The organism is Streptomyces sp. MNU76 (assembly GCF_020982545.1).
Taxonomy (GTDB): Bacteria; Actinomycetota; Actinomycetes; order Streptomycetales; family Streptomycetaceae; genus Streptomyces.
The window spans coordinates 170,321-218,157 of sequence record NZ_JAJKLK010000026.1; the positions used below are offsets into that span (position 1 = coordinate 170,321).

General features: G+C 72.5%; 40 protein-coding genes and 5 pseudogenes (1 of these 45 cut by a window edge). 15 read left to right on the forward strand and 30 right to left on the reverse strand.

What is annotated here, in order from left to right:
* On the forward strand, positions 1–294 hold the end of the coding sequence (locus E4N62_RS41540) for a hypothetical protein (protein ID WP_230223228.1). Its footprint begins 1,539 nt before the window's first position; only the last 294 of its 1,833 coding nucleotides appear in the window; the start codon falls outside the window, past its left edge; the stop codon is at positions 292–294.
* An 84-nt stretch (positions 295–378) separates the two neighbouring features.
* On the opposite strand, the gene E4N62_RS41545 is transcribed toward E4N62_RS41540, so the two are convergent.
* On the reverse strand, positions 379–1,038 hold the full coding sequence (locus E4N62_RS41545) for a nucleoside/nucleotide kinase family protein (RefSeq protein WP_230223149.1): 660 nt from the start codon (positions 1,036–1,038) through the stop codon (positions 379–381).
* 93 nt (positions 1,039–1,131) lie between these two features.
* Between E4N62_RS41545 and E4N62_RS41550 the strand changes: the two genes are divergently transcribed.
* Positions 1,132–2,010, forward strand: coding sequence for an ANTAR domain-containing protein (locus E4N62_RS41550; RefSeq protein ID WP_230223151.1), 879 nt, complete (start codon positions 1,132–1,134; stop codon positions 2,008–2,010).
* Positions 2,011–2,193: 183 nt separating this feature from the next.
* On the opposite strand, the gene E4N62_RS41555 is transcribed toward E4N62_RS41550, so the two are convergent.
* From E4N62_RS41555 to E4N62_RS41575, 5 genes and pseudogenes are all read right to left on the reverse strand, one after another.
* Complete coding sequence (locus tag E4N62_RS41555; protein WP_230223154.1) at positions 2,194–3,309, reverse strand: serine hydrolase; 1,116 nt, start codon at positions 3,307–3,309, stop codon at positions 2,194–2,196.
* A gap of 130 nt (positions 3,310–3,439) precedes the next feature.
* A pseudogene (locus tag E4N62_RS41560) lies at positions 3,440–4,789 on the reverse strand (CAP domain-containing protein).
* A gap of 40 nt (positions 4,790–4,829) precedes the next feature.
* The gene (locus tag E4N62_RS41565) at positions 4,830–5,147 is read right to left on the reverse strand and encodes a YkvA family protein (protein ID WP_230223156.1); all 318 of its coding nucleotides are present in this window, start codon (positions 5,145–5,147) and stop codon (positions 4,830–4,832) included.
* Positions 5,148–5,251: 104 nt separating this feature from the next.
* The gene (locus tag E4N62_RS41570) at positions 5,252–5,635 is read right to left on the reverse strand and encodes a hypothetical protein (RefSeq protein WP_184902816.1); all 384 of its coding nucleotides are present in this window, start codon (positions 5,633–5,635) and stop codon (positions 5,252–5,254) included.
* A gap of 276 nt (positions 5,636–5,911) precedes the next feature.
* A complete protein-coding gene (locus E4N62_RS41575) occupies positions 5,912–6,835 on the reverse strand; it encodes a MurR/RpiR family transcriptional regulator (protein ID WP_230223158.1) in 924 nt (307 codons plus the stop codon).
* Positions 6,836–6,990: 155 nt separating this feature from the next.
* On the opposite strand from E4N62_RS41575, the gene E4N62_RS41580 reads away from it, so the two are divergent.
* Positions 6,991–7,518 carry a hypothetical protein gene (locus E4N62_RS41580; protein WP_230223160.1) on the forward strand — a complete coding sequence of 176 codons (528 nt, stop codon included), beginning with the start codon at positions 6,991–6,993 and terminating at the stop codon, positions 7,516–7,518.
* Positions 7,424–8,206 (forward strand): DUF1206 domain-containing protein, encoded by a 783-nt coding sequence (locus E4N62_RS41585; RefSeq protein ID WP_230223162.1) that lies wholly within the window; start codon positions 7,424–7,426, stop codon positions 8,204–8,206. Before E4N62_RS41580 ends, E4N62_RS41585 begins: the two co-directional genes overlap by 95 nt.
* A 67-nt stretch (positions 8,207–8,273) precedes the next feature.
* Here the strand turns inward: E4N62_RS41585 and E4N62_RS41590 are convergent.
* Positions 8,274–8,429: pseudogene (locus E4N62_RS41590) on the reverse strand (cholesterol oxidase substrate-binding domain-containing protein); the annotation flags it as partial.
* 22 nt (positions 8,430–8,451) lie between these two features.
* Positions 8,452–9,108, reverse strand: a pseudogene (locus E4N62_RS41595) (FAD-binding protein); the annotation flags it as partial.
* 147 nt (positions 9,109–9,255) lie between these two features.
* On the opposite strand from E4N62_RS41595, the gene E4N62_RS41600 reads away from it, so the two are divergent.
* A complete protein-coding gene (locus E4N62_RS41600) occupies positions 9,256–9,774 on the forward strand; it encodes a DUF6328 family protein (protein WP_230223166.1) in 519 nt (172 codons plus the stop codon).
* 438 nt (positions 9,775–10,212) lie between these two features.
* A complete protein-coding gene (locus E4N62_RS41605; RefSeq protein WP_230223169.1) occupies positions 10,213–13,056 on the forward strand; it encodes an amidohydrolase family protein in 2,844 nt (947 codons plus the stop codon).
* A gap of 22 nt (positions 13,057–13,078) precedes the next feature.
* Here the strand turns inward: E4N62_RS41605 and E4N62_RS41610 are convergent, their stop codons facing one another.
* The 5 genes and pseudogenes from E4N62_RS41610 to E4N62_RS41630 form a co-directional block, all read right to left on the reverse strand.
* On the reverse strand, positions 13,079–14,302 hold the full coding sequence (locus E4N62_RS41610; protein ID WP_230223171.1) for a 4-hydroxybenzoate 3-monooxygenase: 1,224 nt from the start codon (positions 14,300–14,302) through the stop codon (positions 13,079–13,081).
* 83 nt (positions 14,303–14,385) lie between these two features.
* The gene (locus tag E4N62_RS41615; protein WP_230223230.1) at positions 14,386–15,381 is read right to left on the reverse strand and encodes a threonine/serine dehydratase; all 996 of its coding nucleotides are present in this window, start codon (positions 15,379–15,381) and stop codon (positions 14,386–14,388) included.
* Positions 15,382–15,782: 401 nt separating this feature from the next.
* Positions 15,783–16,154 (reverse strand): annotated as a pseudogene (locus E4N62_RS41620) (ATP-binding protein); the annotation flags it as partial.
* 29 nt (positions 16,155–16,183) lie between these two features.
* A pseudogene (locus tag E4N62_RS41625) lies at positions 16,184–16,846 on the reverse strand (response regulator); the annotation flags it as partial.
* A gap of 66 nt (positions 16,847–16,912) precedes the next feature.
* A complete protein-coding gene (locus E4N62_RS41630; RefSeq protein WP_230223173.1) occupies positions 16,913–17,269 on the reverse strand; it encodes a VOC family protein in 357 nt (118 codons plus the stop codon).
* Between the two features lie 57 nt (positions 17,270–17,326).
* Here E4N62_RS41630 and E4N62_RS41635 point away from each other — a divergent pair, with 57 nt between their 5' ends.
* Positions 17,327–18,199: a universal stress protein gene (locus E4N62_RS41635; protein WP_230223175.1), complete on the forward strand. Its 873-nt coding sequence runs from the start codon at positions 17,327–17,329 to the stop codon at positions 18,197–18,199.
* A 58-nt stretch (positions 18,200–18,257) separates the two neighbouring features.
* Here E4N62_RS41635 and E4N62_RS41640 read toward each other — a convergent pair whose 3' ends face one another.
* Both E4N62_RS41640 and E4N62_RS41645 read right to left on the reverse strand, forming a co-directional pair.
* Entirely contained in the window at positions 18,258–19,505 is a 1,248-nt protein-coding gene (locus E4N62_RS41640; RefSeq protein ID WP_230223177.1) for a DUF4032 domain-containing protein, read from the reverse strand.
* Positions 19,506–19,657: 152 nt separating this feature from the next.
* Complete coding sequence (locus E4N62_RS41645; protein ID WP_230223179.1) at positions 19,658–21,580, reverse strand: long-chain fatty acid--CoA ligase; 1,923 nt, start codon at positions 21,578–21,580, stop codon at positions 19,658–19,660.
* Positions 21,581–21,894: 314 nt separating this feature from the next.
* On the opposite strand from E4N62_RS41645, the gene E4N62_RS41650 reads away from it, so the two are divergent.
* Entirely contained in the window at positions 21,895–22,419 is a 525-nt protein-coding gene (locus E4N62_RS41650; RefSeq protein WP_184902845.1) for a hypothetical protein, read from the forward strand.
* A gap of 15 nt (positions 22,420–22,434) precedes the next feature.
* Here the strand turns inward: E4N62_RS41650 and E4N62_RS41655 are convergent, their stop codons facing one another.
* From E4N62_RS41655 to E4N62_RS41665, 3 genes are read right to left on the reverse strand one after another with little or no spacing between them, the layout of a single operon-like run.
* Positions 22,435–23,934: a tripartite tricarboxylate transporter permease gene (locus E4N62_RS41655; RefSeq protein WP_230223181.1), complete on the reverse strand. Its 1,500-nt coding sequence runs from the start codon at positions 23,932–23,934 to the stop codon at positions 22,435–22,437.
* 1 nt (position 23,935) lies between these two features.
* Positions 23,936–24,481, reverse strand: a complete 546-nt coding sequence (locus E4N62_RS41660) for a tripartite tricarboxylate transporter TctB family protein (RefSeq protein ID WP_230223183.1) — start codon at positions 24,479–24,481, stop codon at positions 23,936–23,938.
* Positions 24,478–25,473 carry a tripartite tricarboxylate transporter substrate binding protein gene (locus E4N62_RS41665; protein WP_230223232.1) on the reverse strand — a complete coding sequence of 332 codons (996 nt, stop codon included), beginning with the start codon at positions 25,471–25,473 and terminating at the stop codon, positions 24,478–24,480. The genes E4N62_RS41660 and E4N62_RS41665 overlap by 4 nt, the downstream gene beginning before the upstream one ends.
* 474 nt (positions 25,474–25,947) lie before the next feature.
* Between E4N62_RS41665 and E4N62_RS41670 the strand changes: the two genes are divergently transcribed.
* Both E4N62_RS41670 and E4N62_RS41675 read left to right on the forward strand, forming a co-directional pair.
* Positions 25,948–27,591, forward strand: a complete 1,644-nt coding sequence (locus E4N62_RS41670) for a sensor histidine kinase (protein ID WP_230223185.1) — start codon at positions 25,948–25,950, stop codon at positions 27,589–27,591.
* Positions 27,588–28,310: a response regulator gene (locus tag E4N62_RS41675; RefSeq protein ID WP_230223187.1), complete on the forward strand. Its 723-nt coding sequence runs from the start codon at positions 27,588–27,590 to the stop codon at positions 28,308–28,310. The genes E4N62_RS41670 and E4N62_RS41675 overlap by 4 nt, the downstream gene beginning before the upstream one ends.
* 20 nt (positions 28,311–28,330) lie before the next feature.
* Here the strand turns inward: E4N62_RS41675 and E4N62_RS41680 are convergent, their stop codons facing one another.
* The 6 genes from E4N62_RS41680 to E4N62_RS41705 are packed head-to-tail and all read right to left on the reverse strand — an operon-like array spanning position 28,331 to position 34,314.
* Positions 28,331–29,080 (reverse strand): thioesterase II family protein, encoded by a 750-nt coding sequence (locus tag E4N62_RS41680; protein WP_230223189.1) that lies wholly within the window; start codon positions 29,078–29,080, stop codon positions 28,331–28,333.
* Positions 29,077–29,955: an STM4011 family radical SAM protein gene (locus tag E4N62_RS41685; RefSeq protein ID WP_230223234.1), complete on the reverse strand. Its 879-nt coding sequence runs from the start codon at positions 29,953–29,955 to the stop codon at positions 29,077–29,079. Before E4N62_RS41685 ends, E4N62_RS41680 begins: the two co-directional genes overlap by 4 nt.
* A gap of 8 nt (positions 29,956–29,963) precedes the next feature.
* On the reverse strand, positions 29,964–31,304 hold the full coding sequence (locus E4N62_RS41690; RefSeq protein WP_230223191.1) for an STM4012 family radical SAM protein: 1,341 nt from the start codon (positions 31,302–31,304) through the stop codon (positions 29,964–29,966).
* Positions 31,301–32,107 carry an STM4013/SEN3800 family hydrolase gene (locus E4N62_RS41695; protein ID WP_230223236.1) on the reverse strand — a complete coding sequence of 269 codons (807 nt, stop codon included), beginning with the start codon at positions 32,105–32,107 and terminating at the stop codon, positions 31,301–31,303. The genes E4N62_RS41690 and E4N62_RS41695 overlap by 4 nt, the downstream gene beginning before the upstream one ends.
* A 31-nt stretch (positions 32,108–32,138) precedes the next feature.
* A complete protein-coding gene (locus E4N62_RS41700) occupies positions 32,139–33,314 on the reverse strand; it encodes an STM4014 family protein (RefSeq protein WP_230223193.1) in 1,176 nt (391 codons plus the stop codon).
* A gap of 31 nt (positions 33,315–33,345) precedes the next feature.
* Positions 33,346–34,314 carry an STM4015 family protein gene (locus E4N62_RS41705; protein ID WP_230223195.1) on the reverse strand — a complete coding sequence of 323 codons (969 nt, stop codon included), beginning with the start codon at positions 34,312–34,314 and terminating at the stop codon, positions 33,346–33,348.
* Positions 34,315–34,586: 272 nt separating this feature from the next.
* Between E4N62_RS41705 and E4N62_RS41710 the strand changes: the two genes are divergently transcribed.
* Together E4N62_RS41710 and E4N62_RS41715 are read left to right on the forward strand one after the other, a co-directional pair.
* Positions 34,587–34,913 carry a hypothetical protein gene (locus E4N62_RS41710; protein ID WP_230223197.1) on the forward strand — a complete coding sequence of 109 codons (327 nt, stop codon included), beginning with the start codon at positions 34,587–34,589 and terminating at the stop codon, positions 34,911–34,913.
* A gap of 73 nt (positions 34,914–34,986) precedes the next feature.
* Positions 34,987–36,012, forward strand: a complete 1,026-nt coding sequence (locus E4N62_RS41715) for a DUF6745 domain-containing protein (protein WP_230223199.1) — start codon at positions 34,987–34,989, stop codon at positions 36,010–36,012.
* A gap of 19 nt (positions 36,013–36,031) precedes the next feature.
* On the opposite strand, the gene E4N62_RS41720 is transcribed toward E4N62_RS41715, so the two are convergent.
* Together E4N62_RS41720 and E4N62_RS41725 are read right to left on the reverse strand one after the other, a co-directional pair.
* Positions 36,032–36,652, reverse strand: coding sequence for an L-threonylcarbamoyladenylate synthase (locus E4N62_RS41720; protein WP_033528678.1), 621 nt, complete (start codon positions 36,650–36,652; stop codon positions 36,032–36,034).
* 144 nt (positions 36,653–36,796) lie between these two features.
* A complete protein-coding gene (locus E4N62_RS41725; protein ID WP_230223201.1) occupies positions 36,797–38,161 on the reverse strand; it encodes an FAD-dependent oxidoreductase in 1,365 nt (454 codons plus the stop codon).
* 177 nt (positions 38,162–38,338) lie between these two features.
* On the opposite strand from E4N62_RS41725, the gene E4N62_RS41730 reads away from it, so the two are divergent.
* Positions 38,339–38,824, forward strand: a complete 486-nt coding sequence (locus tag E4N62_RS41730) for a hypothetical protein (protein ID WP_230223203.1) — start codon at positions 38,339–38,341, stop codon at positions 38,822–38,824.
* A gap of 54 nt (positions 38,825–38,878) precedes the next feature.
* Here the strand turns inward: E4N62_RS41730 and E4N62_RS41735 are convergent, their stop codons facing one another.
* Positions 38,879–39,862 carry an aldo/keto reductase gene (locus E4N62_RS41735; RefSeq protein WP_230223205.1) on the reverse strand — a complete coding sequence of 328 codons (984 nt, stop codon included), beginning with the start codon at positions 39,860–39,862 and terminating at the stop codon, positions 38,879–38,881.
* Between the two features lie 235 nt (positions 39,863–40,097).
* Here E4N62_RS41735 and E4N62_RS41740 point away from each other — a divergent pair, with 235 nt between their 5' ends.
* Positions 40,098–40,880 carry an alpha/beta fold hydrolase gene (locus E4N62_RS41740; RefSeq protein WP_230223206.1) on the forward strand — a complete coding sequence of 261 codons (783 nt, stop codon included), beginning with the start codon at positions 40,098–40,100 and terminating at the stop codon, positions 40,878–40,880.
* On the opposite strand, the gene E4N62_RS41745 is transcribed toward E4N62_RS41740, so the two are convergent.
* From E4N62_RS41745 to E4N62_RS41755, 3 genes are all read right to left on the reverse strand, one after another.
* Positions 40,861–41,655 carry a hypothetical protein gene (locus E4N62_RS41745; RefSeq protein ID WP_230223208.1) on the reverse strand — a complete coding sequence of 265 codons (795 nt, stop codon included), beginning with the start codon at positions 41,653–41,655 and terminating at the stop codon, positions 40,861–40,863. The two genes, E4N62_RS41740 and E4N62_RS41745, sit on opposite strands and share 20 nt — an antisense overlap.
* A 106-nt stretch (positions 41,656–41,761) precedes the next feature.
* Complete coding sequence (locus tag E4N62_RS41750; protein ID WP_230223210.1) at positions 41,762–42,649, reverse strand: Gfo/Idh/MocA family protein; 888 nt, start codon at positions 42,647–42,649, stop codon at positions 41,762–41,764.
* Positions 42,650–42,711: 62 nt separating this feature from the next.
* Positions 42,712–45,489: a SpoIIE family protein phosphatase gene (locus E4N62_RS41755; protein WP_230223212.1), complete on the reverse strand. Its 2,778-nt coding sequence runs from the start codon at positions 45,487–45,489 to the stop codon at positions 42,712–42,714.
* 328 nt (positions 45,490–45,817) lie between these two features.
* On the opposite strand from E4N62_RS41755, the gene E4N62_RS41760 reads away from it, so the two are divergent.
* On the forward strand, positions 45,818–47,837 hold a 2,020-nt coding region (locus tag E4N62_RS41760), incomplete at its 3' end, for a DUF1996 domain-containing protein (RefSeq protein ID WP_230223214.1).

Consider the following 47,837-nt stretch of genomic DNA (forward strand, 5'->3'; position numbering starts at 1 on the left):
ACCCAGGAGAGCGCCGCCTTCGCCCTCGCCGCCGATCCCCGCGGCTACGGCAACCCCGACGAGGGCTGGTCCCACCTGGTCGCCTCCACGGCCGTCGAGGCCACCCCCGCGCCGGACGCGCCGGACGACCTCAGCGTCTTCGCCGTCCGCTACGGCGGCTCCGGCGAGGTCTTCGACCCCGCCTTCGACCGTGTCGCGGAGGGGCTGAGGGTCCGCACGGAGGCCTTCACCGCCGTGATCGGCGATCCGGCGGGCGACCACCGGGGCGAACCGACACTGACCCTGCGAGTCTGACCTCCGCGGCCCCACCACGGACCCCACGAGCCGGCAGCCCGACGTTCCTGACGACGTCGGGCTGTCTCGTTCCCCGGCCCGCCCCTACGCTCCCGCGTCCACCGCGGGCATCGCCGACCCCGGCACGATCAGGTCCGCGTACGGCCTGGTCGACGCCACCAGCTCCGCGTTGCGCTCGTCCGTACGCAGCACCCAGTCGACCGCCTCGTCGTGCCCCTTGCCGAACTCCTCGTGCCGGGCCACCAGACGACGGACGCGTTCGGCCTCGTCGAGGTCGCAGAACCACACCTCGTCCAGGTGGGAGCGGACCCGCGACCAGGGCCCCCCGTTCACCAGCAGGTAGTTCCCCTCGGTGACGACCAGACGCGCGGACGGCGGGACCGGGATCGACCCCGCGATCGGCTGCTCCAGGGTCCGTTCGAACCCCGGCGCGTACACGACGTCGTCCTCGTCACCCCGCAACCGCTCCAGCAGGGCCGCGTACCCCGCCGCGTCGAACGTGTCCGGCGCGCCCTTGCGGTCCCGGCGGCCCAGGCGGTCCAGCTCCACGTCGGCCAGATGGAAACCGTCCATGGGGACATGGGCGACCCAGGGCTCGCCGCCTCCGTTGAGCTCCCGGGTCAGCCGCTCGGCCAGAGTGGTCTTCCCCGCGCCGGGGCCGCCGGCGACACCGAGGAGGGCACGACGGTCGGGGCGGACCAGGGCGGCGGCACGACGCAGCAGGTCGTCGAAGGTGACAGGCATGGGGAAGACGGTAGACCCGCCCGGCGTACTCGCGCCCGGACCGGGCAGACGACCCTTGCTGTCATCGGAAAGTGAGCGAAGCGGAAGGTGCCCATGCGTGCGAGACCCTGGTCGGAGCCGGACGGCGACGACGAGGCGGTGCGGGAGGAACTGGCGCGACTGCGCGCCGAGGTACGGCAGCTGCGCACCCGGATGGAGGGCCGCCCGCCGGTCGCCCAGGCCCAGGGCATGCTGCGGGAGCGCTACGCCCTGCCGGACGCCGAGACCGCGTTCGCGCTGCTCCAGCGGGCCTCACAGCAGTACAACGTCAAGCTGCGCACCCTCGCCGAGTCGGCCGTGGGCGCGCCACGTCCCGATGACCGCGGCGCGCTGTGGTTCCCCGGCCGGGCCCGGCACGCCGAGCCGGCCCTGAGCTTCGATGAGGAACAGGACCGTCGCGCCGGACGCGGCAACCGGAGCCGCGTCCTGACCGCCGTCCTCAGCCAGACCCTCGCCATCGTCGACACCGACATGGGCAACGTGCAGATCGCCGACCGCACCGAGGGCGGACTGCGCATCGAGCGGCACACGGGACACACACCGGACTTCGTCGACTTCTTCGCGTATGTCGGGGACGAGGGCACCTCCTGCGCCAAGGCCGCGCGGGAGGTCGCCCAGGTGACCGTCGAGGACGTGGCGACGGACGCGGTGTTCAGCGAGGACGCCCGCTCCGCCATCCTCCACGCGGGCAGCCGGGCGTGCCACAGCGTGCCGCTCATCACCGCCTCCGGGCTCTGCGTGGGCATGGTCTCCGCCCACTTCGAGCGCCCGCTGAAGGGGCTGACGCGAGCTCAGCTCAAGGCGTTGGCCGTCGCCGGCGCCGAGGCGGGCGAGTGGCTGGCCTGGTACGACCGGACCGTCGTCCTGGACGCTCTCGAACACCTCCACGCCCTCGGCCGTGCCCACCGCGGCGGCAGCATCAGTCGCCGGTGAGAGCCATGACGGACACGACCCGCCCGACCACGTCGACCGGAGCGACCGACCACGGCGAGCGGGTCACCCTCGACGGGGACACACCCCGGCGCCTTGACATCCCGTCCCCGAAACGGCCCGGCCCGGCGCCGGGCCAGCCCCCGCACCGGCGCCCGGGCCGCCACCGGGGCCGAGCGGGCTGAGTCAGCCGCAGAAGGCGGACTCCAACGTGCGGTTCACCGTCGCGTACACGGTGCCGTTGTTCGACGTGTTGGCGAACGAGGTCACGCTGCGCTTGCCGTTCTTCGAGGTGAACGCCCAGGTGTAGTAGCCCTGCACGGTTCCTGTGTGCCCGTACACCGAGACCCCGCACGACAGGTCGCGCCGACGCAGTCCCAGGCCGTACGCCTGGGTGCTGTTGACCGGCGTCCACTTCAGCATCTCCTTCAGCCGGGCCGCCGAGGTGAGCTTGCCCTGCACCAGCGCGGACATGAACTTGTTCAGATCCTTGGCACCGGAGACCAGACCGCCCGCGCTCTGCGCCCACGACGTCGTCTGCAACGTCGAGTCGATCTTCTTCCCGGTGGAGTCGGCGGTCATGTAACCGCGCGAGTGCTTGCCGGGGATCGTGTTCTTCGGGTGGACGTAGAACGTGTCCGCCAGCTTCAGCGGTGTGATGATCCGGTCCTGGTACGCGGTCGCCACCGGCTTCTTGGTGAGCTTCTCGATGAGCATGCCCGCGACCACGAAGCCCGCGTTCGAGTACGCGTAGGACGCGCCCGGCTTGTTGGTGAGCGGCTTGGCGAGCGACAGGTCCATCAGCTGACGGTAGGTGAACACCTTGTTCCGCACGTTCTCGAACCCCGCCACGCTGGGGGAGAAGAGGGTGTTGGCGTAGTCGTACAGTCCGCTGCGGTGGCTGAGCACATGGCGCACGGTGATCTTCTTGTCGGGCAGCAGTCCCGGCAGATACGTGTTGACGGAGGTGTCGAGCTTGATCCTGCCCTCGTCGACCAACTGCAGCAGGACCACCGCCGTGAACGTCTTGGTGACGCTGCCGACCCGGATGCGGTCCCCGGTGCCGAGGGCCCGCTTGGTGGTCCGGTCCGCGACGCCCTCCGCCAGGTGGTGCACCTTGCCGTTGTCGTCGATCCTCGCGAACGCGCCCGGCGCTCCCTGTGACAGCGCCGTGCGCAGCGTTTTTCGCAGCTCGGTCGTGTCGGGCCCCGCCGCCGGGGCCGCGTGGGCGGGGACCGTCAGCAACGACAGCACGACCGCGCCCAGCGTCGCCACACCCGTGCCCACCGTTCTCGAAACCATCTGATGCATCTCCTGTCACCCGCCGTCATCGACAGGGTGCATTGGAGTGGAGTGGTAACGGAGAGTCAAGTAGCCAGGTGCGGGGGCGAGTTGCCCGACTCGAAAGAGGGACAGTCGGGGGAGATCGGTTTCATCCGCCGAAGAGCTGGGTCCAGTAGGTTCCGGCCGCGCCGCCTCCGGCGAAGCCGATACCTATATGGGTGAAGCCGGGTTTGAGGATGTTCGCCCGGTGGCCGGGGCTGTTCATCCAGCCGCGCACCACCTCGGCGGCGGATCGCTGACCGCAGGCGATGTTCTCGCCGATGGAGCGGCGGGTGGAACCGGCCGCCGCCGCGCGGTGCCAGGGTTCGCGGCCGTCGGGGGATGTGTGGGAGTAGAAGGCCCTGGCCACCATGTCGGCGCTGTGCGCCTGGGCGGCGGTGGTGAGAAGGGGTCGGGGAGTGGGGGCAGGCCGGCCCCGGCCCGTTCGGAGTTGGTGAGGGTGATGACGTCGGTCGTGGTCCGGCGGAGGCCGTCGGAGGAGAAGGGGTGGGCCCAGAGGGCCGTCCAGAAGACGGTGCCCGAGCGGGGGTCCGTGGCCTGGCCGAGGCCCGTCTCGCTCCAGGAGGGTTCGCGCAGGGTGCGTCCGGCGTCAGGGTCGGAGCGGCAGTAGTCCACGAACTCGGCGGGGGTGCGGGGGCCGGAGACCAGGTGTTCGCCGATGGTGAGGTAGGCGTAGCCGGTGGTGGTGACGCGCTGGTGGACGGAGACGCCGTCCTTGCCTTCGGCCGCGAGGCGGCGCTGGGCGGCCATCGCGGTGGCGTGGGCCTGGGCGGCGGCCGAGAGGCGGGCGTCGGCAGAGACGGGGCGAGAACCAGCCGTGGCTCGGGTGGCGTTGACCAGGTCGAGGTAGTGGGTGAGGGGGAGGTGGGGGCCGTGCGCTTGTGGGCCGAGTGCGCGTCGGTGAGGGCTCGTCGCGCAGTTCCCCGCGCCCCTGGAGCGGCGCTTGTGCGGGCGCCTCCTCTTCCAGCACCTCCACCCCGAAGTCCCTCGCCACCCCCGCCAGTCCGTCCGCGTAGCCCTGGCCCAGGGCCCGTAGCTTCCAGACCGGCCCCTTGCGGTACAGCTCCGCCAACAGAAGTACCGTCTCGCGGATGGGTCTCGGTGGGGTGAAGCGGGCGAGCGGGCGGCCGTCGGGGGCGGTGACGAGCAGGGTCGGGGCGGGCAGGTGGCCCAACGGCGTGTCGGGAACGGACGGGCTGATCGCGAGGGTGAGACGAGTGGCGCCGGGGCGCAGGCTCGGTGGGTTCACCGTCAGCGTGTCTCCGGACAGTCGGGCGCCGGGGGCCGTCGGCTGGTTGTAGAAGACGAAGTCCGCGTCCCCGCGGACCTTGCCGGTGTCGTCCGTGACGAGGGCGGAGACGTCGAAGGGGCCCGGCACCCTGATCGTCAGGGGGCCGGTCGGCAGAGGGGTGTTGCTCCCGGGTACCAGCTCGTTCATCGGTGCCGTCCGTCGCAGTGACCGTCAGCCCGACAACGTCTCATCCCCGCAGGGCGGTTCCCGTGCCCTCCTGCCGCTCCATGGCCGCCAGGGCGTCCTGGCGGCCGGAACGCATGGACCTGATCGCCAGGAGCAGGACCCCGATGTCGTCCAGGTAGACCGGGTCGGGGACCAGGTCGGTCGGCAGGACGAGATAGAGCACGGCGCCCCAGAAGACCCACTTGGGGCCGGTGGGGAGTCCGGCGCGGCGCAGCTCGCGCCGGGTGCGGACGAGCCGGAGGAGCAGCCAGACGGCCGCTCCGAGAAGAGCGGCCGCGACCACCGCGACCGCGACGATCACCCACGTCCAGGAATCCATCGGTCCCGCCCCTCTGTCGGGCCGGGCGGTCCGCCCGGCCGGTGCCTGTCCATCGTCTTCCCCCCTGGGACGCGGTGTACCGCGACGCGCGGGGGAGGGGCGGGTCAGTGCGAGGCGCGGGCCAGGTTGTGGTCGACGAGGGCCTGGCTGACGGCCCGGATGGAGCGGGCCATGTGGTTCAGCTGCATGACCTCGGCGGCGTACATCTTGATGGTGTGCTCGATGACCGACTCGGACATGCCGAGGCTGGGCAACTCGGAACGGGCGGTCTGCAGGGCGGTGCGGGCGACCCGGATCTCGTGCTGGACCTGGATCTGCGCGTGGCGGGCGAGCAGCACGGGGTGGCGCATCATCGCCGGGTAGGAGCCGTAACGGGCCGGTACCAGCTCGCGCAGCCACTTGGCCGCGGACCTCTCCCAGTCGTAACTGCCCGGTGTCTTGACCTGACACGGCCAGTCCGTGCGGAGGGGCGAGGAGGTGAGGGCCATGTTCAACGCTCCGGTCTTGCATCGACGCCATTGTGTGCAACGGGTGTGGAGTCTGGGCGGCCCCGGCATAGGGGATGGCCGGGGCCGCCTCACCCGGGGCGCCGTGCGGGTAGGAGCGGACGGACCCGGGTGGACGGCGTGCCCCGGAGTCCCCCGGGTCACGATCCGCGAGCAGTATTTATATATACCGATGAGTTTGCAAGGGCATGAAAAAATTCATGCCGGTAAAGCGGTGAATAATCCCCTGCTGTCCGGACCAGACCGGGGCGAACGGGATCAGTCCCGCAGGAAGAACTGGTGCTGCTCCGAGACCTGCTCGTACGCCTCCAGGCGGGCCTGGGTGCGCTCCGGGTCGGCGTCGGTCATGGCCTGGAGCAGGGCGGAGGACATCATCACGGGCGCCGCGTAGGAGTCGAAGACCAGGCGTGAGCCGGTGCCCGTGGCGAAGACGGCGTCCGCCTCGTCCGCGAGCGGCCCGAGCGCCAGATCGGTCACCAGGGCCACCCTGAGGCCGGCGCCGTGGGCGACCCGCAGCGCGGTCAGGGTCTCCTGCGCGTGCCGGGGCATGGAGAACGCCAGGACCCAGGTGCCCCCCGCCTCGCGGGACTGCAGCAGCGCGTCGTACGCGACCGTGCCGCCCTTCGTCACCAGCCGGACGTCGGGGTGGATACGGCGGGCGGCGTACGCGAAGTACTCGGCGAGCGCGCCGGAGATCCTGAGGCCGAGGACGGTCAGCGGGGCCGAGCGGGACAGGGCACGGCCGATCTCGATCACCTGGTCGGGGTCGGCGAAGTCGCGCCGCAGGTTCTCCAGGTTCTCGATCTCGGCGTCCACGGCGGCCTGCAGTTCGTTGCTGCGGTCCGCCGCGGAGAGCGTCGGGGCACTGCCGAGGGTGGCGAGCGCGATGGCCTGGAGCCGCTCCCGCAGCGCGGGGTAGCCGCTGAAGCCGACGGCGGCCGCGAACCGGGTCACCGAGGGCTGGCTGACGCCGACCCGTTCCGCGAGATCGGTGATCGACAGAAACGCGGCCTCGGTGATGTGCTCGATCAGGTACTGGGCGATCCGCCGCTGCCCCGGGGAGAGGCGGGGCCCGTCGAACAGCTCCCTGAGCCGGGACGTGGGCGACTGCTCGGTGTCCGCGGCCGTCCGCCCCGACGTGATCGCTGATGCCTGCGCACGTGCCTGCTGCGGCGATGGCACCCGCGCGCCTCCTTCGTCTCCCACGAGCACTCAACATAGCCCACGGCCCGCGCGATGCCGGGCGGATCCCGCGACCTGCGAGAACCCCGTTTCGGGCACACCATGGGGGTACCCGGGGTACCCGCACCCTGTCGTCCACACGAGGGAGAAGGCTCGTGACCCTGCCCAGCCTGCCCGTGTCCCAGGTGGAGGTCGTGCTCTGCGACTGCTCCGCCCAGGACGCCGAACGCGTCTTCGCCTGTCTGCGCGCCCACTTCGAGTCCGACCGGCGCCCCGACGACCCTCCGCACGAGACCGGCACCGACCGGCCCACGATGTGGACCGGCATGTACGACACGGCCGCCGCCGTCACCACCGGCGCCGACCGGCACCCCGAGCCGCCGTCCGCGCCCGTCACGGTCGAGGTCCAGGGCAGCCCGCCGGCCGTACGGCTGCTGCGGTCCGCGCTGGAGGAGGAGTACGCCGTGCGTCAGGTCGGCGTCGAGGCCGGTGACCAGGAGGTCCAGCTCCAGCTGCGGGTCGAGGGCGGGAGGGGCGGGGCTGATGACGACTCTGGGGGTGGGCAGCGGGCGCGCGGCACGGGGTTCGGTGACCGAGGGTGCGGCCCGCGCGGGACTGACGGCACGCGGTGTCATCTATCTGCTGGTCGGGGCGCTGGCCCTGCAGATCGCGTTGGGCGGTAGTTCGGAACAGGCGGACCGGCAGGGCGCCCTGGAGGAGATCTCCGAGAAGCCGCTGGGTTCCGCGATGCTGTGGGCCCTGGGCATCGGGCTGGTGGGCATGGCGCTGTGGCGGCTGTCGGAGGCCGTGTTCGGGGCGGCCGGCCCCGACGGCCGCAAGTGGACCAAGCGGCTCGCGTCCGCGGCGCGCTTCGTCTTCTACGCCTTCGTCGCCTACTCGGTGCTGACCTTCGCGGCGGGCGGTGGCAGCGGCGGAGGAGGCGGCGGTTCCAGCGACGAGCAGTCCCGGGACGTGACGGCCCGCGCGCTCGAACTCCCCGGCGGCCAGTGGCTCGTGGGCGCGGCGGGTCTCTGCGTGATCGCCGCGGGCGGCTGGATCGGAGTACGGGCCGCGATGCGCTCGTACCACAAGCACCTCCGGCTCGGAGAGATGTCACGGCGCACGCGCCGCCTTGTCGACGTCACGGGTGTGGCCGGCGGGGTCGCCCGCGGCCTGGTCTTCGCCACGGCCGGTGTCTTCGCCGTGCGTGCCGCTGTCGAGTACGAACCCGACAAGGCCAAGGGGCTCGACGACACCCTGCGCTCCTTCGCCGACTCCCCCGCGGGCCCGGCGCTGCTGGCCTGTGTCGCGGTCGGGCTGGTCCTGTTCGGGCTGTTCTCGTTCGCCATGGCGCGCTGGCGCAAGGTGTGAGGCACGTCAGGAGAGCGAGCCGGCCGGAGAGCGGGGCGTACCGTCTCCGGCCGGATGCCCGATTCGCTCACGGGAACAGTCGGTCGAGGAAGGCGTTCCCGTAGACCCGGTGCGGGTCGAGCCGGTCCAGGACCTCCCGCGCACCGGCCCAGCCCGGCCCCGCGCCGTCGTCGAAGGACGCCGGTACGACCGTGCCGAGCACCTCCTCGTCGCGCCAGGCGGCCTCGTCCGTGTAGCCCCAGCGAGGTCCGCAGGACGTAGGCGTCGCTGCCGGCGTCCCACACCACCGCCGTCAGCGACAGCACGAGATTGCTGAGCGAGCCGTACGTGTGACCGGACGGCCGTGTCTCCCCGGCCGCGGGTACGGCCGTGCCGTGCGCGTCGACCGCGAGGGCGCCGCCGAGGGAGAGGCCACCGGGCGCGGGGCAGGCGGTCACTCCGAGGCCGTGGCCCTCCAGGAAGGTCAGCAGCGCTTCCAGCGAGGCGCCGGAGCCCGCCCGGACGGCGGCCGGCTCGGTGGACTCCAGGGCCATGGCGGTGAGGTGCGTGGTCGTGTCGACGAGCAGCACCGGGGCGTCCGCGTCGGTGCCAGGGGTGATCGTCAGGGGCGACCAGCCGTGGGAGTGGCCGCGTGCGCGGACCGTCCAGCCCTGCCGCCGTGCCCAGTTGACGACCGCCACCACCTGCTCCGCGTCGGCCGGCGCGCACGCCCACAGGCCGGACGCGGTGATCTCCCCGTCCCAGTTGCGGTACACCGACCTGTACAGCTCGACGTCCGCGGGGAAGCCGGGCAGTTCGGCCGCGGCGGCGGCAGGGTCCCGGCGGACGAGCTGCGGGGCGAGGGCGAGGGCGGCGGTGCCGAGGAGGAAACCCCGGCGGGAGGTTGCTGAGGAGTCGGTCACGGTGATCACGCTAGGCCGGACATGGGCACAAGTGACCGATCCGCCATCTGGATTCACTCGTGCGAGTGAAGCCCCGGAGGGGTGGGCCAGGGCGGCGAGGTCACGGCACCATTCAGGGAAGGGGACATCGACCGACCGGGAGGACCTGTGACCGAGGTACACGGCAGCCAGGGCCGAGGCCGCGACGAGACCGAGGACGAGCGGGCCGACCGCCGCTGGACCGACCTCATCCAGGAGGTACGGGTCGCCCAGACCGGCGTGCAGATCCTGTTCGGCTTCCTGCTCACCGTCGTCTTCACCTCGCGTTACGAGGACCTGCCGCAGACCGATAAGACCATCTACATCGTCACCGTCGTCCTCGGCGCCGCCACCACCGGCGCCCTGGTCGGCCCCGTCTCCTTCCACCGGATGGTCGCCGGACGCCGTATCAAGCCCGCCGCCGTCGAGTGGGCGAGCAGACTGACCGTCGTCGGTCTGATCCTGCTCCTTGCCACGATGACGGCGGCGCTGCTGCTGGTCCTGCGCGTGGCCACCCACGACGAGTACGTGCCGTGGCTCGTCGGCTGCGTGGTCCTCTGGTACCTGCTGTGCTGGGTCGCCCTCCCGGCCTGGATCCGCCGCCGCTACTCCGGCGACGAGCCGGGGCGTCGTCACACCCGCGAGTGACGTCCCCGGTGGCGTGATTGGCGGTGTTGCCCGTGGGCCGCGTGGTGCGCGAGCGTGCCATGTCATGGACCGTGACCAGAGTCGCCCCACCCCACCCCTGACCCGCCGTCAGCTCCTCGCCGCCACCGGTGCCACGGGGCCGCCGCGGTCATCGGCGCCGTCGGTCCGGCCGCCCCCGCGGCCGCCCGGCCCCGTACCGCCGACGCGGCCCTCTCCCTCACCTTCACCCGGGCCACCAACGGCTCGGCGACCCTCGCACCCGCCGGCGACACACTGATCGCCGAGGCCCAGAGCGGCCTGTGGTCGCTTCCGCGCGGCGGCGGCCAAGCGGTCCCCCTCACCCCGGCCGGCCTCGAACCCAACCGGCCCACCCACTCCCCGGACGGCGCTCTCGTCGCGTTCTGCGCCTACCAGGGCGGCGGCTTCCACCTGTGGACCATGCGCCCCGACGGCTCCGACCTGAGGCAGCGCACCGACGGCCCCTGGGACGACCGGGCACCGGCCTGGTCGCCCGACGGCACCCGGCTCGCCTTCGGCTCCGAGCGCGGCGGCGACCCCGACGCCCCCTTGGGCGGAAGCCCCTACCGCATCCACGTCCTGCACCTCGGCACCGGCGCCGTCACCCCCGTCACCGGCCTGCCCGACCAGGACGGCCCCCTCCAGGACGGCCCGTGGGAGGACTTCGACCCCACCTGGTCACCGGACGGCACCCGGCTTCTGTTCGTGCGGGCCAAGGTCGTCACCACCGGCACCACCCCCACCGTCGAGTCCCGCACGATCGCCGCAGTGGCCGCCGACGGCAGCGGGGCGGTGACCGTCGAACACACCGAGACCGCCGCCGCGCAGGTCATGACCCCCGCTCTCGCCGCCGACGGCCGTCTCGCCCACCTGCGGACCACGGCCTCCCCGAACGGCTCCTGCACCCTCGTCGTCGACGGGCGAGCCGTCCCGGTCGACGGCGACCTCGCGCCCGTGCCGCCCCGCTGGACGGCCGACGGCCGACTGCTGGTCACGCTCGACGGCGCCTTCACCCTCGTACGCCCCGAGGAACCCGCGGAGCCGGAGGAGATCCCCTTCGAGGGCGTCCTCCCGGTGGACCGGCCGCGCTACCGCGTCAAGGAGTACGACCTCGGCCAGGAGCGGGTTCGCCCCGTGCGCGGCATCCACCTGCCCGCGCTGTCGCCGGACGGCCGCAGCATCGCCTTCGCCGCCCTCAACTCGCTCTGGTTGGCAGGCACTTCGGGCGGTCGCCGACCGAAGCGGTTGCGCGAGTCGCCGGCCACCCGCACCCTGCTCGCGCCCTCCTGGGCACCCGACGGACGCTCGCTCGTCTACGCCGACGACCGCGACGGACTGCTCGGTGTCTACCGACACGATCCGGCCACCGGCGAGGAGACCGCCCTCGCGACCGGCGGCCGGGTCATGCCCGCCCTCTCGCCCGACGGCGAGCGGCTCGCGTGCCTCGACATGGTCGGCCGGCTCGTCGTCCGGGACCTGGCGAGCGGTGCGGAACGCGTCCTCGTGGCACCGCTCGGCGGCGGCGGCATCCCCGGCAGACCGAGCTGGTCGCCCGACGGCCGCCACCTCGCACTGTGCGATCGCAACCGTCTGGGCGCCCGCTTCCGGGAGGGCTACAACCTGATCCGGGTCGTCGACGCCACGACCGGCGCCGACCGGCTGCACACGGTCGCGCCCCACACCTCCATCGCCGACCGCTACGACTCCGGGCCCGTCTGGTCACCCGACGGGCGCTGGATGGCCGTGATCGTCGAGTCCGCGCTCTGCCTGCTGCCCGTCACCCCCGACGGCACCCCGCGCGGCAGACTCCGCACCCTCACCACCGAACCCGCCGACCACCCCACCTGGTCCGGCGACTCCAAAACCCTGCTCTACCAGTCCGGCACCCGGCTCCGCCTGATCGACGTCTCCGGCGATCACGCCCGCACCGTCCGCGTGCCGCTCGACCACACCCGGCCCACCCCCGCCGACATCGTCGTCCACGCGGGGCAGATGTGGGACGGCACCGGCGAGACGGTCCGCGACGACGTCGACATCGTCGTACGCCGCGGCCGGATCACCGCCGTCGAAGCGCACCGGGGCAACCGCCGCGCCGCGCTCCGCCGGATCGACGCCTCCGCGCACACCGTGATCCCCGGCCTCTGGGACAGCCACACCCACCCCTGGCAGAGCACCTACGGCAGCCGCCAGGCCACCGGACAGCTCACCTACGGTGTCACCACCGCCGTCTCCCTGGGCGGCTTCGCCCACGAACAGGCACGCATCCGCGAGGAGGTGAACACCGGCCGGCTCGCCGGACCCCGGCTCCTCACCACCGGCGAACTCCTCGATGGCGCCCGGGTCGCCTACAGCATGGGCCGCGCCCACCGCACGAGGGCCGGACTGCACCGCTCCCTCGAACGCGCCGAGGCCCTCGACTGGGACTTCGTCAAGACCTATGTGAGGGCGCCCGGTTGGGTGATGAGCGAGGCCGCGCGCTTCGCCCACGAACGCCTCGGCGTGCGCACCGGCGGCCATCTGCTCTCCCCGGGCGTCCAGCTCGGTCAGGACCTGACGACGCATCTCCAGGCCACCCAGCGCGCGGAGTTCGGCCACGCCATCACCACGACCGGGCGGGCCCACCAGGACGTGGTCGAGATCTACACCCGGCAGGGCGTGGACTTCTCCCTGATCGCCACCCCTTTCACGGCCTCACCCCTCATGGGCGCCGACCCGGCGCTGGCCGACGACCCCCGGGTCACGGTCGTCATGCCGCCGTGGGACGCCGCCGTCGTCCGGCAGGGCGCGGGGCCCCGCCCACCCGCCCAACTCGCCGCCCTGCGCACCGAGACCGACATCTACCGGCGGATCCTCGTGGCGGGCGGCGTCGTCGCGCTCGGTACGGACCAGCCGCTCGGCCCCGTCGGCCTCTTCCTCCACCTCGCCCTGCGCGCCCTGCACGCCGGAGGCCTCGGCCCCGCCGAGACCCTGCGCACCGCGACCGTTCTTCCGGCCCGGCTCTTCGGTCTCGACGACGACCTCGGCACGGTCGAGACGGGCAAGCTCGCCGACCTGACGATCGTCGACGGCGACCCCTTCACGGACTTCGCCGACCTCGTCCGCACGGTGACGGTGCTGCGGGGCGGAACGCCGTACACCACCGAGGAGTTGGTGGCCGCCTACCGGCCCTCCGCCCGACGGGTGAAGGCCGCCGGGACGGAGGAGGACTGGCTGGAGGTCGGCCGGCTGATGCGCCGCGACGGCTGCTGTCACGACGGCCACTGAACGTCCCGACGACCGCCCGGGATCAGTGATCGGTTCCCTTGCCGATGAAGAGCTCCGCGAAGGTGGACGCGGCGGCGGGGGAGCCGAGCACCCGGCGGAGCCTCGCGGTGGCGGCGCCGGCCCGGAAGGGGTCGCCGGACGACGGCCCGTGCAGCAGCTCCGCCAGCCACTGCGAGAACTCCTGGTAGTGCCAGACCCGGCGCAGACAGGCGTCCGAATAGCCGCGCAGCCCACGGTCGTCGCCCGTGCGGAGGCGGGCGCTCAGGGCGTCCGCCAGCAGCAGGGCGTCGTACAGGGCCAGGTTCATGCCCTTCGCGGCGATGGGTGCGACGAGGTGCGCTGCGTCACCGGCGAGGTACAGCCGGCCGTACGCCATCGGCTCGGTGACGTAGTTGTGCATGTCGAGCACCCGCTTCTCGACCAGCGGGCCCTCGGTGAGCGGCCGGGCGCCGGGCGCCGCGAGGCGGGCGTGCAGCTCCGACCAGACCCGGTCGTCCGGCCAGTTCGCCGGGTCGTCGCCGGCCGGGACCTCCAGGTAGTAGCGGGTGACCTCGGGGCCGCGCGCCATGTGCCCGGCGAAGCCCCGGGGATGCACACCGAGGACGACGCAGTCGGACGACGGGGGTGCCTCCGCGAGCAGCGCCAGCCAGCCGACCCCGTGGTCGTGCCGGGCGACCGTGGCGTGCTCGGCCGGCAGGGCGGTCCGCGTGACACCGCGGGCGCCGTCACAGCCGACGACGAACTCGCAGGCGAGGACGTGCCGTTCACCGGTCGCCGGGTCCAGGTACGACACGGACGGGCGCTCGCCGTCGATGTCGTGCAGCGCGACCTCGCGCACGCCGAACCGGATGTCACCGCCCCGGACGTCCGCGTACTCCCTGACCAGATCCGTCACGAGCAGCGGCTGCGGGTAGACGTAGTGGTGATGACCGGTGATCTCCGTGTACGGGAAGCGCTGCCGCCCGCCCGCGAAACGGAACTCGAACTCCGTGTGCACCGGGGCCCGTTCCAGGAGCCGTCCGGCCAGTCCGCGCCGCTCCAGCGCGCGCACCGCCCACTCCTCCAGGAACCCGGCCCGAGGCCGCCCCTCGATGTACTCGCGGCTCTCGGTCTCCAGCACCACGCAGTCCACGGAGGCGGCGCGCAGGATGTTGCCGACGGTGAGCCCGGCCGGTCCGGCGCCGACGATGACGACGGGGGTGCGCTCGGGCGAGTCCGGACCCGGGAGGGGAGTGGGGGTGGTCACCCGTGCATTATGCCGGGTGACCGGAGACCGGGGGCTGTCCTCAAGTGAGACGCGGGGCAAGGGAGTTGGGGGCGGGCTCCCCCTCACCTCAGTTCGAACCGGCGGGCCCACTCCGCGACGTCGGCCGTCGTCGCGTTCCCACCGCAGACCACGAGACCCAGCCGGGCGCCGTCGCCGACACGTTCGAGGACCTGCCGGGCGGCGGGCAGCAGACAGCCGGCGGCCGGCTCCGTCCACACCTTGCCGTGTTCGGCGAAGTCCAGGACCCCTTGCACCGCCTCGGCGTCGGAGACCACGAGGACGTCCTCGACGAGGGCGGTCACATGGTCGTAGGTGAGCCGGGAGACGGACGGGGCGCTGAGCGTGGTGACGACCGAGGAGAGAGGGACGGTCACGGGCCCGCCCGCCGCGATCGCGTCGGCCATCGCCGTGGCCCCGACGGTTTCCACGCCCCAGACGCGGACGCCCGGCAGCAGTGCCCTGAAGGCGGCGGAGACACCGGCGACGAGACCGCCGCCACCGATGCTGACGAGCACGTCCGTGGGCGCGCCGGTGTCCCCGGTGGCCGCCGTCGCCCCGGAGTTCCCGAGGTCCTCGGCGAACTCCAGGCCCACGGTGCCCTGCCCGGCGATCACCAACGGGTCGTCGAACGGGTGGACGAGGGTGAGGCCCTCCGACCGGAGCCGCTCGGTGAGCGCGAACGCCTCCGCCATCCCGTCGGTGAGTCGCAGCGAGGCGCCGGCGGCCTCGACGAGGTCGGCGGCCCGCCGGGGCGCGGACCGGGACATCACCACGGTCGCCTTGATGTGCAGGGCGGCGGCCATGTGCGCCAGCGCGATGCCGTGGTTGCCACCGCTGACCGCCACGACCCCGGCGGCCCGCTCCGCCTCCGAGAGCGTCAGCAGCTTCGCCGTCGCGCCGCGCGCCTTGAACGAGCCGGTGCGCTGCAGCAGTTCCAGCTTCGTGGTCACCGGGGCGCCGAGGAGCGCGGACAGCCCCGGGCTCGGCACGGTGGGCGTCCGCACGACGTGGGCGGCGATGCGTTGGGCGGCGTCCTGGATCTCGCCGATCCCGATCAACACGATGTCACTCCGTTCGGTGGGGCTGGTGTTCGTGGGGTGCGGGAGGGTGCGGGTGCGTCGTCGGGTGCGGGTGAGTGGGCTTCGCGCAGTTCCCCGCGCCCCTGAAAAGCAGGGGCTGCGCCCCGTGCTTTTCAGGGGCGCCGGGCCGTTGCTTATAGGGGCGAGGGGAACTGCGCGAGAAGCCCCACCGCGCCCGCAGTCGACAACGCACCCCTCACCCGGATCCCCGAGCTCCCCCGCTCAGTTCACCGTAGCGCCGACGTCCAGTCCCGCGGGACGCGCCCCGCAGGTGGAACCACCAGCCGCCGGCCTCCTCGCACTCCACGCACCCGTCGCCGCTCGGCGGAACGGCGGGGTCGATTCCGGCGGGCAGGGTCATGAGGTCTCCTCGGGGTCGTCGGCGAGCGTGACGTCCAGGTCGGCGGCCGGTGCCTCAGCGGCAGGAAGACCTGGAAACGGGTCTCCCCCGGCCGGGAGTGGACCTCGATGTGTCCGTGGTGCTTGTTGACGACGATGCGCCAGGAGATGTCGAGGCCGAGCCCGGTGCCCTGACCGACCGGTTTGGTCGTGAAGAAGGGGTCGAAGATCCGGCCCTTGATGTCCGGGGGGACGCCGGGGCCCGTGTCCTGGAACTCGATCAGGACCTGGTCCCGGTGGTCCGGTGCCGTCCGTACCGTCAACGTGCCCGCGCCGCCCGTGTCGTTGATCGCCGCGACCGCGTTGTCGATCAGGTTCGTCCACACCTGGTTCAGCTCGCCCGGATCGGACGGCCGAGCATTGCCGTGCGCGGCCTCCACGACACCAGCGGCGTACCGTCCGGGGTGACGACCAGCGGCAGCCGCGTGCCGTCCGCCCCGGCCGCCGCGAGCAGCCGCCGTCCCTCCGGCTCGTCCGAGGAGAACCAGCGGTACGGCACCTGGTTGCGCGCCAGGAACTCCCGTACCCCCGACGACCGCGCCGACCACCGGTGCCCGACCACCTTCGTCGTGCCCGCGCGGGTACGGTCGGCGGCCCGCCAGGCCTGGAGCAGGTCGTCCAGGACCGGATAGAGCTTCTCCTCCGGCGGGTCCCAGGGCTTGAGCAGGTAGTGGTCGAGGTCGATGACGTTGATCGCGTCGATCGCCGCGCCGGTGTCGGCGTACGCGGTGAGCAGGACCCGCCGCGCGCCCGGACAGACGTCCAGGGCCTGTTCCAGGAACTCGATGCCGTTCATCTCCGGCATGCGGTAGTCGGCCAGGATCACCGCCACCTGGTCGCCGCGCAGCTTCAGCTCCCGCAGGGCCTCCAGCGCGGCCTGCCCGGTCTCCGCCCGCACGATCCGGTACGACTCGCCGTACCTGCGGCGCAGATCCCTCGCCACCGCACGGGAGACCCCGGGATCGTCATCCACCGTGAGGATCACGTTCCGCGCGGGACCGACAGCCTGAGTCACACTCCTCCACCCCGAGACCAATGGGCCCATCGTATGTTCGACCGTGCCGCTGCTCGCGGCTTCCGCGCAGCCACGGTCCGGGGCGCGAGGGCGCCGTCAGGTCCGGCGCGGGGCCAGCACGCAGAACTCGTTGCCCTCCGGGTCCTGGAGCACGACCCAGGGCTCGTCACCGGTCTGCCCGATGTCCGCGTGCCGGGCCCCGAGGGCGAGGAGGCGGGTGACCTCCGCCTCCTGGTCGTCCGGGCGGAAATCCAGGTGGAGGCGGTTCTTGCCGTCCTTGGGGGTCGGGCTGCGCCCGAACAGGAGGCCGGGCAGACGGTCCGGGGCCGGACGGATCTCGTACTCGTCGGGGGACTCGTCGACCGCCACCCACCCGAGCGCCCGTGCCCACCAGCGGCCCAGCGCCGCCGGATCGGCCGCGTCCACCAGCACCTGCTCCCACTGCAAGGTCATGCGGCGAGCGTAGTGAAGACTGGAGCCGTCAGCCATGTGACAACCGAGAGGTGGCCGATGACGACGCGCCCGATCACCGCCGCAGTGGACGGTACCCCCGAGAGCCTCGCCGCACTGGCGTGGGCCGGCCGGGAGGCCGTACGCCGGGGCCTGGCGCTGCGGGTGGTGCACGCGTGGCGGTGGGAGCCGCACGAGGCGATCACCGTGGACCGGGACGGACAGGCGCGGTGGGCCGGCGAGGCCCTCGCCGAGGCCGCGCGGGGGGTCGCCGAACGGCACCCGGAGCTGGAGGTGACCGCGGACCTCGTGGAGGGCCCGCCGGTCGAGACGCTGGTCGGCGCCGCCGAGCACGCCGAGACCCTGGTGCTGGGCTCGCGCGGGCACGGCGCGGTGGTCGGCTTCCTGCTGGGCTCGGTCGGGCAGCAGGTGATCGTCGAGTCACCGCGTCCCGTCGTGCTGGTGCGCGCCGAGGACACCCCGAGCACCGAGGCCGCCGGACGCGAGGTCGTCGTCGGCCAGCAGGGCACGCCGGAGGACAGCGCCGACACGCTCCGGTTCGCCTTCGAGACGGCCGCCGCGCGCGGGGCGTCCCTGCGCGCGGTGCGGGCGTGGACGCTGCCCCCGCTGTACGCGTACAGCCCCGGCTCGCTGAAGCTCCTCGACGAGGCCGGCGGCCTTGAGCCCTACGAGAAGAAGGCGCTGGCCGCCGCACTGGAGCCGTGGCAGGAGCGGTTCCCCGGGGTGCGGGTCACCCAGCACGTCGAGATGGGCAGCGCCGGACAGGTGCTGCTGTCCGTGGCCCAGCGGGCCCAGCTGGTGGTCGTCGGCCGCCGCGCCCGCCGTACGGCCGTCGGCGCCCGCATCGGGTCGGTCGCCCACGGCGTCCTGCACCACGCGCACTGCCCGGTGGCGGTCGTCCCCCACAGGTGACCCGCACCGGTTACCCGCGCCCGGCGCCCGGGGTCACCGGCCCCGGGCGCCCGGTGGCTCAGTCGGCGATGACGTCGTCCACCTTCGGCGGCAGCAGCGCCAGGGTCTTCGGCAGGACGTTGTCGACGTAGTCCTTCACCGCCGTGTCCAGACCGATGTCGTGCTGGGCCCGCTCGGACAGGTACCAGCGGTGTTCGAGGAGCTGGTGGTAGATCTCCGCCGGGTCCATCGAGCCGCGCAGTTCGAGCGGGACGGCCCGCACGGTCGGCCGGAACACCTCCCGCACCCAGCGGTGGGCCAGCACCTCGGGACGGGCGCCGAGCGGGTCGCCCGGGGCGTAGTCGTCCTGGGTGGCCATCCAGCTCTCCAGGTCGGTGAGCAGCCGCCGGGCCTGGTTCTCCTCCGTGTCCAGACCGGTCAGCCGCAGCAGCTGCCGCTGGTGGTGGCCCGCGTCGACGACCTTGGGCACGAAGGTCACCGTGTCGCCGTTGTCGGCGTGCTCGATCTGCATCTCGGCGACGTCGAAACCGAGGTCGTTCAGGCGGCGGATCCGGCGCTCGATGTAGTGGTACTTCCCGGCCGGGTACACCGACGTGCGGGTCAGCTCCTCCCAGAGCCGGTGGTAGCGGGAGCAGATCTCGTTGCCGAAGTCGATCGGGTCCACCGACGGGTGCAGTGCCCCGGACGCCTCCAGGTCCAGCAGCTCGCCGCTGATGTTGACCCGGGCCAGATCGAGGTCGTACTCCCGCTGCCCGGTGCTCAGCCGCGCGTGCAGATCGCCCGTCTCGGCGTCCACCAGGTACGCCGCGTACGCGCCCGCGTCCCGCCGGAACAGCGTGTTGGACAGCGAGCAGTCGCCCCACGCGAACCCGGCCAGGTGCAGCCGCACCAGCAGGACGGCGAGGGCATCCATCAGCCGGTGCATGGTGGCCGGGCGCATGGTCGTCTCGAACATCGAGCGGTACGGCATCGAACCGCCCAGGTGCCGGGTGATCAGCACCGGCTCCAACGGGTCGCCCGCCTCGTCGAGACGGCCGGTGACGACGCCGAGCGCGTCCACCGCGGGGATGCCGATCCGGTCGAGGTCGCGCAGCAGTTCGTACTCGCGCAGCGCCGGCCGCTCGGCCAGTTCCTTGACGGCGACGACCTCGTCGCCCGCGCGGGCGTAGCGCACCACGTGGCGGGAGATACCGCGGGGGAGCGGCACGAGATGGTGTTCGGGCCACTCCTCCAGCGGCAGGTGCCACGGCAGTTCGAGCAACAGCGCGGGGTGTTCGGGGTTGGTGGCGCTGATCTGCAGTGCCATGGGTCTCGGTCCTCTGCCTTCGTGTCACGGTGGTGCGGAGTGCGGCGGGGCGGTCTCCCGCCTGCCGCCTGGAGCATCTCCGCATCCGAGACACCGTTTCGTCAACAGCGGCCCGACCCGTGGTCGGACGTTCGGGTGGTGCCCGGCCGCGGTCAGTGCCGGGCGCGGCGGAACACGTCGTCGGGGTCCGAGTCGTCCCAGCCCGCGAACTCGTCCGAGAGGGTACGGCGGGCGGTGCGCGCCGAGGTCGCGTACATCGCCTCGATCTCGGCCGCGTACCGCTGCACGATGGTGTCCCGGCGCAGCTTCATCGACGGCGTCAGCATCCCGTTGGCGAGGTCGAACGGCTCGGGCAGGATGCGGTACACACGGATCGACTCCGAGCGCGACACCGTGCTGTTGGCCGCGGCGATCGCCTGCAGCACCTCCTGCCGCAGCGCGTTCTCCTCCCGCGCCTCCCGGCCCAGCAACTCGCCCGGCGCGGACAACGATCCCCGCCAGTGCGCGAGGAACTCCGGGTCCAGCGTCAGCAGGGCGCCCACGCAGGGCCGGTTGTCCCCGACGACGACCGCCTGATGGATCAGCGGATGCGTCCGCAGCTGCTCCTCCAGCGGCGCGGGGGCCACCCCCTTGCCCCCGCTGGTGATGACGATCTCCTTCTTGCGACCGGTGATCGACAGATAGCCCTCGGAGTCCAGCCGCCCGATGTCCCCCGTGGCCAGCCAGCCGTCCTGGAGCGCGGCCCGGGTGCCCGCCTCGTCGTTGACGTAGCCCTGGAACACCGAGGGCCCGTTGACCAGGATCTCCCCGTCCCGCGCGACCCGGATCTCCGTGCCCGGCAGCGGACGGCCCACGGTGCCGAACTTCTCCCGGCCCACCGGCTGGGCGGTGATGCCCCCGGCGGTCTCGGTCAGGCCGTACCCGTCGTGCACGAGGATGCCGATACCCGCGTAGAACAGCGTCAGGTCGCGGTTGAGGGGGGAGCCGCCCGAACAGCCGCCGCGCACCCGGCCGCCCAGCGTCGCGCGCAGTTTGCGGTACACGGTCTTCTCGTAGAAGGCGTGTTGCAGCCTGAGATCCATCGCGGGCCCGGGACCGGTGCCCAGCCGCTGCCGCTCGACGGCGAAGGCGTAGTCCTGCGCCGTGCGCACCGCGCGTTCGAACAGCGGCCCCCGGCCCGCCTGTTGGGCCTTGCGCAGGAAGTTCTTGTGGATCCGCTCGAAGAGGTACGGGACACCGTGGAGGAACGTCGGCCGGAACGAGCGCAGCGCGGCGGACAGCGCCTCCTCGTCGAACTCCGGCTCGTGCCCGAGGAGCAGCCCGCCGCGCAGACACATCCCCTGGATCATCAGGCCGTAGACGTGCGAGAACGGCAGGAAGGCCAGGATCGCGGGCTGTTCACCGGGCGCCGCCGCCGTGTGCCGCCAGCCGGCGAGCAGCGCGTCGCAGGGACTGGCGAGGCTGCGGTGGGAGAGCGCGCAGCCCCGGGGCCGGCCGGTCGTGCCGGAGGTGTACGCGATGACGGCGGTGGAGTCCGGCATGACGATACGGCGCAGCGAGTCCACCGTCGCGTCCGGTACGTCCCGGCCCGCCTCGACCAACTGCGGCAGGGACTCGGCGTCCAGCTGCCAGACGTACCGCAGCAGCGGCAGCTTGGCGCACACCGAGCCGACGGTCATCACGCCCAACTCGTCCTCGACGACCACGCCCACACAGGCCGCGTCCCGCAGGATCCACTCGATCTGGTCGCGCGACGACGTCGGACAGACCGGCACGATCTCGGCGCCCGCGGCCCACAGCGCGACGGCGAGCACCGTCCACTCGTACCGGGTCCGCGCCATCACGGCCACCCGGTTGCCCGGCCGGATCCCGGACGCGATCAACCCCTTGGCCAGATCGGCCACTTCGTCCCGTGCTTCGGCCGCGCTCACCCGTGTCCAGGTGTCGGGTGAGGCGCTGTCACGGCGCGCGAGCTGCGGCAGCGCGGGATCGCGGTGCGCCGTCTCGAACAGCGAATCGGCCAGCCCCCCGGTCATGACCGGGCCCGTCGACGGAGCGATGCCGAAGTTGCCCATGCGACGCTCAGAACCTTCCCTGCACGCGACCTCGCCGACGGTGCGCCAACCGGCGGTGATCGAACGTAGCGCACTGTGCCGGAACCCGCTCGGGGAATCGGCAAGTCGGCCCCCGCGTATCCGCACAGTGAGCCGTGAACGTGATGTGCGGCACGTGGCCGACCTCCTTCGTGGCGCCCTCCCGGGAATCGTCGCTGCCCACGCCTTGATCACCTCTGACCGGCGATGATGCCCCGGATCCGGACGTCCGACGGGTGTGGCACTGTGGTGCGCGCGAACGCGGGAGGTGTCCCGCCGATGTGGAGAGGTGGACGGTGCGCGAGCCCAACGTGATCGGGGACTGGCAGGAGTACGACGGCGATTTGGCCGGCCTGCGTGTGCGCGTCCACGGAGTGGAGTGCGCGGAGCCCCCGCGGGGGCGCGACGACGCCGCCGAGGGCCTCACGTACTTCCGGTTCCGCGTGACCGTGGAGAACCGGGGCGGCGACCACGTCGGCCTGCACCTGGAGGACGGCCAGCTCGACATCCGGACCGGCCCCGACGGCGAGAGCGCCTTCCTCGACTGGCGCAACTCCCGGTTCATCGAGGGCTTCGACCTGTACCCGCTGCGCCGCGCCACCTCCGTCCTGTACGCGGCCGCCCCGGAGGCCCACCTCTCCCAGTTCGACATCCAGGTCCAGCTGCGCGCGGACGAGGAGTGGACCGAGCGGTACCTGTGGTCCGGCGGCATCGGCGTCGACGAGGATCTCCTCGACCCGGCGGGCGGCCCGGGCCGGGCGGACCTCGCGGGCCAGATCAGCGCCTTCCTGCACGAGGAGGCGGAGCGCGGCGCGGGCTGAGCGCCCGGCCGCCGGTCACCCGGCCTCGGCATCGCGCCTCCGCGTGACCAGCCGCTTCAGCAGCGGCCAGGCCAGCAGGAGCGCGATGATCACGTACACGGTCACCGAGAACGGCGTGTTCACCAGGCCGGTGACGCTGCCGTCGCTGATCTGCAGGGCCCGGCGCAGCTGCTGCTCGGCGCCCGGGCCGAGGATCACGCCGATGACGGCGGGCAGCACCGGCAGACCGTAGCGGCGCATGCCGAAGCCGATCAGACCGATGACCAGCAGGATCACCAGGTCGATCACCTCACCGCCGACCGCGTACGCGCCGACCGCCGCGAAGAACAGGATCCCCGCGTAGAGGTAGGGCCGCGGGATGCGCAGCAGCTTCGCCCACAGCGGGGCCAGCGGCAGGTTGAGCGCGAGCAGCAGGACCATGCCGACGAAGAGCGAGGCGATCAGGCCCCACACCAGGTCCGGCTCCCGTTCGAACAGCAGCGGGCCCGGCTGGATGCCGTACTGCTGGAACGCCGCCAGCATGACCGCCGCGACCGCCGTGGTGGGCAGGCCGAGGGTCAGCATGGAGACGAGGGTGCCCGCCGCCGAGGCCGACGCCGCCGACTCCGGGCCCGCGACGCCCTCGATGGCGCCCTTGCCCCACTCGTCCTTGTGCTTCGACAGCCGTTTCTCGGTGACGTACGACAGGAAGGTGGGGATCTCCGCGCCGCCCGCAGGGATCGCGCCGAACGGGAAGCCGATGAACGGGCCCCGCACCCAGGACTTCCAGGTCCGCCGCACATCGGAGCGGCCGAGCCAGGGCCGGCCCACCGGGATGGGTTCCGGCGGACTGCGCCGCAGATGCGCCGCCACCCACAGGGCCTCCCCGATGGCGAACAGACCCACCGCGACGATCACCACGTCCACACCGTCGGCGAGCTGGAGCGAGCCGAAGGTCAGACGTTGCTGGCCGGTCATCTGGTCCAGGCCCACCAGACCGATCGTGAGGCCGATGAGCAGGGAGGCCAGGCCCCGGATGCGGGACGAGCCGAGGACGGACGTCACCGCGATGAACGCCAGCACCATGATCGCGAAGTAGTCCGGGGCGCCGATGTCCACGGCCAGCTCGGCGACCTTCGGCGCCAGGGCCACCAGCAGGACCGTGCCGACCATGCCGCCCGCGAAGTGCCCTATGGCGGCCGCCGCCAGCGCCTGCGCGCCGCGCCCGGACTTGGCCATGGGGTTGCCTTCCATGGCGGCGACCACGGCCGCGCTCTCCCCGGGCGTGTTGAGGAGGATCGACGTGGTGGAACCGCCGAACATCGCCCCGTAGTAGATGCCCGCGAACATGATGAACGCGCCGACCGGGTTCAGCCCGTACGTCACCGGCAGCAGCAGCGCCACCGCCATGGCGGGCCCGATCCCCGGCAGCACCCCGATCGCGGTGCCCAGCAGGACGCCGATCGCGGCCCACAGCAGGTTGACCGGTGTCAGGGCCGTACCGAAGCCGTCGAGGAGGGAGCTGACGGCGTCCATGTCACAGCACTCCCATCAGCGGACCACCGGGCAGCGGCACTCCGAGCAGCTTGTCGAACACGGCGTACGTGACCAGGGAGATGACGGCCGCGACGAGCGGGTCACGGTCCAGGCGGCGGCTGCCGAGGGCGTACGCCGCGCCCCAGAACAGCAGGGCGCCGGATATGGGGAAGCCCAGCGGCTCGATCAGGACCGCCGCGCCGAGGAACACCCCGGCCAGCAGCAGCACCGTGCGCCAGTCGGCGGGCTCGGACAGATCGATGTCCTCGCCGGCCTCGGCCTCGCCCCGGCCGCCGCGCAGCACGTCCACCGCGAGCAGCGCGGCGATCAGCAGCAGACCGGCGCCGACCACGATCGGCACGGTCCGCGGCCCGACGGGACCGCGCTGGGCGATGTCGACGTCCATGGTGAGCGCGTCGGTCAGGACGAGGACGCCGAGCGCCAGCAGCAGGACGCAGACGCCGAGCTCGGAGTGGTCGCGCAGCCAGGAGCGTCGCTCGTCGGCGGGTGTCGGGGGAGTGCCGGTGGTGTCCGTCCGCGTCGTCACAGGCCCAGCTCCTTCAGCACCGACACCACGCGACTGTCCTGGGCGTCCAGGAAGTCGCCGAACGCGTCGCCGGTGAGGAACGCGTCGTCCCAGCCGTTCTGTTTCAGGGACTGTCGCCACTCCGGCGAATCGTGCAGCTCCTCGATCAGCCGGGTGAGCTTGTCGCGCTCGGCGTCGGTGAGGCCGGGCGGGGCGACGATGCCGCGCCAGTTGGTGAAGTTCACGTCGTATCCGGCCTCCTGGAGGGTCGGCGCGTCCAGCCCGCGCACGCGTTCGGGGCCGGTCACCGCGAGCAGCCGCAGCTCGCCCGCCTTGATCTGGTCCAGGTACTCGCCGACTCCGGACACGCCGAAGGCGACCTTGTCGCCCAGGATCGAGGCGAGCAGCTCACCGCCGCCGTCGAAGGGGATGTAGTTGACGTCCTTCGGCGCGATCCCGGCGGCCCGCGCCATCAGCATCGGCGCCAGGTGGTCGGGCCCGCCCGGTGCCGAACCGCCGCCCACCGGCAGCTTGCCCGGGTCGTCCTTCCAGGCCCCGACGAGGTCGTCGATCGTCTTGTACGGGGAGTCCTTGGCAACCACCACGACGTCCTGCTCCTCGGTGAGGCGGGCGATCGGGGTGGTGTCGGCGAGGGTCTTCGGCGCGTCGTTGGAGCGGACGGCGCCGACGACACCGAGCCCCATCGACATCGCGAGCCGGCCGTTGCCGTGCTCGCTCACCAGCCGGCTCAGGCCGACCGTGCCACCGGCACCCGGCAGGTTGAACACCTCGATGTTGTGGGTGAGACCGGCGTCCTCCGCGTTCTTCGCGGCCGTCCGTGCCGTGATGTCGTAGCCGCCGCCCGGTGTGTTCGGCACCATGAAGCGCAGGCCGGGGATCTGGGTGCCGGTGCCGGTGCCGGTGCCGGTGTCGTCGCCGGTGGACAGCAGCGGCGGTCCCACGAGCACGAGCACGGCCGCCCCGAGCAGGGCGAGCGGGGTGCGCAGTTGCACGAATGCCACCACCTGTCGGTCGGGTCGAGGGGGGGAAGGGTGACCTGGGCCACATCGTGCCCGCGCGGGAGGGCCCTGCCGCCCTTGCGGAAGCAACGGAGGTTGTGGTCGTAGTGGTCACGGCCCCTGTCACCTTATGGGCACGTCCCCCGCACCTCCCTTTCCCGGATCGCACCTGGGCGCCATGATTGTGCGACCCACCGCACAGGGCGGCACCCGAGCCGCGGATCGCCCGGCGTGGTGCCGGACCGGGAAGAGCGAAACGCCGGACGCGGCGTCGACGCAGACAGGAGCGGGACGCCCGACTCGGCTTCCGGCACAGACAGGAGCTGGACGCCCGACTCGGCGTCCGGCACGAACAGGAGTGAGACGCCCCGCGCGGCGTCCGGTACAGATCAGGAGCGGCGCCCGGGACGGCGTCGGCAGAGAGAAGAGTCCGTCGTGGTGTTCCGTCGCCATAGCCTCGCAGGCGAGATGCTGGTCCTCCAGCTCGCCATCGTCGTGGTGGTGCTGCTGGCGGTCGCGGCGGTCTCGCTCACCCAGTCGGCCAAGACCTTCAACCGGGTCGAGGGCCGCCGGGTCACCGCGCTCGCCGAGCAGCTCGCCGCCAACCCGCTGGTCCGCGACCGCCTCGCACGGCCCGTCGCGCACGAGGCGCTGGCGCCTCTGGTGAACTCCACCCAGACCCAGTCCGGGGTCACCTCGGTCACCGTCGCCGACGCCGACGGCCGGATCGTCAGCTCCACCGACCCCACCGCGATCGGCGACCCGCTGCCGGTGGGCGAGGGCGCCGTCGCGGGCCGCGGCTGGTCCGGCTCACTGACCCTGGACGGCAACCGCGAGCTCGTGGCCCAGGTCCCCGTGCTCGGCGCGACGACCAACGACAACCTCGGCCTGCTGCTGGGCACGGTCATGATCGGCGAGGCCTCCCCGACGGTGTGGCAGCGCCTCAGCGGCGCCTCCTCCTACCTCCTCGCCTACCTCGGCATCGCCAGCGGCCTCGGCCTGGTCGGCTCCTGGCTGCTCGCCCGGCGCGTCAAACGGCAGACCCTCGGCCTGGAGCCGCAGGAGATCGCCGGCCTCGCCGAACACCGCGAGGCCATGCTCTACGGCATCGCCGAGGGCGTGATCGCCCTCGACCCCCACCACCGGCTCACCCTCGTCAACGAGATGGGCCGGCGCCTGCTGGACCTGCCGGAGGACTGCGTCGGCAAGAGCCTCGCCGACCTCGGGGTGGAGGGACGGCTGCGGGACGTCCTGGCCGGGGCCCAGGAGGAGGCACCCCACCAGCGCGACGAGGTCGTGATCCGCCGCGGCCGGGTCCTGGTGATGAACCGGATGACCGTCACCAAGGACGGCCGCCACCTCGGCTCCGTCACCACGCTCCGGGACCGCACCGAGCTGGCCCGCCTCGAACGCGAGATCGGCTCCTTCCGCAGCTCCTCCGAGCTGCTGCGCGCCCAGGCCCACGAGTTCGCCAACCAGCTGCACACCATCTCCGGGCTCATCCAGATCGGCGAGCAGGACGAGGTCGTGCACTACATCCGGGCGCTGAGCCGACACCGCCACTCCCTCGACGTCACCCTCAGCCGCCGCGTCCGCGACACCGCCGTCGCCGCCCTGCTCACGGCGAAGACCTCGCTGGCCGCCGAACGCCGGGTCACCCTGCGGATCTCGGACGCCACCAACCTCGACCGGCTGGCCCCCGAGGACGCCGCCGACGTGGCGACCGTCGTCGGCAACCTCGTCGACAACGCCGTCGACGCGGCCGCCACTCCCACCGCGCCCGACGACCCCGACCGCTGGGCCGGCGCCCACGCGCGCGAGGCCTGGGTCGAGGTGGAACTGCGCCAGGACGCCTCCAGCGTGGAGATCGTCGTCCGCGACTCGGGCCCCGGGGTGGCCCCCGAACTCGCCCGTGAGGTCTTCTCCCACGGTTTCACCACCAAGGCCGCGCGGGAAGGCGAACGCGGCATCGGCCTGGCCCTCATCCGCCTGGTCTGCGAACGACACGGCGGTGAGATCTCGGTGACCAACACCCCCGACGGGGCCATGTTCACCGCCCGCATGACCGTCAGCCACCTCGCCGACGCGGTGGCGGAAGGAGCGACATCATGACCGGCACGAGCAGACCGTCCGGTACGAGCGGCCCGCCCGGCACCATCGACGTGCTCGTGGTCGACGACGACTTCATGGTGGCCCGGGTCCACCGCACCTTCGTCGAACGCGTCGAGCCGTTCCATGTGGTCGGCGTCGCCAGCACCGGCGAACAGGCCGTCGCCGCCGTCGACGATCTCCGCCCCGACCTGGTCCTCCTCGACCTCTACCTCCCCGACGGCTTCGGCCTCGACGTCATACCCCGGCTGCGCACCGCCGGACACGACTGCGACGTCATGGTCATCAGCGCCGCCCGGGAGGCCGACAGCGTGCGCGGCGCGGTCCGCCACGGCGTCGTCGACTACCTCCTCAAGCCCTTCGAGTTCGAGGAACTGCGTTCCCGGCTCCAGCGGTACGCCGCCCAGCGCGGCCGACTGCTCACCACCGTCGTCCGGGGCCAGGCCGACGTCGACCGGGTCCTCGCCGGAGCCACCGCGCCGGCGTCGACGGCCGGTGCCCTGCCCAAGGGCATGAGCGTGGAGACCGCCGAGCTGATCGAGGCAACCCTGCGCGCCGCCGACGGCACCCTCTCCGCCACCGAGTGCGCCACCCTCACCGGCATCTCCCGGGTCAGCGCCCGCCGCTACCTGGAGTACTTCCACGGCACCGGCAGCGCGGACGTCTCCCTGCGCTACGGCGTGGCCGGACGCCCGGAACGGCGCTACAGCTGGCGGGTGTGAGGGCTCGCCCCGCCCCCGGCCTACAGCCCCAGGTGGCGTCGTACGACGTCGACGACCTCCCGCGGCCGGTCGTTGAGGTAGAAGTGGCCGCCGGGGAACACACAGAGCTCGGTCGGTCCGTCGGTGTGGCCGCTCCAGGCCCGTGCGTCCGCCACCGGAGTCACCGGGTCGGCGTCGCCGGTGAGGACGGTGACCGGGCAGGTCAGCCGGTCGCCGGGGCGCGGCTCGTACGTCTCCAGCGCCTTGTGGTCGCCGCGCAGCGCGGGGAGCACCAGCCGCACCAGCTCCTCGTCCTCGAAGACCTGCCCGTCGGTGCCGCCCAACCGGCGCACCGCCCGGAGCAGTTCGGCGTCGCTGCCGAGGTGCAGCGCGGGACCCGGCCGGCGTACGGAGGGTGCGCGCCGCCCCGAGACGAACAGTCGCACCGGGACCCGGCCGGCCGCCTCCAGGGCCGCCGCCGCCTCGTGGGCGACCACCGCGCCCATGCTGTGCCCGAAGAGGGCGAGCGGCCGGTCGTCGTCGCCGGTGACGGCCTCGACGATCCGCTCGGCCGGCTCCCGGACGCTCTCGGCCGGCGGCTCGGCGTAGCGGTCCTGACGCCCCATGCACTGCGCGGCCGGCACATCGGCCGCCGGGGCGAGCGCCAGCGCCATGGGGTGGTAGGCGCTCGCCGAGCCACCCGCGTGCGGCAGACACAGCAGCCGTACGGCCGCCTCGGGCGCGGGCCGGTAACGCCGCAGCCACGGACCACTGTTGACCGCTGAGGTCATGGACTCACTCGCTTTCGGACTCCGCGCCGCGCCGCCGGCGTCGGCACGCGCTCCAGGACGCCGCCCGCGAACACGTCGTACAGGGGGAGCGTTTCGAGGTGGACGTAGCCGATGTGGCAGTCGCAGACGGACAACGGGCAGGGGCGGGGCGCCAGTGCGGTGCGGAAGGAGCCGTCGTACAGGTTGCCCAGTTCGGTTCTGACGAAGTGGCAGCGTCGTACCGTGCCGTCCCCGTCCACCGACACGACCGTGGAGCCGGTGCGGCAGGCGCGGCCCGCCGAGCGGTGCGGGTGGCGGCTGAACGGGAACAAGGGGTCCAACTCGGTCCAGAGCGCCGCCTCCTCGTCGGTGTAGGCGTGCCCCTCGGCGGCGTTCACCCACAGATACACCTGCTCCGGCAGCTCCCCGCGCAACCGCCTGGCATGCTCCAGATGCTCCGGCAGGCCGACGATCCCCACGCTGAAGCGGATCCCCGCCCCGGCCAGCCGGAGGGCCTTGCCGAGGAACCTCTCGTACGGTGTCTGCCCGGGGTGGTAGGTGCACCACAGGGCCACCGTGTCCGGGTCGGCCTCCGTCAGCCATTCCGTGCGGCAGCTCAGGTTCGTCTGGATCGCCACCCGGTCGATGTGCGGCTCGTGGGAGAGCTCGACCAGGGCCCTGCGGTACCAGGACCGCACCAGCCCCTCGCCCCACGGCGTGAACAGCACCGAGAGCCGGTCGCCGGTCTGTTCCCGGGCCCAGGCGGTGAAACGCTCCAGGGCCGCGCGGTCGGCCCGCAGCCGGTCCGTGGAGTCACGCCGCTTGGCGAACGGGCAGTAGGGGCAGTCGTAGTCGCAGGAGGCGAGCGGGCCCCGGTAGAGGATCGTCAGGTCCACGGGTGTCGTCACTTCGGCTCGTATGCGGCCATCGCCGCCCGGACGGCGGGGGAGAAGAACTCGGGGCCGATGGCGTCCGAGTGCGCCAGCCCCTCGGCGGAGAGCTTCAGCAGACCGGGGCCCGTCTCCGCGAGCCAGCCGCGCGCGGCCAGCAGGTCCAGCTCCACGGGGAAGTCCGCGTACGGCTCCGACCCGAACCGCCGCCGGTAGTCCGCCACCGGCAGCCCTCGCGCCTGGAGCAGTGACTGCAGCAGATGGCGACGCCGGGCCTCGTCCTCGTCGACCACCCGACCGTGCACGGCCCGGCCGAAGTCCTCGGTGGCGGTGTAGTCGTCGATGATCGTGCGGATCTCGCTCATGTGCACCGCGTAGTCGAAGGAGTAGTGCACCTGCGACGTGTACGAACGGGCTCCGCAGCCCAGGCCGATCATGCCGTCGGTCTGGCAGGCGTGGTCGTCCGGGCCCTGCGGCGGAGCGTCCGAGCGGCGGAACATCCGCATGGAGACCTGCTCGTAGCCGTGGGAGAGCAGATGGTCGCGGCCCTCGCGGTAGCGCCGCAGCCGGGCCTCGTCCCAGTCGCGGTCCGCGAGCACCGGATCCGTGTTCCGGCCGAGCCCGGTGAGCGGCCGGACGTACAGCGGATAGAGGTAGATCTCCTCCGGCCGCCAGGCGAGGGCCGCGTCCAGCGACAGCCGCCAACTGGCCGCCGTCTGCCCGTCGATGCCGTAGATCAGGTCGATGTTGAGGATCGGTATCGCGGCGTCCCGGATCCGGGACAGCGCCGCCTCCACGTCGGACCGCCGCTGCGGTCGTACGGCCGCACGCGCCTCCTCCGGTACGAAGCTCTGCACGCCGAGGCTCAGCCGTGTGGTGCCCCGCTCGGCGAGCACCGAGAGCCGGTCGGCGGTCGCCGTGGCCGGGGAGGCCTCCACCGACAGCGGGATCGCCCGCAGGTCCGCGCCCATGTGCCGCTCGGCGATGTCGCACAGCCGCTCCAGCTCCGCGGCCTCCAGATAGGTCGGGGTGCCACCGCCGAACGCGGCGTTCGCGAACCGCACCGGCTCCGCGTCCCCGAGCGCCTTCCTCACCGCGATCGCCTGCCGTTCGAGGGCGTCGAGATAGCGGCCGGTCAGCCCGTCGGGCGCGCCGATCCGGGTGAAGAGGTTGCAGAAGCCGCAGCGCACCTCGCAGAACGGTATGTGCGCGTACAGCGACAGGGCCTGCCGTGACTCCCCGGCCCACAGGTCGGCGAGCAGCGGGGCGCCGGGCAGCTTCCGGTAGGCCGTCTTGTGCGGGTAGGCGTAGACGTAGTGCTGGTAGGGACGGACCAGTGGCGCGGTCACGGTCATGCGGACGGCTCCAGGAAGAAGTGGCTGTAGGGGACGGTCCACACGGCCTCGTGGCCGAGGCGGTGTCCGGTGTACCCGTCCTCGCCGTAGGTGGTCCCGTGGTCGGAGCAGACGACGGCGAAGCAGCGGCGCCGTGAACTCATCGCGGCGAAGAGCCGGCCGATGTGCCGGTCGACGTACTCCAGGGCCGCCGCGTGCGTGGCGAGGCTGTCGCCCGCCTCGCGGGTGGCGCCCGGCAGATGGAACCAGTTGGGCTGGTGCAGCGCGGAGACGTTGAGGAAGAGGAACAGCCGCTGGTCGGCGGGCAGTTCGGCCACGACCTGTTCGGCGCGGGCCACCTGGGACTCGAACGACGTGGGTGAGGCCACGGAGAACTCCGGCTCCCAGTGGCTCTCCTGGAACAGGTCCGGCAGGACACTGCCCAGCGCCCCCTGCTTGTTGAAGAAGCCGACACCGCCCACGCACACCGTGCGGTAGCCGCGCTCGGCGAGCCCCGAGACCAGGTCGGGACTGTCGAACACGAAGGTGCGCTCCTCGGTGGTCTCGCTGCCGGCGAACCGGCCCGCGAAGAGCCGCCGATGCGGTCCGGGCCTCGCCGGGGTGGGCAGGAACCCCGCGAACATCGCCTGGTGCGAGGCGTACGTGAAACTGCCGGGCGCGTGCCGTTTCTCCCAGGTGCCGCCCGGCAGACGGGCGGCCAGATTCGGCAGCCGGCCCTCCGCCGCGAGCTTCACGGCCACGTCGTGGCGCAGGGTGTCGAGAGTGAGCAGCAGCAGGTCGTCGCGGCCCACCACCTCGTTCATGTCCGGCTCGGCCGTGGTGGTGCCGACCGGGTCAGAAGCGCGCATGGTCTTTCCTTGCCTGGGGGAGGTGCGCCGGCGCCTCGAGCATCGCGCTCCGCACCGCCGCGAGTTGTGCCGTGTACGTGTCGAGGCCTTCCGCCGGGCCGCCCGGCAGTCCGGTCAGCCGGGGCAGCAGATCGCCGAACGCGTTGACCTCGCCCACCGTGAACCGGCGCCAGCCGATCGCCGGGAGCAGGTCCACGCCGACGCACAGTGTGCCCGGGAAGCAGGTGGCGGCCCGCTCGCAGATGTCCAGCGCCTGCCGCCAGCGGTCGCCGGCCGCGTCCACGACCGAGGTCAGATCGCCCCGTGCCCCGCCGAGATGGAGGTTCGTCATCGGGAAACGGCTGGTGCGGACGACCGCGTGCGTGGCCCGGCCCGCCACGACCAGCACCCGCAGATCGGCGGACCGCCCCTGCACGGATGCCTTTGGCAGCCACCGCTCGATGTGCAGCCCGTCGGCCGCGAGGGCGTCGACGATGCCGGCGATCTCCCGCTCGTCCGCGTAGCGCCGCACCCGCAGGGAGTTGTGCAGCCGCGGCGGGGTGTGCGGCCCGCCGTCCGCGGACACCTCCACCGAGGTGGTGGCCCGCAGCCGTCCGCTCGCCGACGACTCGACAGCCAGCACACCGGACGCGGAGGAGCCGTGGGCCGGTTTCACGAAGACGCGCGGCATACCGTGCTCCCGCATCACCGCCCGCACGTCGTCCCAGCCGCCCACCGCGAGCGTGCGGCCCGAGGTCGGCGACGGCGGCACCGGGACCCCGGCCGCGTCGAGCCGGGCGTGGCACAGCCGCTTGTCGAACAGCACCGCCAGATCCGCCGGACCGTCCAGCCGCAGCCCGCCCCGCAGTGAGCCCACGGCGGCCAGGAAACGGGCGTACCAGGTGGCCGAGCCCTCCACCCGTGTCGGGTCCCCGACATCGCGCAGCAGCCGGTCCACCTCGGCGTTCTCACCCGGCGATTCCAGCCGGACGATCTCGTCGTCGGCGAACTCGTGGCCGCCGTCGCGCAGCACGTCCCGCCACTCGACGACGCGGGGTCTCCCGGCGCCGGCCGCCTCGGCCGCCGCGACGAACAGCCCGACCCGCCGGTTCTCCCCGTTCCCGACGACCACCCACCTGTACGGGCCGGGTCCCACCCCCGCCGCACCGCTCCAACCGGACACTCCGCCCCTTCGCTCGCGTATCCCTACGCGCTCACTCGCCCACCGCGACGAACCGCCACACCGTGCCGTCCTCCTCCTCGTCCGACTCGGCGGCGTCGGCGTCGACGTCGACCTGGACCCCCTCGGCCTCCAGGGAGTCCCGCAGGCGGTCGCGTACGGCCGCGCTCAGGTAGTTGTGGTGCAGGTCCAGCGTCTTGAGGTGGGTGAGCGGCTGACCGGTGAGGAGCGCGGTCGCGCCGTCGTCGGTGAGGACGCCCATCGACACGTCCAGCACGTCGAGGCGGGCCACCACCGGGGCGGCGGCCAGGGCCGCGCAGATGTCGTCCTGCATCTCGCTGTTGCGCAGCGCCAGATGCTTGAGGGCGGGGAGCCGGGTGCCCGCGAGGATCGGCGCCAGGTCGGCCACCTCACTGTCGCCGCCGTACTCGGAGGTGCCCAGCCACAGGTCCAGCTCGACCAGGGCCGGCAGGTCGCTGCCCGCGACACCCCGGACGGCCTCGGCGGGCATGCCACCGGTCTCCACCGTCAGCGAGCGCAGCCTCTCGTGCCGCAACGGCGGGAAGACGAGCCCCTGGCCGCCGCGCACCCCGAACTCCTCCAGTTCCGGGAAGGCTTCCAGCAGCGGCCCCACATCCCCCTGGTTGATCCAGGAGATCTCGCACTCCTCCATCACGATGTCGCCGAGGAACAGCGCGCGCAGCGAGGGCAGCCGGTCCTTCGCCGCCACCAGGGCCTCGACGATCTCCTCCGGGCCGTTGTCGTAGGCTTCGTTCCACGCGCCGACCACCAGTGCCCGCACCTTCTCGGTGTCGACCGAGGCCAGGAACCGGGCGAACGCCTCCTTCCAGGCCTCCTCGCTGTCGTACGCGTCCACGGTGATGTTCCAGGCCACCGACTCGGGCGCGGGCAGCTCGGCGGCGCCCCGCGGGTCCTTCACCGACGAGGGGAACCGGTGGACCCGCAGGCCGTGGAACTCCTCCAGATGGCTGCCGATGGTCATGTGCGCCCCGCCCCTTCGTTCCATGTCCATGGGCGGAGGCCGGGTCCCCGCCCGGTCCGCCCGTCGCGCACCCGGGGCACACAGCGCCGCCGGGTAGGGGAGTTCTACCAAGTCCCACTGACACCGTGTGCGGCGGACCCCTGTCCTGTGGACGAACACCTGTGGATGAAGGGTCGTGCCCGCCCCGGCGGACGGTCCGCGCGGACCGATTGTCAGTGGCCGCCCCTACGGTCGTCTCGTGGCACGGGAAGTGCCCGACGGGAGGGAGACCCATGTACCGGCAAGGAGACGTCCTCATCGTGCCGTTGGCGGAGAGCGCGGTGCCCGGAGGTGCGCTCGATGCCACGTCGGAGCCGCGCGACGGGCGCGGCCGGCTCGTCCTCGCCCTCGGCGAGGTCACCGGTCACGCGCACGCCGTGGTCGGTCCCGGCCGTCTGATCCGCGAGGCGAGCGCCTTCGGGCCGATGCTGCTGCATGTGCCGGAGGGCGCCCGCGTCGTCCACGAGGAGCACGCGGCGATCTCCCTGCCCAAGGGCTGGTACCGCGTGATCCGCCAACGCGAGTACGTACCGGGGTCGGTGCGGATCGTCGCCGACTGAACCCGTGGGAAGAGAGGGCGGCCGTGATGTGCGGCGGCCGTGTGTACAGGCATCGACATCCAGGAGGAACAGCGTGACGGAACAGGCGAGTTGGCGGGCGGTCGCGGCGGCCACCGGGGCGGGCGACCGGACGCGCACCGAGGCGGGCGTGCGTCTGGCGTACCGGCGGGCGGGGCTGGCGGAGCCCGAGCGGATCGTGTGGGCCCGCTCGCCCCTGGCGGCGCTGCGCCTGCTCTCGGGAGCGGCCGCGGAGGACGGCGAGGCGCTCCCGGCGACCGGGGCGAGCGTCCGTGACGCCGTCCGCAACCGACCGGTCGCCGCCGCCCGCGCCCGGCTGCACACCCGGCTGGGCCCCACCGGCTGGGGCGACCACTGGCGGGCGACCGGCGCCGACCTCTGGGAGACCACCCGGCCCCTCGTCGACCGCGTCCGCACCGGAATCGTCGAGGCCCTGGCCCCCGCCGACCGCAAGCAGGAAACGGGTGTCCGGCTGCTGCTCCTGGACGCGGTCCTGGGCCAGCACGACGCGGCCTGGCTGGCCGCCTTCGACGCCGCCCCCGAGCTGGACGGACTCGCCGAGGTGGCCCGCACGGCCGGCTGGTGGTGGCCGTACGAGCACGTCGCCGTCGTCGCCGAACGGCCCGTGGAACTGCACCGGGACGAGGCGGGCCGCCTGGACCGCGGCGACGGGCCCGCACTCGCCTTCTCCGACGGTTTCGCCCTGCACGCCTGGCGCGGACTGCCCGTACCGGCTGAATTCCTCGACCGGTTGGGCGGGTTGACCCCGGAGGAGATCCGGGCGGAGGAGAACGCCGAGCTGCGCCGCGTGATGCTGGAGCACTACGGCTACGACCGCTACCTGGAGGAGTCCGGGGCCAAGCCGGTGCACCGCGACGAGACGGGTGTGCTCTGGCGGATAGCCCTGCCGGGCGACGAGGACGTGGTGATGGTGGAGGTCGTCAACTCCACACCGGAGCCGGACGGCACCAGCCGCACCTACTGGCTGCGGGTGCCGCCCACCACGACCACGGCCCGGGAGGGCGTGGCCTGGACGTTCGGCCTGCGACCCGAGGCGTACGAGCCGCTGCGGCAGACCTGAGCCCCGACAGGGGCCCGGCTCACTCGAACCGTGAGGTGTCGCCCGCGCCCTTGCGGATGATCTCGGCCTCGCCGCTGGAGAAGTCGATGACGGTCGTCGGTTCCGTGCCGCAGTCCCCGGAGTCCACCACGGCGTCGACGAGGTAGTCGAGGCGCTCCTTGATCTCCCAGCCCTGCGTCAGCGGCTCCTCCTCGTCGGGCAGCAGCAGCGTGCTGGAGACGAGCGGCTCGCCGAGCTCCGCGAGCAGAGCCTGGGCCACACGGTGGTCGGGGATGCGCACCCCGACGGTCTTCTTCTTGGGGTGCAGAAGCTTGCGGGGCACCTCCCTCGTCGCGGGGAGGATGAAGGTGTAACTGCCCGGCGTCGACGCCTTCACGGCACGGAACACGTCGTTGTCGACGTGCACGAACTGGCCCAGCTGCGCGAAGTTCTCGCACACCAGGGTGAAGTGGTGACGGTCGTCGAGCTGCCGGATCGTACGGATCCGCTCGATGCCGTCACGACTGCCCAGTTGGCAGCCCAGCGCGAAGCAGGAGTCCGTCGGATACGCGATCAGCCCACCCTGACGAATGCTGTCGGCCACCTGCCCGATGGCACGCGGCTGAGGATTGTCGGGGTGGACGTCGTAGTACTTGGCCATCGGACGAGCTTATGCCTACGAGCGACGCACGGCCGTCGATGGGGCCGTAGGCCCCTGAAAGGGGCGCGGGGAACTGCGCGACCAGCCACGAACGACCCGCGGCTCGACCACGGCCCGCAGTTCCCCCAGCCCGTCGGCGGAGCACTACGCGCCACTCGCGCGCAGCATGTCCTCCCGCTCGACGATCTTCACTCGCTCACGGCCCTGCGGCTCACCGAGCGCCTTCTCCGCCGCGTCGAGCTTGTACCAGCCCTCCCACGTGGTGAAGCGCACGTTCCGCTCCGCGAGGAACGCGTCGACGGCCTCCGGCGCGGGCGCCGACGGCTCGTGCAGCCGGCCGTTCGCGAAGTCGTCCAGGAGGTTGGCGACGGTCTCGTTGGCGTCGCCCTTGGTGTGCCCGATGAGGCCCACCGGACCGCGCCGGATCCAGCCGGTGACGTACGTCGACTGCAGGTGCGCGCCGGTCTCCTCGATGACCCGGCCGCCCTCGTCGGGGACGGTGCCGGAGTCGACGTCCCAGGGCAGCTTGGGCAGCTTGTCCGAGAGGTAGCCGACCGCGCGGTAGACGCCGGTGACGTCCCAGTCCTTGAACTCGCCGGTGCCCTTGACGTTGCCGGTGCCGTCCAGGGCGGTGCGCTCGGTGCGCAGACCGACCACCTTGCCGTCCTCGCCGAGGATCTCGGTGGGCGACTCGAAGAAGTGCAGGAACAGCTTGTGCGGGCGGTCGCCGGTGTCGCGGATCGCCCAGTTCTCCAGGGTCTTGGCGACCATGTCGGCCTGCTTGTTGCCGCGCCGGGTCGCGATGGAGCCCTCGTCGTAGTCGATGTCCTCGGGGTCGACGATGACCTCGATGGTGGGGGAGTGGTCCAGCTCCCGCAGCTCCATCGGGGAGAACTTCGCCTGCGCCGGGCCGCGGCGGCCGAAGACGTGGATCTCCAGCGCCTTGTTGGCCTTGAGACCCTCGTAGACGTTCGCGGGGATCTCGGTCGGGAGCAGCTCGTCCGCCGTCTTGGCGAGGACGCGGGCCACGTCGAGCGCCACGTTGCCGACACCGAGGACGGCGACCTTCTCGGCCTCCAGGGGCCAGGTGCGCGGAACGTCGGGGTGGCCGTCGTACCAGGAGACGAAGTCGGCCGCGCCGTAGGAGCCGTCGAGGTCGATGCCGGGGATGTCCAGCGCCCGGTCGGCCGTGGCACCGGTGGAGAAGATCACGGCGTCGTAGAACGCGCGCAGATCGTCCAGGTTGATGTCCGAGGGGTAGTCGACGTTGCCGAAGAGACGGATCTGCGGCTTGTCGAGCACCTGGTGCAGGGCGGTGATGATGCCCTTGATGCGGGGGTGGTCGGGGGCCACGCCGTAACGGATCAGTCCGAACGGGGCGGGCATCCGCTCGTAGAGGTCGATGGACACACCGGGCTCGGTGGCGACGTCGGACTTCAGCAGCGCGTCGGCGGCGTAGATCCCGGCGGGTCCGGCTCCGACAATGGCTACCCGCAGAGGGCGGGGCATGTTCAGGTTCCCTTCGAGCGGAAGAAAAGCGTCTCGTCGGCAACCCTAAACTAAGGTAACCCTTACCAGGTACGTGGGTCGGGTCTATGACCTCATAAAGCGATCTTATGCCATGCGGGGGAATGGCCGGACGGCGGGGAAGGCCCGGCAAGGCCCGGCCACTCTGCCTGACATGACGTGTTTGCCGCGGCGGTGAACGGCAACGCGGTCTCCATGACTCGACCGAACAAAGACCCGAACGAGAACTCCGCGTCCGCCGAGACGGCCGCGGCCAAGGCGCGTCGCGCCACCGGCAAGGCGACCGCACCCGCCACCACCTCCGCGAAGACGGCCGCGATCAAGGTGGACGACGCGACGTCGTCCACCAAGGCCGGGGCCGGACGCGCGGCCGACGCGGCCAAGCGCGCCGCCGACAGCACGAACGGCGCCGTGCACAGCGCCGTGAAGGGTGTCGAGGCGGGCCGCCAGGCGGTGGTGCAGGCCTCCGGCCAGGTGGCCGCCACCGCGAAGACCGCCATGACGGTGATCGCCCACCGCAAGCTCGTCGCCGCCGGCGTGGGCGCGGGCCTGACGGCCCTGACCGCCGCGTCCTACGCGGTCGGCCGCCGCTCCGGCCGTCAGGTCCAGGGCCCGATCACCCGGCTCACCGGCGGCCGTATCTGACGTGCCCGCGGGGGTCGTCCGGCGTGCCGCGCCGGACGACCCCGGCACGCCGTCCTACCAGCGGCCTTCCACCTGCTCCTTGATCCTGCGGTCGTACAGCTCCCGGATCGCCGTGAGCGTCTCGCCGGACAGCTCCGGCAGTGCGGCGGCCGACGCGTTGGCGCGGGCCTGCTCGGGCGTGCGGGCGCCCGGGATGACCGTCGTGACGCCCGGCAGCTGGATGATCCAGCGCAGCGCCAGCTGGGCCGGGGTGAAGCCCTCCGGAGCGAGCGCGGCGAACTCGACGGCCGCCTCCACACCCGTGCCGTAGTCCACGCCGGAGAAGGTCTCGCCCTGGTCGAAGGACTCGCCGTGCCGGTTGTAGGTGCGGTGGTCGTTCTCCGCGAAGACCGTGTCCTTGGTGTACTTGCCGGACAGCAGCCCCGAGGCCAGCGGAACGCGCGCGATGATCGCGACCCCCGCCTCCTCGGCCGCCGGGAGGACGTCGAGGAGCGGCTTCATCCGGAACGGGTTGAGGATGATCTGCACGCTCGCCACGCCGGGCCGGGCGATGGCCGTCAGCGCCTCGGCGCAGGTCTCCACGCTGACCCCGTACGCGGCGATGCGCTCCTCCTCGACCAGGGTGTCGAGTGCGTCGAACACCTCGTCGGAGGAGTAGACCGGTGTGGGCGGGCAGTGCAGCTGGACCAGGTCGAGGCGGTCCACGCCGAGGTTGCGGCGGGAGCGGTCGTTCCAGGCGCGGAAGTTGTCGAGGACGTAGTTCTCGGGGATCTGCTCCACACGGCGGCCCATCTTCGTCGCGACGAAGACATGCAGATCGGGCCTGCTCCGCAGGAACGTGGCGATGGTCTGCTCGCTGCGTCCGTCACCGTAGACGTCGGCCGTGTCGAAGAAGGTCACCCCCGACTCGGCCGCGGCCTCCAGCACCGCGAGGGCTTCCTTGTCGTCGACGTCTCCCCAGTCGGCGCCCAGCTGCCACGTGCCCAGACCGACCACGGACGCGTGCTGACCCGACCTACCGAATGCGCGTTCTTCCATGGCGCCAGTCTGTCACCTGTTTCCCGTGGTCAGTGTGTGGTCGGTGTGTGGTGAGTGCGGGAAAACGCCGCGGCGGACGCTGCCGGGCAGGCCCCGAGGTGGTCGAGACCCGCGACGGCGCCCACAGATGCCCGACGAGCGCGGGGCCCCCACGATTTACGCGGGCCGGGCCAACGGTTACCGTACCGGCCAGTAACCGGATCGACCGGACCGGACCGCATCGCAGGAGGCCCCCATGCCGCAGCTCGAAGTCGACGGCGCCGCACTGACGTACGACGACGAGGGCCCCCGCGAAGGCGACGGCGTGCCCCTGGTGTTCGTGCACGGCTGGACCGCCGACCGGCACCGCTGGGACCACCAGGTCGCGCACTTCACCGCGAAGCGGCGCGTGATCCGCCTCGACCTGCGCGGTCACGGCGAGAGCGACGGCGCCGGGGTGCGCACGATCGAGGAGCTGGCCCAAGACGTGCTCGCCCTCCTCGATCACCTGGAGGTCGAGCGCTTCGTCCTGATCGGCCACTCCATGGGCGGCATGATCTCCCAGACCATCACCCTCGCCCACCCGGAGCGGGTGGAGCGCCTGGTGCTGGTCAACTCCATCGGCCGCATGACCTACAGCCGTGGCCGCGGCCTGCTGATGGCGGTCTCCACCCGCGTCCCGTTCAAGCTGTTCGTCGCCGCCAACATCCAGCGCGCCTTCGCGCCCGGCTACCCCCGCGAGGAGATCCGGGAGTACATCCGCGCCTCCGCCGCCACTCCGCGCGAGGTCGTGCGGACCCTGTACGGCGCCATGCGTGCCTTCGACGTCCTCGACCGCCTCGGCGAGATCAGCACCCCCGTCCTCCTCGTCCACGGCTACCACGACATCCAACTGCCCGTCGCCCAGATGCTCCGTATGGCCAAAGCCTGTCAGGACGCCGAGGTGCGGATCCTGGACGCCGGCCACGAACTCCCCGTGGAGAAGCCGGCGGAGCTGACCGCCACCCTGGACCGCTTCCTCACCGGCTCCCGGGTCTGAGCCCGCCGCCGACCGTGGAGCCGAGGCCACCGAGGGAGCGGAGCCACCCGGCCACCGCGTCGACCACCGCCCGGGTCCGCGACAGCCGGTCGATGTCCGCGGCGAGGGACAGCGCCGCCCCCGTCCACGCGAAGCCGAAGGACCACACCGACAGCCACTCGCACAGGTACAGGGGTGTGACCGTCCAGTCGTCGCCCACCTCGGTGGCCGCCGCCACGGCGGCCAGCGCCATGAAGACGAGGATCAGCACACCGGCCACCAGATAGGGGCGCCGCGCGTACGGCCGGTCCTTGAAGCCGCGCGCCCGGTACATGGAGATGCAGAAGGCCGCCATCGCCGTCAACAGGGCGACGGCGAAGACCTGGTGGAACACCGAGACCGTCCGCTGCCCGGCGTCGCCCCCGGACCCCGGCGCGGTGGGGAAGAGGGCGACGCCCAGGGCACAGGCGCCGGCGACGGTGCCCAGGATGTCGTTGAACCGGTCGAACCGGTAGACGATCAGGAAGATCCCGAGCGCGCACAGGGCGCCGACGAAGACGTCACGGGTGCTCGTGTAGTACGCGCCGCTCATGGAACCGGGCCAGGAGTCCTCACCGGTCCGTCCGTCGATCCGCGCCGCGATCCAGTTGCCGGCCGGCAGCGCCAGGGGGAGCAGGACACCGATGACCCCGACCCCCAGGCGCAGCCGCATGACCGTCCGCGCGTCCTGGTCCTTCTTCCGGGCCGCCGCCCCGCGCCGCGGGGGCTCGGCGCCGTCCTCGTCCGTCACGCCCACGGGCACATCCTCACCGAAACGCGCGAGGCGAAGGCATGCCCGCCACCGGACGATGTCCGGTATCAGCCGAACGCAAACTCGAACGCACGGCTGCGAGTCGGACTTGTCAGCCGGTCAGCTGCCCTTCCGCGGCGGCAAGTAGCTCCGTCACACGCAGCGCGAAGGCGGCGTCGCACGGATGCGGACGACCGCTCCGGACCGCCGCCAGCAGCGCGTCCCCCGCCCGCACCAGAGCCGGTACGACCTCTTCGTCGGTCGTGGGCAGCACGGTCGTCCCGGCCCTGCCGCGCAGCTCGACCGTGACACCGGAGGCCGCGGGCGGGGCGGTGAGGCTGAGGGTGAGGGTGCTGGACGCCCCGCCGGTGTGCAGAAGCACCAGATGGACCGTGTCCCGGGGCCCGCGCACGGCGGCGGCCACCTTCTCCACATCCCCGAGGACCGGCAGCAGCACGGACAGGGCGTGCGGGCCCACGTCCCACAGGCCGCCCTTGTCCCGCCGCCACGGCGAGTCCGCGAAGGGGCTGTCGCTCTCCTCGTCGAACAGCGACCCGAACCACTCCGCGCGACCCGTGAACCAGCCCTCCCGGGCGGCCTGTTCGGTGATCCACGCGTCGATCGCGGTCTGGAACCGGCCGGTGAAGAAGACGACAGAGGCGACCCCGCTCTCCTCGACCGCCTCGACGACGGCCCGCCCCTGCTCGACGTCGATCGACAGCGGCTTGTCGAGCAGCAGATGACAGCCCGCCCGCGCCGCGCGCACCGCGAGCGGTGCCTGGACGGAGGGCGGCAGGGCCACGGCGACCGCGTCCACGTCCGCGAACAGGGCGTCGACGTCCTCGTACACCGACAGCCCGCCGTGCCGGTCGGCCAGCTCCTTGGCCGCCTCCCGGCGCCTGCCCCACACCCCCGCGAACTCCAGCTCCCGGTGGGCGCTCAGCGCGGGGGCGTAGGCCATCTCGGCCCACGGTCCGGTTCCGAGCAGTCCTATGCGCATGCTCCGGTCTCTCCTTGTGCGTTGGGTGCCGGGTCCTTCCGGACGCGGCTGTCCGACGGCCGTCAGGGCAGCGCCTGTTCGGTCCAGATCGTCTTGCCGGTGGGGGAGTAGCGCGTGCCCCAGCGCTGGGTGAGCTGGGCGATGAGGTACAGGCCCCGGCCGCCCTCGTCGGTCGTGGCGGCGTACCGCAGATGGGGCGAGGTGTGACTGCTGTCGGTGACCTCGCAGATCAGCTGCCGGTCGTGGATGAGCCGGACCCGGATCGGGCCGCCGCCGTACCGGATGGCGTTGGTGACCAGCTCGCTGAGGATCAGCTCGGTGGTGAACTCCAGCTCCTCCAGGCCCCAGACGGCCAGCTGCCGGGTGGTCTCCGAGCGCGCCCGGCGGACCGCGGCGGGGTCGCCCGGCACCTCCCACTCGACGACACGGCCCGAGTCCAGCGCCCGGGTGCGGGCGACGATCAGCGCGATGTCGTCGCTCGCCCGGCTCGGCGGCAGCGCTTCGAGCACGGCCTCACAGGTGCCCTGCGGTGAGCCGTCGGCCCCCGCCAGGGCGGCGCGCAGCAGTTCGAGCCCGTCGTCGATGTCCCGCTCCCGGTCCTCGACGAGACCGTCGGTGTACAGCACGATGCGGCTGCCCTCGGCGAGGTCCAGCTCGGCCGTCTCGAAGGGCAGCCCGCCCAGACCGAGCGGCGGACCGGCCGGCACGTCGGGGAAGTCGACCGTGCCGTCGGGCCGGGCCACCGCGAGCGGCGGATGACCGGCGCGGGCGACGGTGCAACGCCGTGAGACCGGGTCGTAGATCGCGTACAGGCAGGTGGCCCCGGTGATCGGGGCGTTGCCGTCGAGCACCGCCTCGTCCTGGTCGATCCGGCTGACCATCTCGTCCAGCAGCCCCAGGATCTCGTCGGGCGGCAGGTCCAGCGCGGTGAAGTTGTGGACCGCCGTGCGCAGCCGTCCCATCGTGGCCGCCGCGTGCAGACCGTGACCGACCACGTCGCCCACGACGACGGCGACCCGGGTACCGGACAGCGGCAGGACGTCGAACCAGTCGCCGCCCACCCCGGCCTGGGCGGGCAGATAGCGGTAGGCGACCTCCAGGGCGCTCTGCTCGGGCAGGTTGCGCGGCAGGAGGCTGCGCTGCAGGGTCTCGGCCATCGTGTGCTCGCGGGTGTAGCGGCGCGCGTTGTCGATGGAGACCGCCGCGCGCGCCACGAGCTCCTCGGCGAGCGCCAGCTCCTCCTGATCGAACGGTTCGGGTTTCTCCGAGCGCCAGAAGGTGGCGACGCCCAGCACCAGCTGGCCCACCCGCAACGGCACGGCGATCAGCGAGTGGATGCCGTACTCGACGACCTGCGCGGACCGTTCGAGGTCCTGGGCCTGCCAGCCGGTCGCCCGGCTGAGGTCGGCCACGAGGGTCGAGCTGCCGCTGTCGATGCTGCGGGCCTGCGGCGAGGAGGGGACCAGGTCGATCCGCTCGCCCACCTTGTACAGCGGCGCGTCCTTGCGGATCCCGGTGCATGCCGTACGGCGCAGCGTGGTGGCCGTCTCGGGCTCGTCGCCGCTGAGCGCGGCCGGGGCCAGGTCCACGGTGACGAAGTCCGCGAACCGGGGGACCGCGACCTCCGCCAGTTCTTCGGCGGTACGGGTCACATCCAGGCCGGTGCCGACGCCCACCCCGGCGTCGTAGAGCAGCTTCAGCCGCTCCCGCGCCGCCTCCGCGCGGCCGGAGAGGGCACGCAGCTCGGTGGAGTCGCGGAGCGTGGCGACGCTGCCGGAGGGCTCGCCCTGGAGATCGGTGGGCCGCTGGTTGACCGCCAGCAGCCGGTCGCCCACCAGGTGCACCTCGTCGTTGGCGACCCGCCCGGACGCCAGCAGGTCCGCCACGTGCGTCTCGAGGCCCAGGGAGTGGACGTCCCGGCCCTCCGCGTCCGCGGGGAGGTCCAGCAACCGGTGCGCCTCGTCGTTGGCGAGCAGCAGCCGGCCCCCGCCGCCGACGATGATCACGCCCTCCCGTACGGCGTGCAGCACCGCGTCGTGGTGCTCGTACATGCGGGTCATCTCGGACGGGCCGAGCCCGTGGGTCTGCCGCAGCAGGCGTTTGCTGACGAGCGCCGTGCCCGCCGTCGCCAGGGCGAGGGCCGCCGCGGCGGCGGCCAGGACGAGGGGCAGCTGCTGCTCTGCCACCCCGCCCACGTTCTCGGTGGTGATGCCGGCCGACACCAGGCCCACCACCTTGCCGTCGGGATCCTTGACCGGCACCACGGCCTGGACCAGCGGGCCCAGGGTGCCGTTCACCTCCTCGGTGAAGGACTCGCCCTTCAGCGCGGGCTCGACGGTGCCGACGAACTGCCTGCCGATGCGGTCGGTCTTCGGATGGGTGTACCGGATCCCGTCGGTGTTCATCACGACGATGAAGTCCACCTTGGACTGGACCCGGGCGGCCTCGGCGCGCGGCTGGAGCACCGCCGTCGGATCGGGGGCGTTCAGCGCCTCCCGGGTGCCCGGCGCGTTGGCGAACGTCTCCGCCACGGCGAGCGAACGGTTGTGCGCCTCCTTGGAGCTGTCGTGCCGCACCTGGAGGACCAGTGCCACCACGGCCGACACCACCAGTACCAGCACGATCACGACCTGCAGCAGGAACACCTGCCCGGCGACACTGCGCCCGCTCAGGGCCGACCGCAGCCCCGAGAGCGGGCCCTGGCCGTGTTCCGGCTCCCGACTCGCGCCGCTGTCCGATCCATGTGGTACCCGCCGGGCGCGGTCGTCCCGGCCCTGCGCGGGCCGACCCTGGGGGCGGCGGGTCGACTGAGAGCGTGATCGACCCAGGAGACGGACCATGTGCCCATGTCTACACTGCCCCGCGCCCGGAGGCGAGAGGGGGTCGTACGCTGCCCCGGCCGAGGCCTTCGGCAGCTCGGCTGCGAGAGCGCTTGCTACCGCTTTGACCATCTGTGATGCCCTGCTGCCTGTCGGATTCCTGTGAATCTGTGAGGCGTTTGAACACATCGAGGTCCGGCTCCGTATAAGGCTGGGGTTTTTCATGCCCGGACCCGACCAGACGTTGTAGGAGCTATCCGTGGGACGCACCACCAGGCGCAGACGCCCATCCGGAGCACGGCGCGCGACCTCTGCCGCGATCGCGCTGATCTTGGGCGGAGGTGGTCTCGTGGCCGTCAACGTCTACGCGTCGGCCACCGAGGACGGTGCGCCCGACGACTGGGTCGAGCGGGTCGCCTCCGCCGCCGGCACGATCGACTGCCCGGACGTCGGCAGCGAGCTGACGGAGGTGCCCGAGGGGGCACGGGAAGGCGTCGACAAGGAACTCGCCGCCCTGGACCAGCAGATAGCCGAGGCATACCAGCGGCTGCAGAACTCCGTCCAGGCCCAGCAGCAGGACAGCGGGTTCGCCGAGAACGCGATCATGAACCCGCTGAAGGAGAAGCGGGCGGCGACGATCGAGCGGATCGCGATCGCCATCGACCGCGTCGGGGACCGCCCCGACGGACTCGACTCCCTCGCCGCCTGCGAACTGCGCCCCGCCGAGAACCAGGACACCGGTCAGGACGGTGGTGAGCAGGACGGTGGGGAGCAGAACGGCGACGGCCAGAACCAGGGCGGCCAGGGCGATCAGAACCAGGGCGGGCAGCAGGGCGGCCAGGGACAGCAGGGCAACGGGGGCCAGGCCGGCAACGGGCCGGTGGCCGCGGACTACGCCGACATCAGGTCCGTCCAGCCGAACGCCGGGAACCGCGGCGGACAGAACGGCTCCACCGGCTCCTTCAGCACCGACTGCGGCGTGAACGCCAACGGCGTGTTCAACTCGGACAACGTCATCGTGGCCCCCGGTGTCTCCAACGGCGCGCACCACTTCCACGACTACATCGGCAACCAGGGCAACAACGCCTTCGCCGGCGACGAGGACCTCGCCGCCGCCGACACCAGCTGTGAGAACCAGGGCGACAGGTCGTCGTACTTCTGGCCCGTGATCCGTCTGCAGAACGGTACCGCCGAGCAGGACGCCAACTCGCCCGGCGGCGGCATCGAGGGCAACGCCGGTGAGATCGTGACGCCCAAGGAGGTCACCATGACCTTCGTCGGCAGCCCGCGGGGCGAGGTCGTGGAGATGCCGCGGCTGCTGCGCATCATCACCGGCGACGCCAAGGCCTTCGTCAACGGCCCGGCCAACGCCAACGCGTCCTGGAGCTGCACCGGCTTCGAGGACCGGCAGCTGAAGGACAAGTACCCGCTCTGCCCCTCCGGCAGCGACGTGGTCCGCACCTTCAAGTTCCAGAGCTGCTGGGACGGGCGCAACATCGACAGCGCCAACCACCGTACACACGTGGCCTTCGCCGCCGCGGACGGCAGCTGCGCGGCCGGCTTCAAGGCCATCCCGCAGCTGGTCCAGCGCATCGTCTACGACGTCGACGCCCCGAGCCTCCAGGACGGCGGCCGTACGACGCCGCTGTTCGCCGTGGACACCTTCCCCGAGCAGCTCCACAAGGCCGTCACCGACCACGGTGACTTCATCAATGTCTTCGACGAGGACCTGATGCGGGCGATGGTGGACTGCATCAACGACGGCCGCGAGTGCGACGCGGGCGACCTCGGCGGCGGCCAGGGTGACGGCGACGGTGACCAGGGCGACGGTGGCGGCCAGGGCGACGGTGGCGACCAAGGCAACGGCGGTGACCAGGGCGGCGACGCCGGCCAGGGCGACGACCAGGGTCAGGACCCGGGCCAGGGCCAGGACGGCGGCCAGGACCAGGGTGAGGACCAGGACCAGGGTCAGCAGAACCCGGGCGACGGGCAGGACGAGGGTGCTGACCAGGGCAAGGACGAGAACGCGGCCGAGCCCTCCGAGACCGCCCAGGCACCCGGCGGCGCCGACGAGCAGGCCGGCCAGGGCGGCGACAAGGAGCCCCAGGTCCTCGGCTCGGTGAAGGCGACCCAGCGCGGCAACCCCGCGGGCGGCGACCAGCCGGACCAGGGCGGCGAGGGCGCGGACGACGCCGGGGACGGTGGCGACGCGGTCGCGGCCCCCGAGCAGACGCCCGCGGCGAACGTGCCGTCGGCCGCCGGGCAGCCCGGCGCGCAGGGGTCCGGGTCGGCGTCGGGCAGCCTCGCCGAGACCGGTTCGCAGCTGTGGCCCGCGATGATCGGCGGTGTGGCGGTGCTGGCCGGTGTCT

Bases quoted from the DNA above. Each gene is read 5' to 3' on its own strand.
- E4N62_RS41710 (WP_230223197.1), top strand. From the start codon at position 34,587: ATGTACCGGCAAGGAGACGTCCTCATCGTGCCGTTGGCGGAGAGCGCG.
- E4N62_RS41725 (WP_230223201.1), bottom strand. From the start codon at position 38,161: ATGCCCCGCCCTCTGCGGGTAGCCATTGTCGGAGCCGGACCCGCCGGG.
- E4N62_RS41630 (WP_230223173.1), bottom strand. From the start codon at position 17,269: ATGACCTTGCAGTGGGAGCAGGTGCTGGTGGACGCGGCCGATCCGGCG.
- E4N62_RS41755 (WP_230223212.1), bottom strand. From the start codon at position 45,489: ATGGTCCGTCTCCTGGGTCGATCACGCTCTCAGTCGACCCGCCGCCCC.
- E4N62_RS41670 (WP_230223185.1), top strand. From the start codon at position 25,948: ATGCTGGTCCTCCAGCTCGCCATCGTCGTGGTGGTGCTGCTGGCGGTC.
- E4N62_RS41545 (WP_230223149.1), bottom strand. From the start codon at position 1,038: ATGCCTGTCACCTTCGACGACCTGCTGCGTCGTGCCGCCGCCCTGGTC.
- E4N62_RS41555 (WP_230223154.1), bottom strand. From the start codon at position 3,309: ATGGTTTCGAGAACGGTGGGCACGGGTGTGGCGACGCTGGGCGCGGTC.
- E4N62_RS41570 (WP_184902816.1), bottom strand. From the start codon at position 5,635: ATGGCCCTCACCTCCTCGCCCCTCCGCACGGACTGGCCGTGTCAGGTC.
- E4N62_RS41750 (WP_230223210.1), bottom strand. From the start codon at position 42,649: ATGCGCATAGGACTGCTCGGAACCGGACCGTGGGCCGAGATGGCCTAC.
- E4N62_RS41690 (WP_230223191.1), bottom strand. From the start codon at position 31,304: ATGACCGTGACCGCGCCACTGGTCCGTCCCTACCAGCACTACGTCTAC.
- E4N62_RS41680 (WP_230223189.1), bottom strand. From the start codon at position 29,080: ATGACCTCAGCGGTCAACAGTGGTCCGTGGCTGCGGCGTTACCGGCCC.
- E4N62_RS41675 (WP_230223187.1), top strand. From the start codon at position 27,588: ATGACCGGCACGAGCAGACCGTCCGGTACGAGCGGCCCGCCCGGCACC.
- E4N62_RS41635 (WP_230223175.1), top strand. From the start codon at position 17,327: ATGACGACGCGCCCGATCACCGCCGCAGTGGACGGTACCCCCGAGAGC.
- E4N62_RS41605 (WP_230223169.1), top strand. From the start codon at position 10,213: ATGCGCCCCGACGGCTCCGACCTGAGGCAGCGCACCGACGGCCCCTGG.
- E4N62_RS41740 (WP_230223206.1), top strand. From the start codon at position 40,098: ATGCCGCAGCTCGAAGTCGACGGCGCCGCACTGACGTACGACGACGAG.
- E4N62_RS41655 (WP_230223181.1), bottom strand. From the start codon at position 23,934: ATGGACGCCGTCAGCTCCCTCCTCGACGGCTTCGGTACGGCCCTGACA.
- E4N62_RS41645 (WP_230223179.1), bottom strand. From the start codon at position 21,580: ATGGGCAACTTCGGCATCGCTCCGTCGACGGGCCCGGTCATGACCGGG.
- E4N62_RS41695 (WP_230223236.1), bottom strand. From the start codon at position 32,107: ATGAACGAGGTGGTGGGCCGCGACGACCTGCTGCTGCTCACTCTCGAC.
- E4N62_RS41720 (WP_033528678.1), bottom strand. From the start codon at position 36,652: ATGGCCAAGTACTACGACGTCCACCCCGACAATCCTCAGCCGCGTGCC.
- E4N62_RS41550 (WP_230223151.1), top strand. From the start codon at position 1,132: ATGCGTGCGAGACCCTGGTCGGAGCCGGACGGCGACGACGAGGCGGTG.
- E4N62_RS41705 (WP_230223195.1), bottom strand. From the start codon at position 34,314: ATGACCATCGGCAGCCATCTGGAGGAGTTCCACGGCCTGCGGGTCCAC.
- E4N62_RS41640 (WP_230223177.1), bottom strand. From the start codon at position 19,505: ATGGCACTGCAGATCAGCGCCACCAACCCCGAACACCCCGCGCTGTTG.
- E4N62_RS41565 (WP_230223156.1), bottom strand. From the start codon at position 5,147: ATGGATTCCTGGACGTGGGTGATCGTCGCGGTCGCGGTGGTCGCGGCC.
- E4N62_RS41735 (WP_230223205.1), bottom strand. From the start codon at position 39,862: ATGGAAGAACGCGCATTCGGTAGGTCGGGTCAGCACGCGTCCGTGGTC.